This is a genomic window from uncultured Shewanella sp. (assembly GCF_947495455.1).
Classification (GTDB): Bacteria; Pseudomonadota; Gammaproteobacteria; order Enterobacterales; family Shewanellaceae; genus Shewanella.
Window position 1 is genome coordinate 1 of the sequence record NZ_CANLZC010000011.1, and the last position, 57671, is coordinate 57671.

Genomic DNA, 57671 nt, shown 5'->3' on the forward strand with positions numbered 1-57671 from the left:
TTACCTTACTCAACGCCAGGGGCAATACCCCGTCAACTTAAACATTTTTATGCCATGGTTGAAAGTTTAATTTTGGACCCCAGACGAACACGAACCTTTCCCCGCACAGTCAAACGAAGACCACAGCGATATGCTAGAAATAAAAAATGCCAGCAAGCTTAACTTACTGGCATTACAGTATGCTGTTGCTTTTTGTTACTCAATTTCATCTCGAAAGTCGCAGGGTATAAGACTCTGAGAGAGTAAAAAGAAATTTACCCTGTGATCACTTGCTTGATGCTATTGAGCATGGCCCTGTCGGTACGGGCTTTTTTGAGTTTTCGGCAGCTTTCTTTTAATGCACTATCAGATAAACGAGTAAAAATACCGTCATATTCTTTTTCGTTAATGGCTTCATCTGTGTCAGCCATTTCGGCGATGTCTTGGGCTACGCGGCTGAGTTGAAACCACGCATTAGCAATATAAAAGCCATGGAAATCGGCTTGGGGTAATAAGCTTTTAGCACTATTAGGCAAAGCTGACCAAGCGGTGAAGAATTTTTGATCTTTATCTTCAATTAGCTCATTGCATAGATTGGCATAAGCGTCCAATAAGTTCTTTGGGATCTGTGTCATTGGTATGACGCTGTTACAAACATTGAGGGATACAGTTTCAACTTGCTTAACGTAAGCGGGTGTTCGCGGTATTGTTAATTCGGCCATGAGGAGAAGATTACTCTTTTAAGGATTCATATGGGGTAAATTTTACGTGTCTGGGCCATAAAGATAAACTGTTATTGAGTTTGCGCTTGATCAATGGCAACTATGATGGCTCGGCCTTGACTTAAAGTATGTGTAATATGGCCTTTTCCTTGAGTGTCATTAGCAAATAAAATATCGCCAGCTTTAAAGGTTTTTCTTGTGCCATCACTTGCCGTTATCTCAACTTGGCCTTCAAGATAAAAGATAAATTGCGCCTGTGGAGCGGGGTGCCAGTCAAAATAATGGCCTGCTTCAAAGTCACGAAATTCTAGCGTCGATACCGAATAAGGAATGGAATATAGGCCTAACTCTTTTTTAATATTGCCTTTCGATTGTCTGGTAATAAAAGATGACAGGCCATTATGTGAGATAAGTTCAATATATTCCATGTTGATGTGCTTAAATTTCGTGAGCTTTGATATTAAGCTTAGCCGATATAGCTATAGGTTTTAAAAAGCATAGTTAATGTTCACGCCATAATATTCACCAGTGGCGATCGGAGTGATTTTTATTCCTTGATAGGGCTCGGTAAAATACCAGGCACTGAGTATTCCTATGGCTGCGCCTGCTAATACATCTTCAACGTAATGCTGATCACTATTGATGCGCGTGTAACCCACAAAACTGGCAGCAGCATAGGCCGTAATGGCCCATTTCCAACCATATCTTTGTTGAATAAAAGTGGCTGTTGCAAAAGTATCGGCTGTATGACCTGATGGAAAAGAGTCGTCATCGGAGCCATCGGGTCGTGTCTTGTCTATGCCAAATTTGAGGGCTTCGACGCTGAGTCTTGAAACGCCTACGCTTTTAATGAGCTGCCAACTTCCTTCATAGTTAGGTTCATAAAGCGCTGTTGCACTGAGCGTTGCCGCTGGTAGTAATAAATGAATAATGTCACCAGAGCGTTCACTATTCCCATGGGCAGATTGAATAAGACTAAATAGCAAGCTTATTGGAAGAAAAAAGCGAATAATCATAGGTTTTGATAACAACATGGTTTTATTTTACATTGGCAGGATCAATTGAAGGGGGCTTTATACAGACAGTTAATGTTAAATGCAAAGTTTTTATAAAAAGTTTTTACACATTAGCAGAGACAAAAAAGAGAGCTGTTTATGCTCTCTTTTTTCATTTTTTCATTTTTTCATTTTTTCTTTAGAGTATTTATGACTGCTAGTTTGAAGAATGATTCAGGCTTTTTGCTACTAAAGGTGAGCCAACTCGATATACCAATAGATATAATACCGGCAGCACGATTAACGTCAGTAAAGTCGATGAGACAATACCGCCAATGACGACAGTTGCTAGCGGGCGCTGTACTTCTGCTCCAGTTCCTGTATTGAGTGCCATAGGAATAAAGCCAAGACTGGCGACGAGGGCTGTCATGAGTACGGGTCTTAACCTTTGGCTGGCGCCTTGTTTAATGGCATCAATAAGTGGTGTGCCTTTTTCGAGCAATTCTTTTATGAAAGACAGCATAACAACGCCATTGAGCACGGCAATACCGGATAGAGCAATAAAACCGATACTGGCTGAAATAGACAGAGGCATGTTTCGCAATGCGAGTGCGATAACGCCGCCTGAAAGTGCAAGAGGGATCCCAGTAAAAATAATGAGTGAATCTCTTACAGAACCAAATGCACTATAAAGCAGGCCAAAGATTAATAATAAAGTCAGAGGGACGACTATCATTAATCTTTGTGTGGCTGACTCTAGCTGTTCAAAGGTGCCGCCATATTCTATCCAGTAACCGCTTTTCAGTGCCAGTTTATCATTCATTAATTGCTTGGTATCATTAATGAAAGATCCTAAATCTCGATTCTCTACATTAGCAGTGACGATGACATGGCGTTTTCCATTTTGCCTGTTGATTTGATTTGGCCCAACTTTTTCAATAATGTCAGCCACTTCTTTTAATGGAACATAACTCAAATCTGGGTTGAGATCAGAAGGCAGCGCAATAGGAAGGTTACCTAGTGATTGAATATTGGCATCATCTTTGGATAAACGTACAAGGAGTTTAAAACGGCGATCGCCTTCATAAATTAAACCTGTTTGCACACCTGCAATGGCGGTTTGAATTGCTTGTTGTACATCGACAATATTTAATCCAAGCAAGGCTAAATGATCCCGATTGGGCTCAATAGACAGAGTGGGAAGGCCGGACATTTGCTCCATTCGAGCATCTTTAGCTCCCTTAACTTGGGCAAGTAAATTGGTCGCTTGCTCGCCTGCGGATTTGAGCTCAGCTAAGTTATCGCCATAAATTCTTAAGGCAACATCCGTTCTTACGCCTGCGATCAACTCGTTAAAACGCATTTCAATCGGTTGAGTGAACTCGTAATTATTACCTGGAATTTGCTCGACAAGTTCGCGCAGTTCGTCGATAAATTCCGCTTTGGTTTTATTTGGATTGCTCCATTGTGACTGAGGCTTCATTATGATGAAAGTATCAGCGACATTGGGCGGCATAGGATCGGTGGCGACTTCTGGTGTGCCAATCTTTGAAAAGATGCTGTCAACTTCATCCATTTCAGCAATAAGACTTTCTAGTAGCGTTTGCATTTCAATAGATTGTTGTAATCCTGTTCCTGTGATCCGCATCGCATGCATTGCCACATCTCCCTCATCCAGTTGAGGTAAAAACTCAGAACCTAAGCGAGTGGTTTGTACGGCACTGATGAGAATAATAGCCAATGCGATAGAGGCTAAGGTTAATGGACGTTTCAGCGAGAAAAATAACACTGGCTCATAGAATGAGCGGGCTTTTGTCATGAGAAAGTTTTCTTTTTCTTTGACTTTTCCTTTGACAAAAATGGCAATAGCGGCAGGAATGAAAGTCACAGAAAAAATCATGGCGCCAATGAGTGCGGCGACAACAGTAAAGGCCATGGGATGAAACATTTTTCCTTCAACGCCGCTGAGTGCAAAAATGGGCAGGTAGACTAACATGATAATGAGCATACCAAATACTGCTGGGCGAAAGACTTCTTTTGTGGATTGACACACGACATTGAGTCGCTCTTCTAATGTTAACAGTCGACCGTGCAGCTGTTGAGCGAGCCCTAAACGCCGCAGTGCATTTTCAACCACAATCACTGCGCCGTCGACAATAACGCCAAAATCGATAGCCCCTAAACTCATTAAATTTCCTGAGACACGATTCGTGGCCATACCGCTAATGGCGAACAGCATGCTTAATGGGATCACTAAGGCGGTGATGAAGGCCGCTCTAAAATTCCCTAGTAATGCAAATAGGACCACAATGACTAATACTGCGCCTTCAAAGAGGTTCTTTTTAACGGTATTAATGGTTTTATCAACCAGACTGGTACGATCATAAACAGCCTCAGCTATGATGCCTTGTGGTAGACTTTTATTGACTTCAATCAGTTTATCAGCCACTTTTTTAGCCACCACTCGGCTATTTTCGCCTATCAGCATAAAGGCCGTTCCTAGAACCGTTTCTACTCCGTTCTGGGTCGCTGCGCCTGTGCGAAGTTGTTTGCCATAAAACACATCGGCGACATCGCGAACACGAACGGGGGCATCGTCTCGTTTAGTGATCACAACATTACGAATATCATTCAGATTTCTCAGTTGACCCGGGGAGCGTACTAACCATTGCTCACCATGACGTTCAATATAGCCTGCACCTGCATTGAGGTTATTACGTTCTAATGCTTGAATAACATCATTTAAAGTCACTTTGAATGCTAATAACTTACTGGGATCCGGTGCGACTTGATATTCACGTTCATAACCCCCAATGCTGTTAATCTCTGTGATCCCAGGAATATTGACCAGTTGAGGGCGAATAATCCAATCTTGAATAGTACGAAGATCTTCAGTGTTATAAGTGCTGCCATCGGTTTTGACTGCCCCTGCCTTGGCACGAACAGCATAGGTAAATATTTCGCCAAGGCCACTGGCTATGGGGCCTAACACAGGTTCTACAGCGGCAGGAAGTGCACTTCTTATGCCTTGTAAGCGTTCACTGATCTGTTGTCTAGCCCAATAAAGATCTGTGCCTTCTTTAAAGATGACGGTCACTTGAGAAAGTCCATATTTACTGATTGACCGTGTATAATCTAAATTTGGAATACCTGCCATCGCATTTTCGACAATATAAGTGATCCTTTGCTCGGTTTCTAAAGGTGAGTAGCCATCCGCTGCGGTATTGATCTGTACTTGAATATTGGTGATGTCGGGAACGGCATCGATGGGTAACTTCAGAGTATTATAGAGACCAAAAGCCGCGACTAACAATGTCATGCCTAAAATAAGGTAACGTCGCTGCAATGCGAAGCTGATTATTGCATTTATCATATAATCGAGTTCCTAGTGTTGATGCTTAGCAGCGTTCTTTTGAATATCGGCTTTGATCAAAAAACTGTTTTTTGAAACGTATTCAACACCAGCGTCGAGACCTTCAAGCACTTCTATATATTGACCATCACTTTCTCCGAGTTTAAGCATACGTGCTTCAAAAGTATTACCATATTTAGCAAAGACAACAGGTTGATTTTGAAAAGTTTGTATAGCTTCGTTTCTGACGGCAATGGGAACATTTTTTGTCGCTGTTTCAATTTCTGCTTTAATGTGCATTCCCGGACGCCAGTCTCCTTCTTTGTTATCAATAATGGCGCGAGCTCTGGCGATATGCCCGCCAGTCATTAAAGGCGATATGTAGCTAATTTCTGTTGTGACTTTATCTTCATTGTGATTATCGAGTACCTTGATGGGAAGGCCGACTTTCAGTTTGTCCATTTGAGAAGGAAAAACCGAAAGATCAACCCAAACGGATGACAGATCGCTAATGCGCACGACAGGGGCGTTATTTGTGTGATCACCTTTATTCAGGTATAGCTCAGTGACTTGGCCATTGGCAGGGCTCTTGATATTGTAAACACTGAGGGTGTCGCTATTGGTAATGCTTGCGATGATTTGCCCTTTTTTTACGTGATCGCCAATGCTGACATAGAGTTTATCGACAATACCGGCATAAGGGGCGTTAACATTAAAAAGCTGATGGGTAATGGGAGTAATAATACCAAATACTTGCTCGGTAAAAATCAGTTGCTGCGGGCCCGCCTTTTGGGTTTGAACATTTGATAAGGTCAATAGTCTGTTACTGATCTCTGTTCTTCCTTCAAAACTGTCGTACTGCCACTTAAAGTCTTGCTCTTGATAGGTTCCATTGACATGGATGACAAAAGAATGAGGTTCTGCCACGGCTTCTTGGCTTACAAGGTAGTCTTTTTCAGGAATAAAAGTCAGCTTATTTTGTTTTCCACCAAGGCGAGTTAATTGCACATTAACATTCACATCGTTTGGATCAATCGCTTTACCCGATTGGTAAGCATAAATGCGCATTTCCGGTACCATACCCGCTTCATAAAGGGTGATTTCAATTTCAAATTCCCCTGTTTGAAGCAATTTGCCCCCATGGGGGCCTGTTGTTTCTTCATGCTCATCATGATTACCACTGGCGATACTGATATTGGAAAAGACAAGCATTGCCATAAACAGAGTGCTCAAGAAGGCCAGAAATGACTTACGTTGCAGATTTAAAAGAGAATATGACATTATTTCGTCTCCAAAGCGTCAGCAGAGGGGTTAAGTGTTGCTGGAATGGCTTGTCCGGTAATACGTGCAAGTTCAAGTCGTTGTAGATATACCGCCGTTTGGGCTTCGATGATCTCACGTTCGATAGCGAACCATTCTTTTTGAGCATCGACTAATTGCAACACTGAGGCATGCCCCGTTTTATAAGCCGTTTGAGTGTCAAATAATAATTGTTTCGCTAGGGGGCGCAGGGTTTGCTTTAATCTCATGACTTGTTTGGCGTTGTTCATCATGGCTTGGTGAATTTCCAGTAAGCTTAATCGCAGCTGCTCTCGTAAGAGTTTTTGTTGTTGAAAGACTTTATCTTGCTCGATTTTTGTTGCGAGTATATTGCCTTGATTAGGATTGGTGAAATTCAGTGGCATGGAAAAAGAAAAGACTAAGGCAGTATCATTTTCATCTTCAAAACGGCGTATTCCCATGCCGAGATTGATATCGTATTGCCCTTTTGCTTCTTCGAGTCGTCTTTTGGCTGCCATGACGCGCTCTACACTGAGCAACTGCACATATTCAGGTGCTGTTTCTATTGCATTGAGAACATCGGCTTTACTGGGGTAGGTTGTGGGTAATTCAAGTCCTCCTTGCGCATAACTAAAAGTAGCGTCTTTTGCCCACATTGATGCGAGCCCTTGTTTTGCAACATTTATCATAGCTTGTAAGTTTTGCAATTCTATTTTTGAATGAGCCAGCTCTAGGCTCATTTTTGAGACATCAGCTTGCAAAATATTACCGGCTTTTGCGCGACGTTTGATTGTTTTCAGTGCTTTTGTTTCAAACTCAATACGCTTGTTATTCCATTCTTTCAGTGCTTGTAAGCGCAATAATTGATAAAAACGACGTGTGGCTTCTGATAGTACAGTGAGACGCTGGATTTCATATTGGCTAATTTGTTGTTGTTTGTTACTGACGGCAAGATCGATGCGTCGTTGTCTTTTGTCACCTAATTCAATGAGTTGACTCAGGACTAAGGTTGTTTCAGTACTATCGATCCCTTGTACCTCACCCGTTCCTAGGACATTATCAATAGCAAGAGATAATTCGGGATTCGGCGTGATCCCGGCTTGCAGTATTTGCGCTTCTTCTACTCGAAGATCGTAAGGGAAGGTTTGCAGTTGACTGTTATGTAATAAAGTTTGTTCCATCACCCAAGGTAAGCTGATGGGGGCTTGCTCATAGGCTTTAGCTGAATTGCTGGCGACGAGTATTATGAGTGCACTGATTATTGTTATTGTCAGTATGCGTAGGCATAAAGACAATAACATGGGGTTATTCTTCTTCACAGGATATGACTCCAGTTTTGAATATATAAAAGGTACTGATAAATATCACTTTAATAATTAAATGATACTTATTTAGTTAAATTTTGTTTGAGTGTGACTATATCGACAATGAAGAATGAGGAGGGCGAACAGGAGGCGCGTAATGGCAGGTCTGATAACTTAATAGGGGCAAAGCAATACCATGACTTTTTGGCAGACTATCTATGGTGTTGATATTGACAGGGGGGTGACATGAAGTGTGTGAATGAAAGTCATGTTCGTGATCATCACCAGTACTTAAATCACTTAAATTGATATTGAGAGTATTACTGTCATGAAAATGGCATTTTGTTATATTGAACTGATGGCCATTTGCTGGATATTGAGTATGGGCAGAGACGCAGCTTGCAAAAAATTGGCACACAAATATCAAAAACACTAAAGTAAGTGTTAACTTCGATGTCGCTTGGCGATGTGAAGTTTTTCTGTGATGCACAATACCAAATTCCTGCTAAATAACGATTTAGAATCAAAATATCAAGTGGTTGTGGCTATTTGTGCTTCTATACTCATCTTGCCGGACTGCGAGTGGATCTTGCACAATCAAACCATTGTCAAACCTCTTAGCCAAACCTTAGTGGTACCGATTTAGCCAAACTTTAGTGGTACCGATTTGAAAACGAGTCAAACCTATTTGGAAAGGCAGTCTAACATGAAAAATACGAATACGACAAAGGTAAAAGATAAAGCAAAGTAAATTCATTTTCTCTGATATTATCGTCCTGACTTGTGTTATTTGTTGCGCTTAAACGGTTTAGTTTTTCTTGCTTTTTAAAGTATTTTTTGAAAATTGATAATGGTCGTTTTTTTTGGAAGAGAACTGAGTCTTTACTCTATAATATCGACGCCTTCATTCGATACTATGAGGTCTTGTATGCCGATTCACTTATCAACCGTTCCTGAAAATATTCATTTAACCTCTGTGGCAGATATCCATAAATTTAGTTATCAAGACATTGTCGATGCGGGGATCATTAAATTAAATAATACGGAATACCATGTCCGTGAGTTAGATAATGATATTTTTTTGACTAAAGGCAATAGTGGTGTCATAGGTAATTTGTGTACAAGCATGTCAAAGTCAGTTTCTGAAGAAATATCGGTATTAGCAGGCTTTTTTTCCCGCTGTGTGACCCCTGGTGCGAATTACTTTCAAACCGTTGAAAATCAATTGAGCGACCTTATTCAACTTAAAAACCCAACGAAAGAAAAACATCTGACGGATAGTTATAATGTTAAACATTTAAATGGGGCTAATCGCGATGTTTATTTAACGCCAACAGGCCAAGGCTTTAAAGTCGGTAAAGGTGATAATGCAGTCAAAGATAAAGAGATGGATCGCCGCAGTCAATTGTTGAACGAGATTTATTCTAATCCTAAGTTTTATGACGGAAAATACGCTAAATATGCCAATATGGGCAGCTTAAAGTTAACCACAGAGAATGGTAAAGAAAAAATTGCCACTAGTTTTCAGGTAATTAAAGAGGCGATTCCATTAACGTTTAAAAAATTGGATGACGGAGTGTCTAACGAAGCTGGAACCTATGAAAAAATTCCGCAATCGGCCATTGATGAACTCGTTAAAGCAGGCTATAACCCCTGGGATGTGAAGCCAGATAATTTTGTTAAAATTAAAAATGAAACGAACGGTTGGGATTATTTACCTATTGATGCTAAATTTATTGGTCGCACCGAAGAAGGCCGTGATACCAGCCAACCTATGAGCCCAAGAACTCGCCAAGTCAATCAATTACAAAGCGAGGCGAAAAGTCAATTTGATTTTGGTGGTATGTATATTGATAAATTAGCTTAAAGCCATACGTCCAACATGGAGATATGACTTTTTAAGCATTGGCCCCTCGAATAAGGGGCTTAAGCCTAGCGTTATTTTCTATTGGTGAGTTTAGGAATAATGCAATAGCTGTTATTATTGCGTTATTCCATTTTTTGTTAAGTTATTCATGTCAGATAGCCAGCCTTCTATTCCATCACAAAGCGACTACTCTCAAGTTGATCCTCTTTTACTTTCTCGTTTGGCACAACAAATCAAAGCGTGGGGGAAAGCGTTAGGCTTTGCTCAAGTGGGGATTTGTGATACTGATTTAAAAAGCGAAGAGCCAAAATTACAAGCTTGGCTGGATAAAGGCTATCATGGCGAAATGGCCTATATGGCGACTCATGGTATGATGAGAGCAAGGCCTCATGAGTTACATACTGGCACTGTTAGAGTGATTTCTGCCAGAATGAATTATTTACCGGCTGATGCAGGTTTTGCTTATAATTTAAAAGATTCGAATTTAGGCTACATTTCTCGCTATGCGGGTGGGCGTGATTATCATAAGCTTATTCGAAATCGACTCAAAAAACTGGGCCAACAAATAGAGGCTGAGCTGATTAATTTAGGTTTGCACAAGCCCAATTTTCGCCCTTTTGTGGATTCAGCCCCAGTATTAGAGCGCCCTCTGGCCGAAAAAGCTGGCTTGGGCTGGACCGGAAAGCATTCGCTCATTCTCAATAAAGAGGCTGGAAGCTGGTTTTTTTTAGGTGAGTTGTTAATTGATTTACCTTTGCCCGTGGATATTCCGATTGCTGAAGGCTGTAATACCTGTGTTGCCTGTATTAAATCTTGCCCAACTAATGCCATTGTAGCTCCGTATGAAGTGGATGGTCGCCGTTGTATTTCTTATTTGACCATTGAATTGCAAGGCGCTATTCCTGTTGAGTTTAGACCCTTAATGGGTAATCGCATTTACGGCTGTGATGATTGTCAGCTTGTTTGCCCTGTTAATGCCGCAGCGCCGCTAACGATGGAGGCTGATTTTCAAACACGCAATCCCCTTAAGCAACCTGAATTACTCAACTTATTTACTTGGAGTGAAGCGAGCTTTTTAAAACTCACGGAAGGCAGTGCTATTCGGCGTATTGGCCATAAACGTTGGCTGAGAAATATTGCCATTGCTTTGGGTAACGCACCTGCTAGTGAGGCAATAGTGCAAGCGCTGCTTGAGAGAAAAAGCAGTGATGAAGTGGATGAGATGGTGATTGAACATATCGATTGGGCGTTGGAGCAACAATTGATGAAATTAAATGAAACCTCAAATGTACTCACTATTAATCGAAAAACTCAAAGGGTCATTCGCAGTGTTGAAAAAGGCTTACCTAGAGATGCCTAGATAGGCCTTTTTCGCTATTGGAGAACGGGATAAAAATGGCGTGTTATAAGGGAGAATGGAGTTTCTCGTCCCAATATTCAGCGGCTTCGGTTAACTGTTCAATGATCTGCATGGCGTAATTTTGAGGCTTGCCTGATAGCTGAAAGCTTTGATAAACCGTGATTTTACGAGTGCCTTCTAATATGCCGATACCCATATCATTTCTAAAAGGTCCCATGGCTTGTGTGGCAAATTCAGTCCAAAAATGACTATCAAGCATGTCGTTAACTTCATGTCGAGTCATGACGGACAAGTGTAGACTCATGTTATCGAGATCGCGATAAGCAGAAAGGAACAAACCTTGCTCTTCGTTTTCTTTGGTTAATGCACAGCTAAATATATTGCTTTGATCAAATTCTATGTTAACGCCTAGGCCTGACAGTGCAGATGAGAAAATATCCATAGAACACTCTTAACTTGATAATTAATAGCATTATTATCGACAGTTTTGTGGCTATTACTATCAAAAATATGAGCAATTATCAGTATTTGATCACAGTAAACTAAAGTATCAGGCGTGAATTTATAACTAGATGTTTTTAAATTAGAAAATGTTCATTTTTTTTATAAAAGATTGTTTATTTACATAACTTTAATGATAGAGGTCTTGGCTATGGGGAAGGAAAGAAAAGACTAAGAGCACCATTAATGGTAACTCTTAGTCAGCGACAAGTAACAAATTTTAGTTAATTTGTGGGTCTAACTCGCCAGCTTGGTAGGCTTTGTACATAGCTTGCAAGGAGAGCGGCTTAATTTTCGAGCCCATACCTGCACTGCCAAAGGCTTGATAGCGTTCGCTACAGATAGCTGCCATGGCATCCATTGACGCTTTTAAGAATTTACGGGGATCAAACTCACTGGGGTTTTCGGCTAAAAATTGGCGTATCGCGCCGGTTGAGGCTAAACGTAGATCCGTATCCACATTGACTTTGCGCACACCGTGTTTGATGCCTTCAACAATCTCTTCTAATGGCACGCCATAAGTTTCTGGAATGGCGCCACCATACTGGTTAATGATTTCTAACCATTCTTGGGGGACAGATGAGGAACCGTGCATGACCAGATGAGTATTAGGAATACGGGCGTGGATTTCTTTAATGCGATCGATTCTAAGTACATCACCGGTTGGTTTACGGCTGAATTTATAGGCTCCGTGGCTGGTACCAATGGCAATGGCTAGAGCATCAACATGGGTATCGGCAACAAAACGAGCCGCTTCTTCAGGAGTGGTCAACATTTGGTCTTCGCTTAATGTGCCTGTCGCGCCGATACCATCTTCTTCACCAGCTTGACCTGTCTCTAAACTGCCCAAACAACCGATTTCACCTTCAACGGATACGCCACAAGCATGAGCGAAAGCTACGGTTTTACGAGTGACCTCGACGTTGTATTCATAAGATGACGGGGTTTTGCCATCAGACATTAACGAGCCGTCCATCATGACTGAAGACATGCCAAGTTGAATGGAGCGCTGACACACATCGGGGTGAGTACCGTGATCTTGGTGAATACAGACTGGAATATCAGGGTATTGCTCTAGGGCCGCTGTCATTAGGTATTTTAAAAATTGCGGTCTTGCGTATTTACGAGCGCCTGCTGATGCTTGCACTATGACAGGACTGTCACAGGCTTCAGCCGCTTGCATGATGGCACGCATTTGTTCTAAGTTGTTAACGTTAAAGGCGGGTACGCCATATCCGTGTTCTGCTGCATGATCTAACATTTGACGCAAAGAGATTAAAGCCATTGTTTACTCCAAGTTGTAGGGTGACAGAGGTTATCGCGATGTCCGCTATCGTGATAGCTAAGTCATTTGGATATTAAAATTGTCTATTGAGGTCTTTTTTCTTTAACACTTTTTAGCACTGTATGCCAGTTTGCACTCAGGTAGTGAGTGGTCCCACTTATCACTGAGTGCGATTTTTTAATTATAGGTTTGACTCTTTATTTGCCACGGCTTTCTAGCATGGCAACGGCGGGCAACTCTTTACCTTCTAAAAATTCAAGAAAAGCACCGCCACCTGTTGAAATATAAGAGACTTTATCGGCAATATTATATTTATCAACAGCGGCAAGTGTATCACCACCACCGGCAATGGAAAATGCTTTTGACTCTGCAATGGCTTTGGCAATGCGCTCGGTACCTTGACCGAATTGATCAAATTCAAACACACCCACAGGTCCGTTCCATACAACAGTGCCAGCTTTGCTGATGATATCGCTCAGCACTTCGCTGCTGTCAGGACCAATATCAAAGATCATGTCTTCATTGTTGACATGGGTTACTTTTTTTAATGTCGCGCTGGCACTAGGACTGAACTCATTGGCCACTACGACATCTGTCGGCACTGGAATGTTGCCGCCTCGGCTCTGTGCATTTTTGACTAAACGTTTAGCTTCATCGACTAAATCGGCTTCAAATAGGGATTTTCCAACATCGTGACCCGCTGCCGCGATAAAGGTATTGGCAATGCCCCCGCCGACAACCAGTTGATCGACAATGCCAGACAGACTTTCTAATACTGTGAGCTTAGTAGAGACTTTTGAGCCTCCGACAATGGCGACCATAGGGCGAGCCGGATTGTTGAGTGCTTTACCAAGGGCATCGAGTTCTCCTGCGAGCAGTGGGCCTGCACAAGCAATGGGGGCATGTAAGCCTACGCCATGGGTTGAAGCTTGAGCGCGATGGGCAGTACCAAAGGCATCCATGACATAAACATCACATAATGCCGCCATTTTTTTAGCCAATACTTCGTCGTTACTTTTCTCGCCTACATTAAAGCGCACATTTTCAAATACGACCACTTCGCCGACCTTAGCATCAACACCTTCTAAGTATTCAGTGGCTAAATGCACTGGGCAGTCGAGTGCTTCATTTAAATAGTCGACAACAGGTTGCATAGAAAACTTTGCATCGAACTCCCCTTCGGTTGGGCGGCCAAGATGAGACATCACCATGACTGCGGCGCCTTTTTCAAGGGCCAGTTTAATTGTGGGTAAGGCGGCGCGAAGGCGGGCGTCACTGGTGACTTTACCGTCACTGACAGGCACGTTGAGATCTTCTCGAATGAGTACACGTTTAGACTGAAGATCTAACTCACTCATATTAATAATAGCCATTTGTAAGCTTCCTTTAAGGTTTAAAAAATAATTTAATTCTGTTGAATTTGGGCTGCACGTTTGGCGTCTATCATGGCTAAACTGGTATCGAGCATTCGATTGGCAAAGCCCCACTCGTTATCACACCAAAGCAATAGTTTGACTAAGTGACCGTCACTGACACGGGTTTGAGTGCCATCCACGATACTGGAACGGGGGTCGTGATTAAAATCACAGGAAACCAGAGGTTCATTGGTGTACCCGACAATACCGTTAAATTGCCCCATGGTGGCATCGCGTAATACACCATTAATGGTATCAATATCGACACGCTTTTTTAGCGTTAATGATAAGTCGATGGCGGTGACATTGATGGTGGGCACACGTACTGAAATGGCTTCAAACTTGTTTTTCATATGGGGCAAAATACGCTCTATCCCTCGAGCTAATTTAGTGTCCACAGGTATAATGGATTGGCCAGCGGCACGAGTTCGGCGTAGATCGTCATGGTAAGCATCGATGACTTGTTGATCATTCATCGATGAATGTATGGTGGTGATCGCGCCACTTTTCACCACAAAATGCTTATCGAGTACATCGATGACCGGAATAACACAATTGGTGGTGCAAGAAGCATTTGATATTATGGTGTGACTGGCTTTGAGTACCTGCTCATTGACCCCATAAATAATGGTGGCATCAACATCATTACTGGCAGGTTGACTAATGAGAACTTGTTTTGCGCCCGCTTGAATATGGGCTAAGCATGCTTGTCTATCGCCTAATACTCCGGTTGCTTCATAAACAATGTCAATATTTAAGGCTTTCCAAGGAAGCTTGCTGGCGTCTTCTTCGTTTAATAAACGAATACTGTCATCACCGATAAACATATGATCTTTTTGTAATTTTACTTGGGTTTGAAAACGACCATGAGTGGTATCGTATTGGGTTAAATGAACCATGGCTTCCGGTTTAGCCAACTCATTAATGGCGACAATTTGAATTTTATCGCGTTTATCCGATTCATAAACAGCACGAAGAATAGAGCGTCCTATACGGCCATAGCCATTGATTGCGACTCGGATCATGATGCTTTGTTACCTCTAATCTTAATGTGGTGTGCTGCGTGAGTATATCAATGTTTTATCGATAAAATAACGGCCTACCCTAAGGTAAGCCGTTATTTATTTGCCATTGATTTAAGATGTTAACAAAGCCTGTTGCCGTAACATGCTTAAATCACATTGCGCCATAGTGCTAAAACTAGTGTTAAAGTAACTCTTTAGCGGCGGCAACAACTTTTTCGACGGTAAAACCAAACATGTCAAACAGCTGGTTAGCAGGTGCTGACTCGCCAAAAGTCGTCATACCTATGATACGACCATTTAGACCAACATACTTATACCAATAATCTGCAATGCCCGCTTCAACAGCCACACGGCTGGTCACATTGCTTGGTAAGACAGACTCTTTATAAGCCGCATCTTGCTTGTCAAACACATCGGTTGCAGGAAGGGAGACAACACGTGCTTTATGACCTTCGCTTGCTAACTCTGCTTGTGCTTTAACGGCAAGTTCAACTTCAGAGCCTGTTGCAATTAAGATCACATCAGGTGTGCCTTCACAATCGACTAAGGTATAGCCACCTTTAGCGACGTTAGCAAGTTGCTCATCTGTACGGGCTTGCTGGGTCAAATTTTGACGAGAGAAAATTAATGATGTTGGACCATCATTACGCTCGATGGCATATTTCCAAGCAACGGCTGACTCGACTTGGTCACAAGGACGCCAAGTGCTCATGTTGGGTGTTAAACGTAAGGATGCCATTTGCTCAACAGGTTGGTGAGTTGGACCATCTTCACCTAGGCCAATAGAGTCATGGGTATAAACGAAAATAGAACGTTGCTTCATGATCGCGGCCATACGTAGTGCGTTACGAGCATACTCCATAAACATTAGGAAGGTTGCGCCATAGGGTACGAAACCGCCATGTAGAGCAATACCGTTCATAATGGCTGACATACCGAATTCACGGACACCATAATGGATGTAGTTACCCGATGCATCATCTAATGTTAGCGGCTGAGAGCCTGAATACATAGTCAAGTTAGACGGTGCTAAATCGGCACTACCGCCCATAAATTCTGGTAACATTTTGCCATAAGCTTCAAGTGCATTTTGCGAAGCTTTACGAGAAGCAATATTAGCAGGATTCGCTTGTAACTCTTTAATATAGGCAGCAGAATCTGCAGCGAAGTTTGCAGGAAGCTCACCTAATGTACGACGTTTAAATTCTGCAGCTAGTTCTGGGTAGGCTGCGCTATAAGCGGCAAACTTTTCATTCCAAGCTTGTTCTGCAGCAAGGCCGGCTTCTTTTGCATTCCACTGTGCATAAATGTCAGCAGGAATTTCAAAAGGAGCGTGTTTCCAACCCAAGAATTCACGGGCTGCAGCAATTTCTGCATCACCAAGCGGGGCACCGTGACAATCATGGCTACCACCTTTGTTAGGTGAGCCGTAACCGATAATCGTTTTACAGCATAATAAGCTTGGGCGAGGATCGTTTTTAGCCGCTTCAATTGCCGCATTGATTGCATCGCTGTCATGGCCATCAACGCCAGCAATAACATGCCAACCGTAGGCTTCAAAACGTTTTACGGTATCATCAGTAAACCAGCCTTCAACCTCACCGTCGATAGAAATACCATTGTCATCCCAAAAGGCGATAAGCTTGCCAAGGCCTAAGGTGCCCGCTAATGAGCAGGCTTCATGTGAAATCCCTTCCATTAAACAACCGTCACCCATGAAAGCATAAGTGAAGTGATCAACGACCTTATGGCCTTCACGGTTAAATTGTGCACCTAATGCGCGTTCAGCGATGGCCATGCCGACAGCATTAGTGATCCCTTGCCCTAAAGGACCTGTTGTGGTTTCAATACCTGGCGCATAACCGTATTCTGGGTGACCTGGTGTACGAGAATGGAGTTGACGGAACTGCTTTAAATCTTCGATGTTTAAATCATAACCCGCAAGATGAAGTAACGAGTAATGTAACATAGAGCCATGACCGTTAGATAAAACAAAGCGGTCACGGTTTGCCCATTCTGGGTTAGCAGGGTTATGGCTGAGGTGATCACGCCATAAAACTTCAGCAATATCAGCCATGCCCATAGGTGCGCCTGGATGACCAGAGTTTGCTTTTTGAACGGCGTCCATGCTGAGTGCGCGGATAGCGTTTGCGAGTTCTTTACGAGATGACATGCTCTCTCCTGCTTATGATTGAGGTGTAGTCTGCAATTATGGAGGCATATTTTCCCTCACTAATCGCGTTGAAGCAAATAAAATTCGTTAACAATGCGGCTTTATTCGAGTCTATCTTATGAAAAAAGTGATGAATTACTTATAAATTATGCAAATACAATGAGTTGTTTAATTACCTATGGTGGAATTGATTGAATCAATTGAAATATTTTATTAACAAATATGAGAGCGAATGCGTGCTTTTTCATATTATTTTGTTTGAAGGTGAGAGGGGGAAGTTAAAGAAAGGGAGGGGAATTGACTTTTAGGCTTGCTTTTCTTCAGTTAAATTTATAGCGCACCAGTGATATAGCAATAAAGAGTAAAAAGAAAAAAGAAGCGAACATAGCGCTTAAGGTGAATGCTTCATTTGATAACATCAGATTGGCTTGAGCTAAACTGTATAAGCTGGATACAAAGGCAAAAGAAAAAGTTAACAGGGCGGAGGCCATTCCTTGCCCGAGTTTGATATTCGCCATGGCGTAGCTACTTGACATGGGATTTAAAAATCCGATGGTGAAACTGATGATATACAGCGCGATAACACTTAGAAGAAAATGTGTTTCTGAGTAGAATAATAAGCCGCTGCCACACAAAAAAGTCGCCACAAATAAGAGGCGAACTAAAGGTAAATTGTCTAAGTTGATGAGTTTTCGAAAAGTAAAAATGCCAATAATGTATACGGCACTTAATCCTAAAATGATTTCATTCATCTCATTATAATTTAACATTCTGGTTTGACTTAATATACTATGGACATTTCCCATAATGGTTTGCATAAAAACGGCATAGCCGACCCCTGTCGATAGCGTATTAAGAATAAAGCTTTTTTGCGAGAGGCAATGCCACAATGTTTTCTTTATATTACGTATTAATAATAATTGCTGGCGATCATTTTTTAAAATGATCTGTGACACTATGAGCAAGGTAAGCTCGATGATAAACATACAATAATAAGCATAACGCCAATCGAAGAAAGCCATACCTCTAGCCAAAATAGAGGCTAATATTGGCGCTAGAATGACGCATATGGATATTTTTGACGTAAAAATTTTGATGGCTTTAGGGTTATTCGTGTGACGTAAAAGAAGGGCTCGTCCAATGGGAGAGTAACAACCTGTGCCAGCACCAATTAAGGTACAACCAAGATAAAATACGGTGATATCATGAGTATTTGCAAGCAATAACAAGCCAAATAATGAGGTTATTTGAGCAAATTTTAGTGTGGTATAGGCGCCAAAAATATCCGATAGAATGCTAAATAGAATGGCTGAAAGAGAAAATAGAAAAAAGAGTAAACTCATGCCTAAGTGAATTTGACTGACATGGACTTGTAATGAGTCAGCGATGGTATCAATCAATGGAATGGATAACATTAAGGTCATGTAGCTAATTAAAGATAAGCCATAGGCCAGCAAGTTAAAGGGGGAGCTTTGAATGATTTTCAAGTTGACTCTGACCTATCGAAGCATAAATAACCGTTAATCTAAGTATAGAAAAAGACGCTGACAACTTAATGAATAGTGTGTTTTTTAGCCTAAAAAGTTGAAGTGCATTTGATGGGGTCATTATTTTTAGGCATCAAATATCAGTGTGTTAGTTTGCCTTTGTTATTATATTAGCGTCATAAGTGAATGTTTAATGTGTCTGATTTTAAAGGTTTTTGTTGTTTTTCTTTATTGTTTTTATTAAAAAAATTTATGTGTTCAATGGACAAATTTTAACGTTGAAGGCTATTAACCGCTGCGATTTTCTACTAAGATAGACGTCTAGATGTAGATACTTCTACACATTCAAATTGTAATTATACGGGATTATTCATCATGGCAAAGCATTTGTTCACCTCTGAGTCGGTTTCAGAAGGTCATCCTGATAAAATCGCCGATCAGATTTCTGATGCGGTTCTAGACGCTATTTTAGAGCAAGATCCAAAAGCACGTGTCGCTTGTGAAACTTATGTCAAAACTGGCATGGTGATGGTTGGCGGTGAAGTCACGACATCGGCATGGGTTGATATAGAAGAAATTACGCGTAAAACCGTTCGAGATATCGGTTATGTTCACTCGGATATGGGATTTGATGCTGATTCATGTGCAGTGTTAAATGCGATAGGTAAACAGTCTCCAGATATTAACCAAGGTGTTGATCGCGCCGATCCCAAAGCTCAAGGTGCTGGAGATCAAGGGCTTATGTTTGGCTATGCCAGTAACGAAACCGATGTGTTGATGCCTGCACCTGTCACATATGCACATAAACTGGTTAAGCGTCAATCAGAAGTGCGTAAAGATGGCACGCTACCTTGGCTACGTCCAGATGCAAAGAGCCAAGTGACATTTGCTTATGATAATAACGGTAAGATTGAAGGTATCGATGCCATCGTATTATCGACTCAGCATTGTGACACTGTGAGCCAAGCTGATTTGATTGAAGGTGTAATGGAAACCATTATTAAGCCTGTGTTGCCCGCGCAATGGTTAAACCGTGACACTAAATATTTTATTAACCCTACGGGCCGCTTTGTGATTGGTGGACCCGTTGGCGATTGTGGCTTAACCGGCCGAAAAATTATTGTCGATACATATGGTGGCATGGCAAGACATGGTGGCGGTGCGTTTTCGGGTAAAGATCCTTCTAAAGTGGATCGCAGTGCAGCATACGCTGCTCGATATGTGGCGAAAAATATTGTTGCAGCTGGTCTGGCTGAACGTTGTGAATTACAAGTGTCTTATGCGATTGGCGTGGCAGAGCCGACTTCAATCAGTATTGAAACCTTTGGTACGGAAAAGGTCTCTCATGACACTTTGATTGGGTTAGTGCGCCAACATTTTGATTTACGTCCTTATGGATTGACAGAGATGTTAAATTTAGCTCGCCCAATTTATCAAGCAACGGCGGCTTATGGCCACTTTGGCCGTAGTGAATTCCCTTGGGAGCAAACGGATAAAGCAGATGTATTGCGCAGCGATGCGGGCCTTTAAACTAGATTAATATCTAGTGATGCTTTTTATTAATCAACAAACCGCCTCTTGGCGGTTTTTTTATAACTTAGGTAAAAAATGGATATTAATCAATTGCAGCTAAATTGGTTAGTCATGGATAATCGACGAGAAGTCAAAGCTTTCTATCGTCAATTTATGCCTTATGCAAGACTGAAGCGTAAAGAAGCGATAGCAGTACTTCAATTAAGTACCACACAAATAGTGGCGAGTGTTCGCTTTAGACCAATAGGGGAAATATTGCTTTTGACAGGGTTACTTGTCGATCCGGCTTTTCAAGGTATGGGACTGGCAAAGCTGATAGTCAATAAAACCTGTTCTCAACTGGAGGAAAAGCCGATTTATTTATTCACTGAAGCTCCCTTAGTGAGTTTTTATCAGTGCAATGGCTTTGTGCAAATTCAGCAAGGCCCAAATGATATAATGCAACTTTTATTAAAATATCAAAAACAAGGAAAACCCTTGCTTTTGATGCAATACGCCAATCATTGAAGCATCACGGATATAGGGCTTAATCTTTTGTGTGACTCAATAGCAAATAATAGTCACGGTCTTCAAAGGTGAAAAAATCGATGACTTGCATTGCGGCCTTTTGAGTATGGGCAGCAAAAGAGCGTTCATTTTCATCAGAAATAAAAGTGATCATATAGGGATATTTTATAGCGACTTGTTGTTTTATTTGACTGACTAACCGATTAAATAAGCCTTGCCCTCGATAATCTGGATGGATCCAAATCGGGCCATATTGGCAGGTATTGTGTTTTGATAGCCCAATAGCTTCAAGTTCAATACCTTGCATTCTTCGTAACAAGACTTGATAAATTGGCCCACTCTCAAAGAAAGCCCAACTACCAGCAATAACATAAGCTATGATTCGGCTGTTTACTTCTGCAACCCATAGGTATTCTTTTTCAATGAGTAATGCCAGTTCATTGTGATTGAAGCTTTGTCCTTGCAGCTTATTTGTCTGATTTTGATATAATTCATCTTGTTGGTATGTTTGTTCTAGCTGTGCTAACGCGCCAATGTCTTTAGCATGAGCGGCTCTGATTTCCATAGTGTTCTCAATCGTACTTTTTAGCGATCATACCGTATTTAGGCTTGTATTTGGGGGCGTATCTTTAAACAAATTAACTTTATCTTACTGATTTTTCCGTTATAATTATTAAAATTCAATTAAATTAATAGCTTTGAGAGCAAATATGATGACTTTAAGATGGATCATCGTCAGTGCTGTACTACTGCTTACTGGTTGCCAATCGACAGGAGTGACAGTTGATAGCCAGCTTAAACTGGAAGGGACATGGCACATTGAGGAAATCAATGGTCAATCGGTTGTCAATTACAGTCCAGCTCAATTGAGTTTTAGCCCAAATGGGGCATTAAGCGGTAATAACAGTTGTAATACCTTCACGGGAAACTATACCTTTATTGATGACGTATTAACCTTATTACCTAAAGCAGGAACAATGAAAGCTTGTGTCGATGCGCTAGAGTCCCAAGAAAAAAATGTCATGGCATTGATGCCCAAAGTGACTCAAGCGAGATTAGTGAAAACGCAATTAATATTACAAAATAAAGAGGGTAAGACCTTATTGATGCTTAAAAGAGTGTCTCATGCACAAGGTGATGATATGTCGATGACACCCAATTAATAAGGAAAGCTTCAGATGCAGATCCGTCAAGCTCAACAAAATGATAAAGCAGCGTTAGTGGTATTTAATCTTGCCATGGCAAAAGAAACAGAAGGTCGAGACTTGAATGTGACACTTCTCTCTCAAGGAGTGAGTCGGTTACTTGAGTCGCCAGAGAAAGGTTTTTATCTTGTCGCAGACATCAAGGGAGAAATCGTAGGCTCTTTGATGGTCACCTTTGAGTGGAGTGATTGGCAAGCAAAAGATTATTATTGGATCCAAAGTGTGTATATTGCGCCTCAATATCGACGTCAAGGGATTTATAGGAAGTTATATCAAGCTGTAAAAGACAGAGCCGAAACTCAAGGTGGTGCGGCAAGTTTTCGCCTCTATGTTGAGCAGCACAATCAAGTGGCTCAGAATACCTATTCTGCATTGGGAATGGCGCAAAGTCATTATTTATTATTTGAAGAATAAAGCATGTCATGTGGAAAATACAGTCATCAATGTGGGTATTGATGACTGTAAAATCGTTATTATTAATTGACTTTATGATGATGCAGTTTTGGATTCCAAGCGAGCGCGAGAAATAAGCATGCAAAGAATACCGATGCTATGAGTAAATAAAAACTCGTGTTCCAGCCAGAGTATTCAATGACTGTGCCCATAATCGCATTGGCGGGAACTGTGCCGACAAAATAGCCAAAGAGACCGGTAAACCCTGCGGCTGTGCCTGCGGCTTTTTTGGGAACTAATTCTAATGCATATAAGCCTATAAGCATAACAGGGCCATAGATAAGAAAACCTAAAGTGGTGAGTGAGGCCATGTAAATCCAAATTTCATGAATGGGGTTAAGCCAATAAACGAGGATGGCGACAAGCATGAGTAATAAGTAAATAATGCCTATTGGCGCTCGTTTACCTTTGAATAATTTATCTGAAAGCCAACCACATAAAATCGTGCCTGGAATGCCTGCATATTCGAACCAAAAGACTGACCAAGCAGCGTCACTATTTGAAAAGCCTTTACCACTGACAAGATAAGTTGGCGCCCAGTCTGCAATGCCGTAGCGTAAAAAGTAAATAAAAGCATTTGCTAGGGCAATAAACCACAAATATTTATTGTTAAGAACGTATTTGAAAAAGATTTCTTTTGCCGAGAACTCTTGTTCAAATTCGTCTTTAGTGACCACGCCGTGATCTTGTTTATATTCTTCTATTGGCGGAAGACCTTCAGATTGTGGCGTATCTCGAACGGTATATAAAATAAAGACAACCAGCAATAACGCAGCGATTGCTGGAAAATAGAATAAGCTCTGCCATTGGCCAAATATCATCATGCCCAGTAAGGCTAACGGGCCAATAAGCCCACCCCCGACATTATGGGCGACATTCCAGATTGAGACGTATGTACCGCGTTCTTGAGGCGAGAACCAATGGACGAGTGTTCTTCCACAAGGTGGCCAACCCATGCCTTGGAACCATCCGTTGAGAAACATTAATATGCCCATAAGGACTAAGCTGTGTAGGGCCCAGCCACTCAGTCCAATGACAAAGTTAATTATGGCAGAAAGAAATAATCCCGCTGCTAGAAAATAGCGAGCGTTAGAGCGATCGGAGACATTACCCATAAAAAACTTACTTAAGCCGTAAGCAAGTGAAATCATCGACAGGACAATACCCAGCTGGGCGGTGGTATAGCCTTCTTGTTGAAGATAGGGGATGGCTAAGCTAAAGTTTTTACGAATCAGATAATAGCCAGCGTAGCCCAGAAAGATCCCTAAAAAGACTTGTCGTCTTAATTTTTTATAGGTGGGATCGATTTCACTTTTAGGACGTTGCTGAATATGTTGAGCGGGCTTAAAAAAACCTATCATAATGTCGTCGTTATCCGCTGTGAGTGAATTTGAAAGCGGACATAGTGTCTAGGATAGTTTTATCTGTCTAGTTTAAATATAAAGTGCTTTCAAGGAGAAACAATTCATACACATGTTCTTACTCCATTAAATTTTATTTATCTAATTATTTTTGTTTAATAAAAATTAAGCTGTGAGTTTTTTTTATTACTTGGTTCTGAAACAAATAGCTCATTTATATGAAACATCAATATACACAAATGTAAAATAGCGAACTTTGAAAATCATTTGATACAAATTTGTTATTTCTTGTCATTCATTAAGTCGTGATGATATTTAAAGCGTTAACTTTTATTTGTTCTTTTTATGGAATAGTGATTTTAAATATTGAATGTGGGCTTTATTTTTTACCTCAAGCGGCAGTTTTTAAATGGATAAATATTATAAATACTATCTTTTATATAAAACAAGGTGTTCTTAATGAGTGAGTAAAAAAGATGTTGAGCATTTGAATGTTTCTGAATGGTTGTTGTATGGTTTTATTTGTGTTTTATTTGTGTTTTATTTTTGTCTTTATTTTGTTTTTGCCATAGTGGGTTTGTAATTTTATGTGATTATTGTTTCTTTTTTGAAAGAGGCGCTTTAATCTTTTGCTTAATAAGTTGATGCTAATATAGTAACTAGCCTTTAGTCACAACTTGATAAGGCTGATTTTAGCAGTATCAGTCGTACACAAGTGTTAGAACTAAGTATTAGAGCTAAGTACTAGAAGGAAGTGCAAGAACAGAGAGAGCACAAGAACAGAGATTAAATAATACAGTCGTTAGTCTATAGAGCGAGTATATAAAATTAATGTATAGAGTAGGGGGCGATGATGGCAGTGTCTTATAAGTTAATCATAATCTGGTGTGGTTTAGTCTGGTTAGTGTGGTTTGATATTGTTAATTTAGTCGGCTTTATTTGATATTACATCCGCTAATATTTTTTGTTTTACTTGTTCTGAGCTGGATTAAATAGAGAATAGGCAAGGTTATAATGCTAGTGGTTAGCATATCCATAATACTGTGGTACTGCTGATACAGCATGAGTAGGCAATAAAGCAGCATAGAAGATGTCGCTAAGAGGCGTTTTGTGGTCGATTGACGTGAAAAATAAACCACAAAGACCAAAGCGAGTGCAGTATGGGTACTGTAATCGAGCCCTAATCTAGGCCAAATGTTCATTATGTTATCTAACCACATGAGCCCATAAATAAAGCCAGTAGACAATAACACTCCTGTGATTGACTGCCTTAAACTCATCCAATCTTTATTCCGTGCGACGTTTATCATGGATACGGTAAAAAATACGCCTAGTAACGGAATATAAGTATCTGCAACAAAGTCCCACTCTTGGTATGTCATGTCTTGATTTCATTATTAAATGGGTCATTGACTTTGTGATTAATGACCCAAGGGTATTGGAAATACGAGTGTCACTAATTACTCATATTTGCTTGCAACATGCGATTTTTTCTATCTTGTTCTTCGTCAAAAGCCGCTTGAATTTCAGCGAGTATAGAATCGACATTTGCCGCTTTGTGATTTTCTTTAAAATGACCTGTTAATTCTGTATTGGGAGTGAGTTTTCCCGATTCAAATAAGGCCCACATTTCTTTTCCATAGCGCGTGTATAAGAGCTCAGGGGCATATTGGCCATAATATTGAGTCATGTTATTCACATCACGTTCCAGCATGCGCTTGGCATTATTATTAGCGGCTGCATCAACGGCTTGAGGAAGATCAATAATGACGGGGCCTGTGTGATCTAACAGCACATTAAATTCAGATAAATCCCCATGAATAAGGCCTGCACACAGCATCAGCTGAACATCTTTCATGAGTTTCTTGTGGTGTGTTTTCGCTTGTTCAGGGGTTAATGTTACGTCATTGAGTCTAGGTGCGACAAAGCCTTGATCATCAGTGATCAGCTCCATTAATAGAACGCCATCAAAGCAGCCATAGGGTTGTGGGACTCTGACACCAGCATAAGAAAGCCGATACAAGGCATCAACTTCAGCGTTTTGCCATGCTTGCTCTTGCTCTTGCTTACCAAATTTGGAGCCTTTTTCCATTGCACGTGCGCGTCGACTATTACGTCCTTTACGCCCCTCGCGGTACTCTACGGCTTTTTTAAAGCTACGTTTATCCACTTCTTTGTAAATTTTAGCGCAACGAACATCATGGCCGCAGCGAACCACATAGACATCAGCTTCTTTGCCGCTCATCAGAGGTCTGAGTACTTCATCCACTAAGCCTTCATCGACGAGTGGTTGTATTCTTTTTGGAATTTTCATTGGGGTCTTATACCCTACTTAGGCAAGAGATGGAACATATAACGGGATTTTATTTTTTATCTAATATCGTCAGGTTAACACAAAAAATAAGGTGATTAGTGTAAAATGATGCAAAATCTGTTTTTACTCATTTAAAAGTAAATCGACATTCCTGTTTGATTCTTTATACCATAAAGCTATAAATATTATTTTTTATATATTTATTAAGTTATAAGAGACGAGGTATATTGGCGGCTTCAAGTAATCAATATCAAGTGAGTAGTAGTTGTGACGAAAACAAGGGACAATAACCTTAAAGGTAAAGTATGGTTAGTCGGTGCAGGCCCTGGTGATGTCGAGCTACTGACACTAAAGGCATATCGTATTTTACAATCTGCTGAAGTGGTTTTGTATGATGCACTTATAAGTAAAGAGATCATGTCTGTGTTACCTGAAACCGCTGAAAAAATCCCTGTTGGCAAACGGGCGGGTAAGCACAGTGTGCCACAAGATAAAATTAATTATATTTTGGTGGAAAAAGGATTAACTGGTAAAAATGTGGTGCGCCTGAAGGGAGGCGATCCTTTCATTTTTGGTCGAGGTGGCGAAGAGTTACAGGCCATTGTTAAGGCTGGGTTGGATTTTGAAGTCATCCCAGGTATTACTGCGGCTAGTGGCACATCGGCTTATGCTGGTATCCCATTGACTCATAGGGATTATGCGCAAGGCGTCACGTTTATGACAGGTCATTGCCAATTAAAAAGTCAACCCATTGATTGGAATTCTTATGCAAATCCTAAGAATACCTTAGTGATTTATATGGGGATTTTAAACGCCGACTTGATCAAACAAGGCTTAATTAATGCTGGAAGAAATCCACAGACGCCAGTGGCGATAGTGTCAAAAGCGACCACATCAGAACAACGCACCTTCATTGGTACCTTAAGTGAATTAGACCGTTTAGCCACCCATTCAGAGTTGGTCATGCCTGCATTAATGATCATTGGTGAAGTCGTGCAGCTTGCAGACACGCTTAATTGGTATCACGCATAGATTATATGCTGTTTGAGTGGGCTATGGTTACTGTTAATCCACAGGTTAGTTGCTTACATGATGGTCGAGCTACGAGCGCTTGAAGAAGCGCTCTAATGGCATGGTGGGGAAGCTTTGAATCGTCAGCAAGTTTTTATGGCGTTAACGGCAACAGAAAGAGAGCAATTGATTGATTTTCTAATGTCTTGGTATTTGAAATAATCTTAAAACAGAAAAAGCCAATATCAATAATGGGTATTGGCTTTTTCGTATGTGTGTTGGAGTTCTTTAGTTAAATCTTATGTAAATTGATTTTTAGCGAGCGAGTGAAATAAGTTAATATAAATGAGATTTATTTCGATTTATGATGTTTTCGTTTTGTAGCTTGTGCTTTTAAAGGGAATTTTTATGTACTTAAGTTGTATTATAGTGTCTATGTTGTTGACCTATCTATATGCTAAATATCAATGTAAACAAGTGGATAATAATGTTGCTGTACATCATGGTTTATCTCAAACGCAACCTATACGTTTTCAAATATCCCATGCTCATATGGGCTGCTATTGGTTCATATATGCATTACGAGCACAATCATTAATCATATTAACTTTTAGCTTTATCGAGATTAAATTAGCGCAACAAGCGGTGTGGGTGATTGGTATTCAAGCAATGATAGGCTGTTTGTTATTTGGGCTATCTTTTATGATTTTAAGAGGGGGGACGCTGGTGTGGTTTTTAGCGACTTTACTGACATGCAACCCTTTTTATTGGCTGAGTAATACTCGTTATTATTTTAAGAATAAACACCTTTTTTCTAATAGAACATAAGGTTATAATTTTATCCTTTAAAGGACATTTTTCACCTTATTTTAACAGTGAACCTTGCTATATTATTACAGGTAACGTATTATTTTTAAACATGTCTGTAAAGGATTGATGAGCATTATGACGTTAGAAGCGATTAAGCGTGCGGCAACGGCTTTAAAAGATAAAAAAAGTGCTGATTCATATACACTTTCACATCAAATTAAAGCGCAAATATTAGCACGGAAAATGTCCAGTGATGAAATCAATCACGTCTATGCAAAAACTAAAATTCAACTCTAACACCTGTATCTCTTTTGACTCTGTCTTTTTCGTTAAGTGAAAGAAGGAAGGAGTGAAAGATTGAAAGGTTCATAAAAAGTGAAATGCGCAATCCCACATCATTGTTCTTGCCTTGTTATGTCTGATCATTTTATATAGTAATGGGAAGACTCTTTAATATTACAGATTAAGCAATAAGAATCATTAATCCCTAGATCCTCGACATAATTAACACATAAGGAGTTGTGTGCTGTGTGGTATCATCGAATTTTTGACGAAATTATTGAAGGTGATGACGACTTTGTCGGTATGATTGCCTATGCCATTTACAAGCAAGAGAAAATTAAATGGATTAACGTTCAGTATGAAAAAACAGGAAGCTATCCTGTCAAAGATGAAATCGATCGTTACTTTCATGATGTAGCCTCAACCCCTGACTCTCTTGCTCGATACCGTCAGCAGGCTGAGGATATCGTGAATAAGTTCACTCAGTTATCCTTATTTGAAGAGCTGGATGAATATAAAAAACAGCTAAGGGACGATCATATCATTAAATCCATCGAAGAGAAGCTCTACAAAGGCAAAGCAAAAACCATTTTTGAAAATGTGATTTCGGGTCTCGTGGGTTCAGGCATTATTGTCATACTGAGTGTGTTTTATTTCCTGTTCGATAAAATGCAAGAAGAAAAAATGAATCAAGCTCCCTCACAATTACCCGCTATTGTAGAAAAATACTTACCCGAAAATTTGAATGAGAGTTCTGATAATTATTTGAATGAGAATAATATAGAGAAGCTAAATGAGCGGAGTTATTAAGTCCTCTTGGGTTTACCTTTTCTCCACAAGCCATTTTATGCCTTGTGGAGAAAAGGTTGGTGAATAGCTATATTTATTGAGATATTTTTTGTATTAATTAGTGGTTAAGTAACTGCTTGTTAAGTAATTGCTTGTTGAAATGTGTCGTAGCACTGTCGCCAAAAATCTTAAAAAAACCTTCATTTGATCGCCCCATAATAAGGTTACCGACTTGACCGACTAAGCGAGCGATAGGATCCCTTGATGCAGCACTTGATTGATAGGACTCAGGATGAAATTGAGTCATTAGAATGGGGGCTGCTTGTGGTGGCTTATAGGTGGCGCCTTTTATCATTCCGTCATAAATGACTGCTGGTGCAAGATCTTGTTCCATTGAGGTAGGATCTGTGATTGCTTGATGATGTTTCACACCGCTAACGAAAGTATCTTTGACTTCCTTCCCATAAAAATGACTTGCCGATGGTGTGAGTTGGTATTGTTGAAACCCTTTTTGGCCTTCTACATGCTGTGCTAATTGCGCACCAAAATAGACACCGATCATTTGGAAACCTCGACATACGCCCATTAGAGGAACGCCTTGATTGACGGCTTTATTAATCAGCATGATTTCTAACAGAGAGCGTCGGTAGTCATTGCCCCATTGGGTTTCTTTTTGAGGTATTTGACCATAAAGTTTAGGTGGGACATCTTCACCTCCGGGTAAGAATACACTATTTAATTGTTCGACAACCTTATTGACCTTGGCTTGAATTTTTGCACATTCAGGGTAGGATTCTTTATGGTTTTGCACATGATTTAGCAAGGTTTGGGGGATAGATTTTTGATTGTCTTGTTTATATGTTAGTAAGTGTTCAATTTCATTCGTTAATGCTGTTTGATCAATCTTACAGGGAGTAAATGCAATCCGCAGTGGAATAACCGATGAGGTGTCTTGCATTTTCAAATTAGCCATCGGAGTCGTGACGCCTCTCGCATCAGGATGGACTAAAATAGTCGATAATGGCTGGGTTATTTTTGACGTTTTTTTCGATGATATATCCATGTTAAACTGAGTATCAAACAGGATAGTGTTTTCAAGGTTAGATTTATGTATCTGACAAGTATCAATTTTTGCATCAAGAAAATGAGTACCCGGTAGTTGACTTTTATTAAAGATAACTTGTTTTAAATGTGCATCTTCAAAACTGACTCTATTAAGCTGGCAATGTGAAAAGCGGCTGTTAGTGATTGTGGCTCCAGTAAACATACTTTCTGTCAATTGACATTGGTTAAATTGACAGCCTTGGAGCTGAGTATTAAAAAAAGAAGTATTGGTAAAAGTGCAGTTGTTAAAGCTCACATTTTTGAGTTTGGCGCCTGCGAATGAATTGAGATCAATGATACAACTATTAAAAGTTTTATTTTCTAGTACCTTGTTTCTAAACTGAACCTCCTCATTGAGAGCCAAACCGTTAAATTGAGTACGTGGTGTGTTATTCAGTTCATTTTCTATTGCTCTTGATAGGTGTCCACCTATATGAAGCTTTGCAAAAAAAACTTTGAGTCCAGTACGTTCAACTTGCCAATGACCATTATTATTGAGTTGGATCTGATATGTTTTTTCTTTTCCGTTACTGGTGTATATTGTTAAGGATTGTTGTCCGCTATTGCGTTTAATATTGTCTAAACTCTCTGTATTGAATAGGCAATGGTTGCGGCTATCCCATACGACATTTAATTCTGGCATGATATTCTCTTATTTATATTTTAGGGGGGAGTATTTAGGTTTAGCATCCAGATAGTTGTTTGTATTTTTTGCTGAAAATAAAGAAATGCCAGTGATTATCATGTTATCTTTTTTTCTGGCTTATTTTTAATGGCTACTTTGCCACTTTACGTTTGTTATTGCTTTCATATTTCATCTAAAGTTATATTTTTATCATTAAAATAAATTTACTTAATCGATGTGTGTTGCTTATGTCGAGGATCTAGGGATAAGGTAATTATTAATCAATGCATTAAACATAGGAATAATAATTATTTAAAATAAAACCCGACAAGGACGCTTGTCAGGTTTGTGGATATTTGGTGTTTGTTATCGCGATATAAAAAGCTAAGGCTTACTTTTTATTCCAAGGGGTTAGGGGGGCGTTCCTCCAAGTGCCATAAGAGGCATTAGGCAGGACAAACCAATCTTTACCTAAATGCTCGGCTTGTTGTTGGACTAGATGACGTTGGTATTTGGTGGATTTTTTGTTTTTAAAGATGGCATCGAAATCAGCTAAACTATCTCCAAATAACATAATGATGTCGTAGTGCTGACGAATAGAAGCTCGTCGTTGTTCTTTTGAGCCCGTATCAAGTAAGACATTGTCATTGCTGACTTGAGGTAACTCGAGTACTTTTAGACTGTTAAGAGTCGCCGCTTTATTTTTTTGTAGACGATCGGAGACATAGAAAATCTTCACATTTTGTGAATCGACATAATCTAAAAAAGCTTTCGCACCAGGAATGAGCCTTGGTTGACCTTTTTGTTCCCAATCACTCCAAGTATCCCAAGCGTTAAGGTCATGACAATTGTTCATGTCACGTACTAGAAGTGGAGTATTGTCTATCACTGTTTCATCAAGATCGAGCACTATGGCCATTTTTTCAGTGGAGTGCTGCTCTTGTATGATTTGCTTAAAACGTGCTGTGGCAAAAGCGTAAGTTTGTAGTTGTAGTGCAGTAACTTCGCCCGATTGTTGTTGATAGCTCAATGCCATGGCATTTTCCTTGGCCTTACAAACATCGTTAACTGTGGTGCTCAGCGTCGTTGTGCTGATAAGAGGAAGACTAAGTAATAGGGCTGTGATTGTTTTTTGCATGAATAAAAAACCTTAATTTTACTTTTTATATCGATAGTTTGTGATTTTATTTGAGACTAACTTAAATAATTAGGTTGATAGTTTGTTGAAGCAGTATTGAAACCTTCATTCTGTCGTTAACTTATTGAGGTCGGTATTCAATCGAGCACTTAAGAGAATGCTTATAATGACTGCTTTACATATTTGCTTGTGTATAAAAGATGATTTTGATAGCCGTTTCTCTGTGTGACGTTTTCCGGTGAACCAGTATCTCATAATGGCTTATTTTATTGAGCATTTTGTTGAAGGGATCACAGATATTCTTGCTATTGAAATCAGTTATGTTATCTGTGTTGTTAATAGGTTTTTTGATGCTTTGTTATGTTAGCTTTGGTTGATTTTTTGTTTAACAAATAATAGAAGAAGGGTTTTTACCCACTCGCTTTGAGTATTTCATATGCTTTAGGCAAAGGTTGATTAAGTTGTTTTGCTTCTTTTTCAAGATGAGTGATAGCTTGGTGAAGAGCACGATCATAATTGCTACTTTGTCCTGTTTGTGCCATTTGTAAACGTTCTAATCCAAAACCCCCTGTTTCTGATTGTTGCTCTTTGCGAGGATCCGCCACAACGAATTCACCAAGTTCAATTGCTCCCGTTAAGGGGTATTGAAGGGGCCTATTCATGATTGATGGATCAAGAGCGTAGTGAAAAGAAACAGTATGTATACCGTCAATATAGGGGTGACCTTTAGGATTGAAATAACCTGAACCATCCCCTAAGGCATGAGCTTCCTCATCAGAGCGATATATTATTTGCGCTTTTTTTATGCCTACCTTTTCAATAATAGGTAAATAGGCATTAATGCGATCGGTTGAAACCAGAACGAGTCTATTTGGTGCTAAATGAAGTGGTTTTACAAGATAACTTAACAGCTCAAATAGGATCTGCCCTTTAAATTGAGGGCGTTCTCGAGATAGAGCAATGATATGAAAGTAAGGTAGAGTTTCATTTGAAGTCATAGTGGTAATGTCGTGGATACGGATACAATTTTGTACTGTGAGTGCATTGCCGTGTAAGGGAGTTTGTCGTGTTTCGTCATAGCGTACACCGCCATTAAACGAATGCCCAGTGATCAGGCTTTGAGGGGGAGCGGTTTGGTAGTCTAAAGCTAAAAAGTATGACGTGATAGAGGGGACTGTGACAAGGGAGATTTCTGGCGCCAATGGTTTTGCGGAGGTATTAAAAATCACGCTGATAGGAGTGGAGAAAAGTGACATGAAACTAAACTGTGTAATTTTTGATAGAAAATGACGTCGATTGATCATTTTGCATGTACCTCAAAGTAAATATAGCGTGTTTAACTTCTTAATTCTTCTTTCAATGTATTGTAGACATATATCGCCATTATTAGCGCCTAAAATGTAGTAGAAAAATAATGCGTGTCAATGCTTCTATCGAATCCAATATGACTTCATCAATATATGTCATCAGGACAGCAGGATGACAATTTAAGCTAGGTTAAGGGTGTTTATTTATGCGATTATGGTGAATATTTAGAGTAAACATGATGTAAATAACTTTTTTGTGACTATTTATGCGATAAATGCCCGCAGAATACGCCTGTCTAATTCCATTTTTCTAATCTTTATGCAGTAAAAGCCAATCATGGGTGAATAGAGTTTGTGAAAAACTGGCATTTTGATCACATTTTAGCTAATAATGTCCTTATCGTAATATAAGTCGCCGTGTAAGCCTCAAGTTTTGTGGTGAATATTAGGTGACTACGGGCGGTTTTTACCGTTATAACTAGAAAGGATCAGAAGCAATGAGCATTGACATTAATTTAACAAGAGCCCAATTTGATGAAGTCATGGTGCCTAATTATGCGCCTTCGACTGTTATTCCTGTTCGTGGTGAAGGTAGCCGAGTATGGGATCAGACGGGTAAAGAATTTATCGACTTTGCTGGTGGTATTGCGGTGAACTGTCTAGGACATTGTCACCCTGCATTAGTGGGCGCACTAAAAGATCAAGGCGAGAAACTCTGGCATCTATCTAATGTGATGACCAATGAGCCAGCATTAACATTGGCGACTAAGTTAGTGAATGCGACATTTGCTGATCGCGTTTATTTTGCTAACTCAGGTGCAGAAGCGAATGAAGCCGCATTGAAACTGGCTCGTCGTTATGCGTTAGATAAGTTTGGTCCTGAGAAAGATCAAATCATTGCTTTTGATAAAGCCTTTCATGGCCGTACGTTTTTCACTGTGAGTGTGGGTGGTCAAGCCGCTTATTCTGACGGTTTTGGCCCTAAGCCTGAGAGTATTTCTCATGTGCCTTTTAATGATATTGCAGCCCTTGAAGCACTCATTTCAGATAAAACATGCGCGGTAATGATGGAGCCACTTCAAGGCGAAGGGGGCATTATTGATGCGCAGCCTGAATTTTTAACGGCAGTGCGTGCGCTATGTGATAAGCACAATGCATTACTTATTTTTGATGAAGTGCAAACAGGTGTGGGTCGTACCGGTGAGCTTTATGCGTATATGTCATCGAATGTGGTGCCGGATATTTTAACCACAGCAAAAGCACTTGGTGGCGGATTCCCCATTGCCGCAATGCTCACCAAAGCAGATATTGCTACTCACTTGAAAATTGGTACTCATGGTTCTACTTATGGTGGCAACCCATTAGCCTGTGCAGTGGGTAATGCTGTGCTTGATGTGGTCAATACGCCTGAAGTATTAGCGGGCGTGAAAGAGCGTGAACAATTGTTCCGCGATGGATTGAATAAGATTAATGCAAAATATGACGTTTTCTCTGAAGTACGGGGGAAAGGGTTGTTAATAGGTGGCGTAATGAATGAGAAGTTTGCAGGCCGTGCAAAAGACTTCCTTGTCGCCTCTGCTGAAGAAGGGTTAATGTGTTTAATCGCAGGGGCTAATGTTGTGCGTTTCACGCCTTCTTTAGTGATTTCACATGCAGATATAGAAGAAGGTTTAGTACGCTTTGAACGTGCTGTCGCTAAAATAGTTGCGGCATAAAAAGGGTAAAAAGAGCCTTACAGTATTAAGGCTCTTTTGTGTTGGCTGAAGGAATGCTGAGACATGAATGTGATAGGCCGTTTGTCATGCTTTTATCAGGCATGGAAGGAGTTGACAGCCAAGTTACAATGAGGAGACATCATAGATGTTAATAATACGTCCTATTCGATCGAGTGATTATGAAGCACTTTATCGAATTGCAGAAGAGTCCGGTCATGGATTTACCTCTTTACCCGTCAATGAAAAATTACTGAAAAGTAAAATTGCCCGAGTAGAAGCTTCTTTTGAAAAAGAGATCATAGAGAGTCCTTTTGATGAAGGTTATTTGATGGTGCTTGAAGATACCGACACACAAGAAGTGGTGGGTACTTGTGGGCTAGAAGCCGCCGTGGGAATGGAAGATGCCTTCTATCATTATCGCCTAGGCACAGAAGTGTATCATTCTAAACAGATTGATGTACGTAATGAGGCTGAAACCTTAACCTTGTGTCATGACTACACGGGAGCGGCAGAGCTGTGTACTTTATTTTTACGTGACACTTATCGAAAAAATAATAATGGACGCATGCTTTCTCGTAGTCGCTTTTTATTTTTAGCACAACATGCCCATCGTTTTGGCGATACTGTGATAGCTGAAATGCGCGGTGATTGTGATGAGCAAGGTAATTCCCCTTTTTATGGTTGGCTGCAAAAAAACTTTATAGGTATCGATTTTGTCGAAGCCGATTATCTTTCTGGTTTAGGCAGAAAAGCCTTTATGGCTGAAATGATGCCCAAACATACCGTGTATGTTTGCCTGTTACCGGAAGAAGCGCAAAAAGTGATAGGTGAAGTGCATACCAATACTCGTCCAGCATTAAACCTGCTTGAAGCGGAAGGCTTTAGGTGGCGCGGTTATGTGGATATTTTTGATGGTGGTCCAACGGTTGAGTGTAACTTAAATGACATACGTTCTGTCAGAGAAAGTCGCTTATTGACCGTGACAATTGGTGAGATGCCAGAATCAACATCGAAATTTATATTGTCAAATACACTATTAAAAGATTACCGAGCCACTTCGGCGCTGTTAAAGATAAGCGACGATAGCGATGAGGTTATCTTGTCACCAGAATTAGCCGCTGCGTTATTTGTTGAACAAGGTCAGCAAGTGCGTATTTTAGCATTGTAGGAAATTAATATGACACAATTTATTCAGGGCCAGTGGGTTGCTGGTCTTGGTCACGAAGTGACTTCAACGAATCCTGCCAATCAAGACATTATTTGGCGTGGACAAACTGCGACACCTGAGCAAGTGGATGCGGCTGTAATGGCAGCCCGTGAAGCTCAATTTGATTGGTTTATGCTAGGTTTTGAAGCGCGTTTAGCCATTATTGAAGCCTACCGTGAGCAGCTAGAAGCGAATAAAGCAGAACTGGCGGAAGTGATTGCTCAAGAAACTGGTAAATCCCAATGGGAAACCGCAACTGAAGCCGGTGCCATGATAGGTAAAATTGGTTTATCCGTTGCAGCTTACCACAAACGCACGGGATCCTCAGAGAATGATACACCTGCAGGGCGTGCGGTACTGCGTCATAAACCTCATGGCGTCGTTGCGGTATTTGGCCCTTACAATTTCCCAGGGCATTTGCCTAATGGTCATATTGTGCCGGCATTACTTGCAGGCAATACCGTGGTCTTTAAGCCATCAGAGTTGACGCCAAAAGTGGCTGAGTTCATGTTGCAACTTTGGGAGAAAGCCGGATTGCCTCAAGGAGTGATCAACTTAGTACAAGGTGAAGTTGAGACAGGAAAAGCGCTGGCATCACATACTCAAATTGATGGGCTTTTCTTTACGGGGAGCTCGCGTACTGGCCATCTATTGCATCAGCAAAATGCGGGCGATCCGGGAAAAATTCTGGCCCTAGAAATGGGCGGTAATAATCCGCTTATTATTAAAGATGTCAATGACACAAAAGCGGCGGTCCACGATATTATTCAATCGGCTTATATTTCATCCGGTCAACGTTGCACTTGTGCTCGCCGTTTGTATGTGCAAAAAGGTGAGCAAGGCGACAGTTTGTTAGCTCAGCTTGCCAGTGCGGTAAAAAACATACAAGTGGGCCCTTGGAATGCACAGCCACAGCCATTTATGGGAAGTATGATTTCCGAAACTGCGGCAAAAGGCATGTTGACAGCTCAGCAGTCATTGATTGATTTAGGGGCGACGAGTTTAGTGGAACTGACCCATATTGAAGCGGGTACAGGCCTTGTTTCTCCTGGTTTGATTGATGTCTCTAATGTGGCCGAATTACCGGATGAAGAGTATTTCGGTCCACTGTTACAAGTGGTGCGTTACAGTGATTTCGATGAAGCGATTCAACTGGCCAATAATACTCGGTATGGCTTATCAGCGGGATTATTAAGCGACAGCCGTGACGATTATGATTATTTCCTTGCCCGCATTCGTGCGGGAATAGTCAATTGGAATAAACAAATTACAGGCGCTTCTGGATCGGCACCTTTTGGCGGTGTGGGTGCGTCAGGTAATCACAGGGCCAGTGCGTTTTATGCGGCAGATTATTGTGCTTACCCCGTCGCTTCAGTTGAAGCGGATGCCGTGAGTTTACCTGCAAACTTAAGTCCAGGTTTACATCTATAATCTAAAGAAGGTTTACTGATATTGGTTTCAGTAAACGCTTTTTTCCTGTTGTTTAGTGTATGTTCATTGGGGGGCTTTTTGAGCTGCTTCAATGTTCTAAAGGAGTGATAAATGCATACCCATGTCGACACACTGTTTGATGCATTGTGGCAAGATTATATTCAGATGACACCATCGGCGGCAAAAGTTCATGATTTACTTGCCGATGGTAAGCCGATTATTAATGATCATATTGCGCTACGGACTTTCAACATTGCCAAAGTAAATCTTGATGTGTTAGCTAAGCATTTTGAGTCCATCGGCTATGTAGCTTGCGGTGATTACAATTTTGAGGCTAAAAAACTGGTGGCAAAACATTTTGAGCATCCAGATAGCACTCAACCTAAAGTGTTTATTTCTGAGCTTTTGGTTGAAGAGTTTAGTCCTGAATTACAAAGAATTGTGACTGGTTTTATTGATGAAATGGATGCCAGTGTCGTCACTGCGGATAATTTTTTATATTCGGGCCGTCATTGGGATTTAGACTCGAAAACCTATGAAACATTATTAGCCGAAAGCGAGTATGCCGCTTGGGTGGCGGCTTTTGGTTATCGCGCTAATCACTTTACGGTTTCCATTAATCATTTGCTGAATTTTGACAATATTCTTGATGTGAACCAAGCGTTGAAGAATGCGGGTTTTGTACTCAATACTGTGGGTGGTGAAGTGAAAGGCTCGCCTGAGGTATTACTTGAGCAATCATCGACGATGGCAGATAAAATTCATATGGTATTTAGCGATAAAAAGGTTGAGATACCCAGTTGTTTCTATGAATTTGCTCTACGTTATAATATGCCAAATGGTGAGCTTTATACGGGGTTTGTGGCGGCTTCTGCCGATAAAATCTTTGAAAGTACTAATGTTAACTAGCCCGTTAACTAGCCCGTTAATTAGCTTGTTAAGCAGCCCGTTGAGTTAGTTTGTTAAATTAGAGATGATCATTGAAGAAGCCATTCAAATGAATGGCTTTTTGTTAATAGTTCTTGTTAATGATTTCTTGTTAAAGGGGAGGTTAAAATTTAATCGATACTCGATAATTGAGCTGGGTTAATGACTAAACTTCTCACGCCATGGGCTTTTACTTCTTCAAAGACATTACTCTCGCACCATTTTCCTAAGCTAGTGATATTCAGTTTTTCGCACAAAGGTCGCACACTCCAAGTTACGCTTTTATTGGAGCAGTGAAGCTCACTGTATTGGGGGCCTGTTGTGGAGCCCAGAAACTCGATGGGTTGCCCTGTATCTAAAGGTAGGGCTTTGGTTTGATAAAAATCACTTTGTTTTTCGACATCATAAGTAAAGTCATTAAAGTCGATGGCGCCATCATCATTAACCAGAGTAAACACTTGTGCCTCGACTCTTAGGCTGGGATTTGCACAACTTGCCGTAGAGCAAGCCGCGAGTCCGACGCCTGGCTGGACATCACAAGAGGAATAGACCCAATGCACTTCGACGGTATTGCCAGGAATGAGCCCATCACACATATTACCAGGAACAGGCATAACCTCTGCGTAATTTAAATTTTGGCTGATGTTACATTGATATCCGCCTCCAAGCCCCTTTGCATCCCCTCTGCCAGCATAAATATTAAAGGCTTTCGCCTTGTGCTCGGCATTATAATGAAAGTGAATATTGCATAAATTCATTTGAGTATAAGGTGGTGCAATACCAAATCTTTGATTATTTTCCCCTTCACCTTGTTTGATATTTCTGGGTGCTTGTGGACCAAAGCCTTCACAGGCTAGCTCGTCTGCCATTGCAAGTGTGGTTTGAGCCATAAGTATAAGGCTAAAAAGTAAGGTTGAGAGAGGCACTTTTTGAATGGTTAAGCCCATAATCAAATCCTTTTGTTCAATAGGGTATGAGTACTAAGTATAGTGAATAATTAACTCGAATATATTTTTTTAACTTATTGTTTTTAATGTTGTAAATAAATTTACTAGACAGTTTACCCTTGCTTTTAAAAAACCGATTAAACCAATAGGTTTTATCCGTTATATTTAATATCACTCTTGTTCTATTATTCTTGCATCGAAACAAAACACAGACTTTATTTTCGCATTTTGGAGCAAGCTATGTATCAATCAATTATCAATACGCAAATTCAACCTTTCTCTGCAACGGCTTTTCATAAAGGGGATTTTCATCCTGTGACAGAGCAAGATTTATTGGGTAAGTGGTCAGTGGTTTTCTTCTACCCAGCAGATTTTACTTTTGTTTGTCCAACAGAGTTAGGCGACTTGGCGGATCATTATCAAAAACTACAAGACATGGGGGTTGAAGTTTACTCTGTGTCTACCGATACCCATTTTACTCATAAAGCTTGGCACGATAGCTCAGATACCATTAATAAAATTCAATACCCAATGATTGGTGATCCAACAGGAAAAATTAGCCGCAATTTTGGTGTGATGATTGAAGAAGATGGCTTAGCACTTCGCGGTACTTTTGTGATTAATCCGGAAGGTCAAATTAAAGTCGCTGAAGTTCATGATTTAGGTATTGGTCGTAGCGCATCAGAACTTATTCGTAAAATTCAAGCCGCTCAGTATGTTGCGACACATGATGGTGAAGTTTGCCCAGCAGCATGGCAGCCAGGTGAAGAAACACTAGCGCCTTCTCTTGATTTAGTCGGTAAGATTTAACCTTTTATGGTCACGCATTTTGAAAGCTCCTTTAATGAGTCGGGAGCATTCAATTGACCAAGCTGAGTCTGTCACCCCCTGATCGATGGGCTCAGCTTTTTTATTTTTTGTCTTTATTTTTCTTTCTTTTTACAACGTGAGATCACTTTTGTCTTAGGAGTCGTTATGTTGAATGCGAATATGAAAACTCAACTGAAAACCTATTTACAGAACCTTAAGCGCCCAGTTGAACTTGTCGTATCGGCAGATGATACGGCTAAAGCAAAAGAGTTAGCCAGTTTAGCTCAGGATATTACTCAGTTATCTGATTTAGTGACATTGACCACACAAGTCGGGAAGCGGACACCTTCTATGAAGGTGACGAGTCCAATTGGTTCCGATCAAGCACAAACCAGCATAACTTTCGCCGGGATCCCCATGGGGCATGAATTTACTTCTTTAGTCTTGGCATTACTGCATACAGGTGGGCATCCCATTAAATTAGCCCCTGAATTGATTGAGCAAATTAGTGCGCTAACGGGTGAGTATCGTTTTGAAACTTATGTGTCTTTAAGCTGCCAAACATGCCCTGAAGTGGTACAAGCCTTAAATATGATGGCGGCGATCAATCCCAATATTCAGCACGTGATGATCGATGGTGCTTTGTTTCAAGAAGAAGTCGAAGAGCGCAATGTGATGGCGGTGCCTTCAGTCTTTTTAAATGGTGAGCCTTTCTCCGTTGGCCGTATCACTGTGGTGGATATTTTAAATAAAATTGATGTGAATGCCCAAAGCCGACAAGCAGAAAAATTAAATGAAAAAGATCCCTTTGAAGTTTTAGTGGTTGGAGGTGGCCCAGCAGGCGCATCGGCGGCCATTTATGCGGCGAGAAAAGGACTTAGAACGGGAATTGTTGCGGATAAATTTGGTGGCCAAGTGGCCGAAACCGTAGGTATTGAAAATTTTATTTCAGTGAAAGCCACCGAAGGCCCTAAATTGGTAGCGAACCTTGAAGCTCATGTGAATGATTATGATGTTGATATTATGGATAATCAGCGGGCATTATCACTTCAATCGAGTAAAAATTCAGATCAGTTATTTGAACTTGAGCTGCAAAGCGGTGCTGTGATAAAGAGTCGTACCGTATTGCTGGCAACGGGGGCTCGCTGGCGTGAAATGAATGTACCAGGAGAGCAAGAGTATCGAGGTAAAGGCGTGGCCTATTGTCCTCACTGTGATGGGCCATTATTTAAAGGTAAGCGTGTCGCAGTCATAGGAGGGGGGAATTCAGGTATAGAAGCGGCAATTGATTTGGCCAATATAGTAGAACATGTCACGGTATTGGAGTTTGATTCAAGCTTAAGAGCCGATGAAGTCTTACAAAGAAAAGCCCGCTCTATGGGCAATATTGACATTATTACTCAAGCTATGACCACTGAAGTGACTGGCGATGGTAAGCGAGTCAATGGGCTTAACTATACAGATAGAGTTACAGGTGAGTCCCATCATGTTGCACTTGAGGGTATTTTTGTACAAATTGGCTTAGTGCCAAACAGTGAATGGCTAAAAGAGACGATTGATTTGACCCCAAGAGGCGAAATAATCGTCGATGGAAAAGGGCAAACATCACTGCCGGGTGTGTTTGCAGCAGGTGATGTGACGAACTCGGCTTACAAACAAATCATTATTGCCATGGGAAGCGGCGCAACGGCATCACTTGGTGCATTTGATCACCTCATTCGCACTCAAGAGAGTATGGATGAAAAGATAGCGTCAGAAAATATTGACAAAAATCAGGCAGCCTAATGTCGTCAATATGATTGCAAATTGAAGTGTTAAAGGTCATTTTTTATTAAGACTCTTTTACCTAAGATTGTTCAATATATACCCGTGATACTTGAAGATGCATGTTTTCAGAGCCTGTAAAAGTGCCTAATTCAAGGCGTATTATTGCAAGAATGCTTATTGCCTTTTAAGATGATACAACGCAGAAGTCGGTGCTTTTACAGACTCCCAAGGGGCTGGCCTCTTTATATGTAAAAGCAAGGCCTTTTATACTGCGTTATTGAACATCAGCTTAGAATAACTAGGCACGCTGTTCAAAGCCTTGCCTAAAAGGCTTTTAATTCCAGCTGAATCCTGCATCTTCAAGTATCACGGGTATAAAAAGGTGAGCGGATAGTTCACCTTTTTATGTTGCTTATTCAATACATCATCATACTTAAATACCCTAAAATCAGCACTAGCATTGAGGTGAGGGCGTAAGGGACGGGATAGCCGATAGCAGGAATATCACTTTGACAAATCTCTTGTGCCCCTTTCATTGCGGGTGTGCTATTGCGCGCACCCGCACAAGCGCCCGCTAAAATAGCCGGATTCATTTTACGAATGTAAAAACCATATAGCCAAGCGAGAAGAGGTGGCACAAGTGCCCCAATGAGGCCTAATATCGCAATTTTGATGACGATAATACTCTGAAATGAGTCTAAAATTTTAGGCCCGACGCTGGTGGCCAAAACAGCGACAAACAGGCTTAAGCCAATATCTTGTAAAAAGCTTCGGGCTCCTTCACTCATAGGGCCACCAAAAGCGGGATTACGAGTGCGTAAAAAAGAAAAAATAATCCCTGTTAACATACAAGCTGCGGATGTGCCCAATGCGAAGGGGATCCCTGAAATATTGACGCTTAAATGGCCAAAGATGTAACCGATCAATAATGACAGCGCCAAATAAAAGGTCTCGGTAATAGTACTTTCAACGATTGGTGTACACTTGAGTTTACTCGCGGCTTGCTGAACGCACCAATCCGATCCGGCGACGCGAATAACATCGCCCATTTCGACTTGAGTTTGAGGCAGAATAGGCAGTTGATGGCCTTGTCGAAAGAGCGCTTTAAGGTACAAACCAAACCCGATATCTTGGCTCAATTGTGCAATGGATTTACCAATGTAAGGTGATTGGCCTAAGTGTAAATCGGCAACTTCAATATCGATGTTTCGCGCTCTCGGTTCATCGACTTCGGTGCCTATGTGACTTTCACCTTCAGCAATGAGTTGATGGTATTGACCGCGAACGCCGATAATATCGCCAAGTTGGAGTTTGGGGTTATCTGCGGCTTTTAACACCTTATTTTGTCGAATGACTCGTAATACTGTGGCTTGAGGATTAAGCTGATACAGACTTTCAGGTGTTTGATTGACTAATTCCTCATGTTCTACGCGATAGGCACGGACATCGAGTGGTAATACGCCTACATTGGAAAATCCGACTGTACTGGGTAGGGCTTCATTGTCTTTTCCTGAGCCAAAATCTTTTTCGGCTTGAACACCGGCTGTTACAGGGTTTTGACCAAAGAGTGTCGGCAGATATTTGATTAAAAGGATGATAAAAATACTCGATAGGATATAACTAATGGCGTAACCTGCGGCAATGTTAGCACTGACTTGATCTAAAGTGATGCCATCGGGAGCCTTAAATGCGCCAGAGGTGATGGCTGATTGCGCGACGCCCATTACCGCTGTCACAGTATAGCTGCCAGAGATAATACCTGCGGCATAACCAGGCGCTAGGTTGAATAGCTTGGCGCCCCAAAAAATAATGATGAAATTACTGAAAACAACAATCAGGCCTATTACAATAAAATCCAAGCTACCGCGGGCGAGTCCTGAAAAAAATTGGGGCCCGACTTTCATGCCTATGGCATACATAAACATCATGAGAAAAATATCAGAGACGAGCCCTGGCGCATTGATTGTGAGCCCATAAAATGAAAAGGCGCTCAGGGCGATGAGCACGCTGATCAATAGCGTGCCAGCAGTGGCACCTAAGTTAATGCCTTTAATGCTCAACTTGCCTAATGGGTAGCCTAAGCTGATGGCAAGAAATAAAAACACAAACGGATTATTAGCAATATAGTGAAAGATAAAATCAATCATAGAATTTATAGATACCATTTTGTGTTACCGAGTATTTGTTCAGGAGTGTATGAGTTATTTACTCATGATTGTGTCAGTTCAATATTACCTGTATTCATTCAGTACAATATGATTTCATTTATTTGTTCAGAGGGGTTGAGTTGTCAGGCCCCAAATTCTGTGGTTAATGCACAGTATGGTCAATGGAGCCTTTTTTGTGAAATTTTGCTGTCAAGGATCGATTTATGTTATTGCCCAGTTTATGTCATGGTACAGTTTATGTCATTGTCAGTTCACTTCTATGAGGAATAGCGGCTTGAGCGCCGTGGCGAGTAACCGTTATTCCTGCAGCTTGATTTGCAAATCTAACGGCCTGATGTAATGGCATGTTTTCAGCTAGGCCTACCATTAATGCACCATTAAAGGTATCGCCTGCGGCAACGGTATCGAGGGCCTTAGCAGGGGAGGTTGAAATTAATTGACCTTCACCTTCTTCACTGACATAGGCCCCTTGGCTGCCAAGGGTTATGATGACGCATTTGACGTCGATATGATGTAATGTGTTTGCGGCTTGCTGCGCACTGAAAGCATCAGTGACTCTAATGCCTGTTAATTCAAATGCTTCTGTTTCATTGGGCGTAATAATGTCTACAAGAGAGAGGATACTTGCATCGAGTTTTTTTGCCGGAGCCGGATTGAGTATGGTTTGGCATTGTTTTTGTTTAGCGAGTAACAAGGCTTGTTTAACTGTATCCAGTGGAATTTCTAATTGTAATAATAAGAATTGGGCTTGCGTGAATAAATTATCCTGTTTGACTAACATTTTGGGTAATAATTTATCATTTGCTCCCGCGTTGGCGGCAATGCAGTTTTCACCTTGACTATCGATAAAGATCATGGCGCTACCCGTATTTTCATTATCGATGAAAGTGATTGCCTCAAGGTTGAGGCCATCTTTTTTCCATTGCGCGCACATATTTTTAGCGATGGGATCGCTTCCTAATGCGCTGATAAAGTGTACCTTAGTCGATGGTGCACATAAGCGGGCACAGGCAACGGCTTGATTGGCGCCTTTTCCTCCAAAATGAACTTGATAGTCTTGTGTCATACAGGTTTCCCCTGCTGTAGGGAGCTGTTTTACGTGCATGACATGATCAATATTACTGCTGCCTAAAATTAAAAGTGTTGTCATAGTGAAATCTTCTGTTTGGCTGGCATGAAGAGTTAGCTTATATATACTCAAATGCTTTGAATATGCAAGGTCAGGGGAGTTTTTGTTGCGTGGGTATAAAAAAGGAAATACAAAGGATGGATTGTTAGGCCAAAGTCTATGCTCTATAATGCCGTCAAATTGTGGGTTAATAACATGATTTTATAAAATAAAAATAAAATGTCAGTTTTCAAGGTGCCCAGCGCCGCTTTTTATTAGGCGTATAGGGATAATCGGGAAGTTTGTGAAAGTCAAACACTGCCCCCGCAACGGTAAAGGTTCATTAAGCAATCTATTAAATAGGTTGTTGATTGACTCAAGTCCGGAGACCGGCCTTAAAGATGATCTTGATGATTTCGGTGGGCAGATCTCAAGATGCGATGAATAAATGATCCGTGCATGAGTACGATTTTATTGATTTCACGTGACAATTTGCTCCGTTTATCCTTTGGGAGAATAAAGGTAAATGGGTATACAAGTAATAAAAAAAACGCCACTATTGAGCGCCGTAAACAAGAGTTCTAAAAGGGTTAAGTTAACATTATTGTCTTCACTAGTTTCGTCATTTTTTTGGTCGACAGCCGCTGTTTCGGCTCAAAATGCCGAAGAAGATAAGATGCAGAATAAGCAAGATAAGATAGGCAAGCAAAGCGTCTCTTATCCAAGCGATTCGAATATTGAAGATGTGATCACTGTCATTGGTCGAAATATTAATACGCCGCTGAATATTGCTGCCAATGTGAATGTTATCGACAGTACGGACATAGCTCTCAGTGGCGCGACGACATTAACGGATGTATTACGAGGACAAAGCGGTATTCAAATCACCGATAGCAATAGTGGTCCTGTCTTTGCTATGCGGGGTTTTAGTGGTAGTCAAGCCAGCAATAACACCCTTATTTTAATGGATGGTCGCCGTTTAAATAACATTGATATTGCCGCGCCGAGTGTGGATGCGATTCCACTGAATTTAGTGGAAAGAGTCGAGATATTATCGGGTAGTGCGGGCGTGCTTTATGGGGATCAGGCTGTGGGTGGCGTTATTAATATTGTAACCCGTTCTCCTGAGGATACCGGAGGCAAGGTGCAATTGTTAGGCGGGACACATGATACTATTGAAGGCCGCGCAAATGTATCTGTGAATATCAATGATGACTGGAGTGTTTATTTAGCCGGTAGCCAAAATAATAGCGATAATTATCGAAAACATAATAGTAATAAAACAGGTTCAATTTTAGGTCGTCTTCAATACCAAACGGCAGTGGATGATTTTTTTGTTGAAACCCGTTATTACGATAACGAGCAAGATTTACCGGATGCCTTAACCGCCGAGGAATACCAAAGGGATCCTCGCCAAGCGGGAAGCGTAATAGGCTGGCAACATGAAATGACCAATGCCAGTCGCGGTGGTTATCGTCACCAGTTTAATGAGATCTGGGCATTGTCAGCCGATGCCACTTATACGGATTCATTAGTTAACTCCAGTTATACTTTTTCTACTGGCCCGAGTCCATTGCGAACTGAGCGAAGTTTGTTAGAACTACAGCCTAAAGTGACGGCAAGCTTTTCGACCGCATCAGGAGATATCAACCTGATTTTAGGCGTTGATTATCATTTAGGGGATGCAAAGTATACCGCTTCTTATATGAATCGTACTGATGAGCAAAACATGATCAGTGCCTATAGCCAAGTGACAGTGCCATTAACCTCATCCCTCAGCTTAGTGACGGGTGGGCGTTATGCTTATGTCGAAGATGAATTAACTGATATGACAGCGTTTCCTGAGGGCGTTGATTTAGATAATGATGCGACGGCATTTGAATTAGGCCTGAATTATAGACCGACAAATGCGCATCGTTTGTATGTGCGGGCTGAGACAAATTATCGCTTCGCGAAGGTCGATGAGCAAACATACACTTCACCGGGGGTGTACGGTCTAAAGCCACAAACAGGTGAGTCCTATGAGGCGGGGTGGGATTGGGTCGGTGCCAAGCAAACCCTAAGGCTTAATGCATATCGCCTCGATTTAGAAAATGAAATATTATTCGATTCATCTGCAGAATCACCTAGTGGTGGGTATTATGGTGCCAATATCAATGCTGATCCCAATAGGCGTTATGGTGCTAGCCTAGATTGGGATTGGCAAGTATTAAGTGCTTGGCAAGTCGGTCTCGATTATAATTATATTGATGCCGAATTTACCAAGGGAGAGAATAAAGGTAAGGCGTTGCCTTGGGTGGCTAAGCATACGGCCAGAGCCTTTAGTAGTGTGGATGTGACTGAAGATTTACAAGCCTTTATTGAGGCGGTTTATCATGGCCGTCAATATTTACAAGGGGACTTTGCTAATGTCGGTCCCAAAATTGATGGCTATACTCTGACCAATATCGCACTGAACTATACCCTTAATGATTGGCTCGGCAGTATTCGTGTGGATAATCTGTTTAATCAAAAATACGCTAGTTCAGGGAATTATCAGTATGGTGCCGACACTTATTATCCCGGCAGCGAAAGACAATTAACCCTATCTATTGGCTACAGTTTTTAGTTATTGATAATCTATAAGTGTTACTCAAAAAGTGCCCCCTTATTAAGAGCCCTTCACTCTTAATAAGGGGGGGGGGGGAAGGAGCATTCATTAAAAGGTGTAATTTAATCCTAAGCTTAGCTGCGATAGGGTTGTTGTGACTTTTTCCTGCCCATGAACTGATACAATGTGAGTATTATCTAAAGTCATTTTTGCGTGCTCATAGCTAAATTTACATGTGACGCGATGACTAATTGTAGCATTCAATCCTACACCTAAATAATAACCAACCCCTGTATAATCGTCTGTAAACGTAATCGTTTCGTTAGTAGGGTAATAATTATCTTGAGTGATAAATTGTACTTTAGTATTGATTTTTGTATAACTGATCCCTGCTGTCGTGAAGGCCGAAAAGGTATCATTGAATTGCCAGCTAATTTTTGGGCCCAGTGCCATATGCGTTAGCGAAAGTGCATTATAGGTACTATTAATAAAGGAATAATTTTTTTCGTTTATGATTAATTCTTTTATGTTTTCTTCTTTATCTGTTGTGTTAACGTTGGTGGATATACCTGCTTCAAGAGCCAAGATGTCATTAAATTGGTATCCCATATGTAAGCCATAACTATTGGTGCGGTTATTGATGCCTACATCAGCCATTGATAATTTGACTGTGCCAAATTGACCACCAAGATAAAAGCCTTCAGTACTTGCATGAACTTGAGTGATATGTGCCGTGGTGAGTATCATTGCCGCAATGGTTGTTTTGTTCATTTTTTAGGTAAGTGATCCTATTTAGTCAGGATAAATAGGGAACAGAGAATTTTTTTAACATGCTGAAATATATGTTATTATAGACTGTTCCCTGACTTCAAATGTGCCAGAAATATGGAGGGCTAGCGCCGTTGATTATGACCTAACGAGTTGAAATCTACTTAGGTCATATTAGAAAAGACCTGGCTTAAACAATGGTCTTAAAAGGTATAATGTAACCCTAGGCTGAATTGCGAAAGTGTTGTATCCAATTTAATGTTATCGATATTGATATCGTAATAGTCTTCGTTATATGAATAAACATGACTATTTTCTAGATAGACTCTAGTGTAGTCATAGCTTAAACGTAGCGTTAAACTTTCAGTGAGTGCGCTGTCAAATCCAACACCTAGTGTATAGCTGAATCCATCATAATTATCTGAGCTATGTGTGTGTCCGTAGGCGTCCAATGTTCCGTCATAAACGGCATAATTATCTATTTGACAGTCAATATTCATGCTTGTATAGCTTACCCCCATTTTTGCAAAGGCTGAAAAGGTATCATTAAATTGCCAGTAAAATGTGGGTGTTAAACTAACACTGGTTGCCGAAAATTCAGTTTTAAAATTGGTATAATCACTGTGAACATAATCTTCATATTCGTAATATGACTCAATAATGGTTTCATTATGATGAAAGTCTGCTGTTTTTGAGATTTTTGCTTCTAAAGCAAACCAGTTTGTAAATCGATAACCCGCGTAAATACCGTAGTTGTTTGCATGTTCATTGATTGAGGTGTCGGCAATTTTTAATTGGCCTCGACCAAATTCCCCTCCAAGATAGAATCCTTCGGTTTGCGCGATGGCAGAAGCGCTACATGTAGTGGTCAAGATGAATGCGGCAATAATCGTTTTTTTCATGATTTTTATAAAATAATATGAGTCGTTCTGAATATGAGGTGGCGGAGATTAGCATTTGGTTTTAACAATTGAAACACTCTATAAACTAAAGTATTAATCCCTGATATTAATAGTTTTGTGAATGTTCATTGATTTGATAGAGAGGGTTAATCATGACATTTTTCATCAAAATGAAAAATCGGTCGCTTTAGGCTATTATCGATCGTTTACTGATCAATTGTGGTTTTTATGTTTAATAATTGTGGGTGTACTTGAAGGTTAGGCTCTTAAATTGATGTATAATAAATGAATGCTTCTAATTGAATTTTATAAGTAAAAATAATGATTTTTGATTGTAAATTTTGATTTAAATCCTATTTTTACCCCCTAAAATAGTGGAAACTTGTTAAGCTAGATAAGATTAGGCGTTGTTTTATTTAAAGATCAAATGACGTTGTTGTTAAATAATATTAAAAATAAGAAGGTTTAAAACTTCAGATGACAGATCTTGAGCAGCAGGTATTTACTCAAGTACATGCGATTATTGGCAATGAAGAGCAAGTAATTGGGCGTAGAGGGATCCTTATTCCTTTAAAGAAAGCCATTATTGCCCAGAGCGATGTGCGTAATGTGATTGATATTGTTTCATCGGATCCCGCTTTATCGGCTCATTTATTATGGCGAAGCCATTGCGCAGATTGTGTGGGGATGGGGACGCATAGGAACCGATCATTAAAAGATGCCTTGGTTCGTTTAGGTCAGATTAATATTTACCGTTATGCGTTTAGTTTTTATTTAAAAGAGCGTTTGGATGAATTAGCTGAACCTTATAAAAAACTGGTACAAGGTTATTGGACCTTGACTGAGGAGATCGCCAGTGAGGCTCTGGAAAATTTGCAAGGAGTAAAAAGCAAAGGGATTAATCCTGATGAGGTGCAAACGTTAGCATTATTTAGCGTGTTCGGCGAAATTATCGTATTAAGTGCTTTTGCCTATTTAAATGATACTGCAGTAAAGCCTTACCCTTTAGGCGTGCTGAAATCTTTAATCGATAATCATCAACAAACACTGACTCTGCAAGCATTTGCACAATTAGGGCTCGATGATGATTTGCGTGACGAGTTTATGATTGCTCATAATTTACAAGCATCCACTGAAATGTCTTCTGCGGGAATGATATTGCAGGTTATTTTAGAAAAAAGAAATTTATTGCTTAATCCTAAAAAATAAGGTATGTGATGGGGAAACCGACCTCAAGTATCCATTTGAGGTCAGTTATTTCCTTGTTAATGGCTCCATTATTCTTTTGTTGATTGTCTATTTAGCCCTTCTTCGGCAACAAGTTTAAGCCAATCTAGTGCTAATTTACTGGTCGTATTATGAGGACGGTAAGCCCCAAATAAAGGCCTAATTAAGCCTTCTTTACCCAATGAGATACTGGTTAGACTCAGGCCATGTGCTTCTTTTATTGACCAAGAAGGAAGCGCAGCAATACCATCTTTACAGGCTATTCTTTGTAGCAACATCATGGTGAGGTCACAGTGAATTTGAGGGCCAGGTCTAATGCCTGCTGGTTCTAAAAAATGGCGATAAATATCCATTCTTTCAATGGGAACCGGGTAACTTAGAATAGGGTGTTTGGCTAATTGCTCAGGTGTGACATAAGCTTCATTGGCTAACGGATGATCGCTTGCAACCACCAATTTCACCTCAAAATCAAATAGGTGTTGATATTCCAAAGATGGATTAGGAACAGGATCTGAGGTTAGCACAACATCAAGAGAGTTAGCTTCCAATGCTTTCAGAGAATCAAAGAGATATCGGCTGGATAAGTCTAAATTAGCTCGTGAATATTGTTGCCTAAAGCGGGTCATGACTGGCATTAACCAACGAAAACAACTGTGACACTCTATGCCGACACGCAATAAATGATGTTCAGTATTGACGCCTTGTTTTAATTCATGTTCTGCTTCCATGACTCTAGGTAAAATATCTTCTGCAAGCTGGAGTAATCTTATGCCTTCGGGCGTAAAGGCTAGGGGTTTGCTCTTGCGGACAAAAATCCCCGCACTTATTCGCGTTTCAAGCTCTTTTATTTGATGAGATAAAGCCGATTGAGTCACGAAACGTTTTGCTGCTGCACCTGCTAAACTGCCTGTTTCTTTGAGGGCCATTAGGGTACGTAGGTGTCTAAGCTCTATCATTTTATCTCCACATGATTATTGATCATGTTGCTCTTGAAATTAATTCGATTGCGAAGGAGCAGACTATCACAGTAAACGTCTAGACGTCCAGACGCCTGAGCGAACTATTTTTATCGTGTATACGTATTGGAATGGATTTTTGAAAATATTTAAGATGAGTATTTTTCAAGCTAAGGGGGCGAGTTGAGCTAACACATAGATCGAAACGCGTTTTAAATTGTACAGGTGTGCCAATTATGTGGTCATCAATGTTAAATAGCTGTATAACAATCGAGATTTGTTATTTGTTATTTGTTTTTTTGTATTTTAAGTCTATTTATGTTGAAGTGATTTGAGTTGGGTGTTTTTTATCCTTTTTTAAGCTTGTATAAGGAAAGTGTATGTTATCTCTTGTTACACGAACTTTCCCTTTTTGGGTATTATTAGTCGTGGGTGCTGCGTTTGCTAAACCTGACTTTTTTATTGACTTTGCTGGAAGCATTTCCCCATTACTTGCTGTGATCATGCTTTGTATGGGGTTAACCTTAACACCTTATGATTTTTCTTTGGTATTGAAGAAAAAACGAGTGGTGGGTTTGGGTGTGTTATTACAATTTATTCTAATGCCTTTTTTTGCTTTTTGTATTGCGAAAGTTTTACAGCTAAATGATGATTTATTGATTGGAATGGTATTGTTGGGAAGTGTCGCAGGGGGGACGGCTTCTAATGTCATTTGTTTTTTAGCAAAAGGTAATGTGGCATTATCCATTACTATGACAGCCACATCGACTTTATTGAGCGTTGTGCTGACTCCATTTCTTGTTCAACTGCTGGTTGGAAAGGTGGTCGATGTTCCGTTATTAAGTATGCTGTTGAGTATGATAAAAATCGTGCTGCTTCCCGTTTTTATTGGTTTATTGATGAATACATTTTTATCGAATGTGATAAAGCGTGTGACTCGATGGTTGCCTTTACTGTCTATGTTATCCATTGCCTTTATCATTGGTATTGTGGTGGCACTTAATGCGAATAATATCGAATCTATGGGATTTATGGTGATGTTAGCTGTGGTGTTGCATAATGGATTGGGGCTCTTGAGTGGTTACTGGGGGGCAAGATGTTTTGGCTATGAAGAAGCGATTTGTCGCACCATTGCCATAGAGGTAGGAATGCAAAATTCTGGGCTTGCTGTTGCATTATCAATGAAATTCTTTAATGCGATTACAGCACTGCCTGGTGCGATTTTTAGTATTTGGCACGTGTTGTCTGGCAGTCTACTAGCGAGTGTGTGGTCATACAAGACTAAAGCATAGGTTGGTAAGTACGTTGGTTTATTAATTTATTGTTTTTATTTTGTTTTTTATTAAGAGTTTCAATTTATTTCAGAGGCTAAATATAGATTTTAAGTATATTTTATAAGATTAATTAGACTATACTGATATTATAGTTTAAAAGTCAGTGTGTTAAGTCTATTGTTTTCAGTTCAATAAAAGGTGCTTGTGTCTAAAATTAGTGTAAAGCAAGAAGATTCATTCTCCATAAAATTTATTCATCAATTAAAAGTCGGTGAAACTCGCCATCTTGGCTTGTACTTTTTCTTTCCAAAAGAGATGGGGATCAGTACTAAAAGTATTGATGAAGAAGAATACTACCACTCAGGGATCACGGGAAGGCGTTCTTATCATTCTCCTGGAATCCACCTTCCTCTAGTGCAAAGTCGTTTCATTAGCCAGAAAAAACGCACTATTGAAGAGTTTCGTTTATATTTGAATTTGTTTGCTTATCAATTTGCTGTCGCGACAGAAACCGATTGCAAAGAGCTTAGACAAATAGAAGTCGCCAGTGAGTTTTATCCCGCATTAAATGAGCTTTCTAATCAAGTTTTTCAATTGTTAAAGCGTTTTAGGCGTAATGAGCCTAGCGATCCTAAATGGAAGTCGTATTTTGAAAATGCAGATAATTATCTATCTTGGCTTTGTGAGCAAGAGTTACTGAAATTGTTAGCATATTCTCCAAGAGATAGTGCTTATAGCGAAAGCTATGATGCTATTGTTCAGTTTTGTCGTAAAGAAAATGAATATCGTCAGCAGCGGCAATATAATTCAGCTCAAACTATTAAAGATCCTAATCGTATCGCCAATAAAATGTTATTACTGAGACGATTGATCCAGCAAGGTGTGGTATTAAAAGAAGAGAAAAAGCTTTTAGGTGTTGGTCTTAAAAAAATGACGACAGGCATTGCAACGTCATTAGTCATGATAGTGGTATCGAGTTTAATTATTAAAGCGCAAGGTGTATTTAGCGGATTAACCACAAGTTTAGTGCTTGCTCTTGCGGTGATTTATGGTTTTCGTGAAATTTTCAAAGAAGATATGCGCAATGTTTTATGGAAGTTTATTCGTAAAGGCCGGCCTAGATGGAGTCGAACATTATTGGATACAACGAGTAAATTGCTTGTTGCAAAACAACTCGTTTGGTTAGACTTTATTCGTAAAAGTGATCTACCAGTTGCTGTTGCTGATATTTTAAAGCAACGAAATAAACAAAATAAGGTTGACTCAGAAATTTTGCATTATGGGGTTTACACTAAAGTCACCAATAAAGATTTTCTCGCGGGTTATTCAACTATTCAAGAGCAAATTAATTTTAGTTTGTCGCCTTTTGCTCGTTATTTAGAAAGAGGAAAAGCAAAGATTTACACTGAAAGTGATGGAAAGGTTAGCCATGCATCCGTTGAAAGGCGTTATCAAGTTAATGTGGTAGTGGTATCTAGAATGAATAAGCAAGACATGCGTTATGCTAGGTATAAAATTACCATGAATCGTTCAAGTATCATTGAAATTAGTGAGAGTGAACTACCGAGTCAATTTACTCATCTTAATGACCTTTCTTCGGAGGAGAAATCGTTAATGGATCGTGCCGTGTAAAAGCTTGGCAAATATTATGTTCGCCTGTTTGTTTTGCGCGTTTGAGGGCGATTTCAGCATTACTTAAAAATTGTTCTAATGTTTGGTTTTCTTGGTATGAAGCGATACCAATACAGATGCCATCCCCTAAACCATTAGCTTCGAGTTTATTGAGGGATTCAAGCGCAAAGTAATGGGCTTGATCAGCATCGGTATTGGGTAAAATAATGATAAGTTTTCCCAATTGCCATTTAGCGATTTGATATCGATGCGGTAAATCTCTAAAGAGTTGAGACTCGACTTCTCTTTGTCTGTTTTCAATTTGGGCAATATCGCTGATATGACTTAACATACTTTCGGCTGTGATATCCAATAACAGTAAGCTTGAAAACTTTTTATTGAGTGGGCTCATGTTATGAAAGTAATCATCAAGATCACGAAGGCTCACAAGAATAGTACTGCGATGAGGAATGAGTTCACCTTCTTGTAAGTAGTTATGTTGTGATACAGTGCGTTCAAAGGTGCTGACAATGTATTCAATTTCCCCCGAGTCATCTAAATGACCTTTTAAGGTTGCTTGAGTCGTGGTTTCTAATTGTTCATTGCCTGTGTTTTCAATTGTCCCGGTCCAGTTACCTTGGGCAAAAATTTGTTGTGTGATTTGAGCCCAATTTTTACCTAAATCTTTATTCAATAATTGGGTTAAATTCTGATCTTGGTGATCGGTGATATTCATCATATTATCAAAAGCATGATTAGCTTTAATAATGGTGCCATTAGAATGAGATAATACCGTTGGGACTGAGTTTTCAGTGAACAGTTGGTTAAGATAAACCTCTTTTTGATATTGCTTTAATTCACTGATATCTTCAAATGTCACAATCATATAGCGATATAATTTATCCGCATTAGGTTTGAGATGGATTTTGACAACGAGAATGTGTTTTCCGTCAGGCTCGAGTTTAATTTGTCCTTTCCAAGACTCATTCTGTGTGAGTGATTCAAGCATGTGTGCGAAAGGTTCATCTTCCAGCTGTAAAATACGTTGTAAACTTCTGTCTATTAACTCATCCGTTGGCTGTTGTAACAATTTGGCTGTGAGCTCATTGGCGGTAATGACTCGACCATGATCATTGACTATCATACAACCAATATCAGCGTGAAATAATTGATTTGACAATTCCAGACTAAACTGTCTTGAGCGCAAAACTAAATGGTATAAATGGGTTAAAATAATGGCTAACGCACCTAATAAGGTCAGTAAAATAGCAGCAATAATGAGTATATTCCGCCATTGATGAAATTTGGCTGCGATATCACTATTACGAACATAAGAGATTAAAAAGTATTCTCTGCGGGTTTCGTATTGAGTGACGAGTTCAATTTTCAAATAAACAAATGTCGCATCTTCTCCATGAAACTGCCCAAAATTACTCATGGCCATTTTACGCCATAAGGCGGGATAACTTTGTTTTAAACTATCGCCTAATGCGCGAGGAAAGCGACTAATTTTAGGTTGAGTATTTGCTCCGGAATAGAGTAACCCTTGCGTATCAATCATCATTAATGGGGCTTTTTGGCTAGAAAAAGCAGGTTTAATGCTATTAACCATTTTTGAAACGGAATGATAGGTAACTAAATAACCCTGTATGTGATGTCCGTCTTTTTCAAGCCAAGCTAGTTGATATAAATAGGGTTCTAAAATACCTTCTATTGGAGTGAATTCAAGGGGAGAGGTATAAATTTCATCTTCTCCCATATTTCTTGAATTGCCTAATAGGGAAGGCGGTAATGGCTCCTGACCAAATTCGTCGGTTGTTGCAAAGACAAAGCGACCTTTTGTATCGTATAAAGCCACACCGAGTAATGTTGGCACATTATTGACCATGATCTGCCATTTTTGTTTTAAATAGGCTTGTTTAGTGGTCGAAGGCGCATTCAAGTAATCTTCTAATGATTCTGATTTTGCCAACATTTGTGTTCTAAACTGTTGAAAGGAAATGCGATCGGCCATTAAGCCGCCAACGGCTTGTAACTCAGCATAGCGCTGTGTTGCCCAGTCTTCCTGTAAGCGTCGTTCACCCAATGTAATGATAATGCTGGTGACAATAATCACTGCCACAGCCAACATACACAATTGACTGGCCAGTCCCAGTAATCGTTGATGAGTCCAATGTAGGCCTTGAGCGTGAATAAGGATGGGGAAATTTCGCTTTAGCATTAACCTAATTTAAATGATGATTATTTTACAAGTCATGTTAGCACGAAACAGTCTCAGATACCCAGTAAGCTGTTTTCTATTCGGTAAAAATCAAAACTAATCTAAGTTTTTTTATGATGAGTTTTTTAATTTAGGTTGTTAACATTTCAATTTCTGATATCTCGTTAAAGATAATGTCATTAAAAGTAAATAAAAGTAATTAAAAAAAACAAAATAAACGCGATAGCGCGTTTATTTTGTAGAAAGGGGAACTTTTTAAAAAGCAGTGAATTATCGATCGCTATGTTGAGGTTGCCACCACCAAGTGAATATTTTTCTTGCAGTGACTTTGATGTCATTAAGCACTATATAGAGTACAGGGACCAATATTAAGGTGACGAAAGTGGCAAATAATATTCCAAAGGCCAGAGAAGTGGCCATTGGGATAACGATTTTCGCTTGTAAACTTTTTTCGGTTAAAATGGGCACTAAGCCAACAAATGTGGTGAGGGAGGTCAGTAAAATAGCACGGAAACGATGACAGCTTGCATTAATTGCCGCTTTTAAAATAGGGTGACCTTCAGCTCGTGCTCGGTTCACAAAGTCAACCAAAATGAGGGAATCATTCACAACAACGCCCGCCAAAGCAACGATACCACACAAACTTAATACACTTAAATTGATGCCCATGATGAAATGGCCGACTAAAGCACCAATAAAGCCAAAGGGGATCACTGACATGACAATTAAAGGATGACTATAAGATTTAAGCGGTATAGCCATGAGTGCATAAATAGTAAACAGTGCAAAAAAGAAACCTTGAATGAGCCCGAGTAAGGCATCTTCTTCATCGGCACTGCCGCCATCGAGTGCGGTTG

49 protein-coding genes, 1 pseudogene and 1 riboswitch (1 of these 51 running past the window's edge) are annotated in these 57671 nt (G+C 40.2%); of the genes and pseudogenes, 22 read left to right on the forward strand and 28 right to left on the reverse strand.

All coding sequences use genetic code 11. The features are described 5' to 3' along the window. Positions 1-162: pseudogene (locus Q0791_RS05075) on the forward strand (IS4 family transposase); the annotation flags it as partial. 92 nt (positions 163-254) lie between these two features. Here the strand turns inward: Q0791_RS05075 and Q0791_RS05080 are convergent. From Q0791_RS05080 to Q0791_RS05110, 7 genes are all read right to left on the reverse strand, one after another. Next, on the reverse strand, positions 255-701 hold the full coding sequence (locus Q0791_RS05080) for a DUF3069 domain-containing protein (RefSeq protein ID WP_299003494.1): 447 nt from the start codon (positions 699-701) through the stop codon (positions 255-257). Between the two features lie 71 nt (positions 702-772). Further along, positions 773-1129: a cupin domain-containing protein gene (locus tag Q0791_RS05085; protein ID WP_299003497.1), complete on the reverse strand. Its 357-nt coding sequence runs from the start codon at positions 1127-1129 to the stop codon at positions 773-775. 60 nt (positions 1130-1189) lie between these two features. Then, complete coding sequence (locus tag Q0791_RS05090) at positions 1190-1735, reverse strand: phosphatase PAP2 family protein (protein ID WP_299003499.1); 546 nt, start codon at positions 1733-1735, stop codon at positions 1190-1192. Between the two features lie 178 nt (positions 1736-1913). Continuing rightward, complete coding sequence (locus Q0791_RS05095; protein ID WP_299003501.1) at positions 1914-5069, reverse strand: CusA/CzcA family heavy metal efflux RND transporter; 3156 nt, start codon at positions 5067-5069, stop codon at positions 1914-1916. 12 nt (positions 5070-5081) lie between these two features. Further along, positions 5082-6329 carry an efflux RND transporter periplasmic adaptor subunit gene (locus Q0791_RS05100; protein WP_299003503.1) on the reverse strand — a complete coding sequence of 416 codons (1248 nt, stop codon included), beginning with the start codon at positions 6327-6329 and terminating at the stop codon, positions 5082-5084. Next, positions 6329-7648, reverse strand: coding sequence for a TolC family protein (locus tag Q0791_RS05105; protein ID WP_299003505.1), 1320 nt, complete (start codon positions 7646-7648; stop codon positions 6329-6331). The genes Q0791_RS05100 and Q0791_RS05105 overlap by 1 nt, the downstream gene beginning before the upstream one ends. Before the next feature lie 97 nt (positions 7649-7745). Further along, positions 7746-8123: a hypothetical protein gene (locus Q0791_RS05110; protein WP_299003506.1), complete on the reverse strand. Its 378-nt coding sequence runs from the start codon at positions 8121-8123 to the stop codon at positions 7746-7748. 438 nt (positions 8124-8561) lie between these two features. On the opposite strand from Q0791_RS05110, the gene Q0791_RS05115 reads away from it, so the two are divergent. Together Q0791_RS05115 and queG are read left to right on the forward strand one after the other, a co-directional pair. Further along, entirely contained in the window at positions 8562-9500 is a 939-nt protein-coding gene (locus Q0791_RS05115) for a hypothetical protein (protein ID WP_299003507.1), read from the forward strand. 148 nt (positions 9501-9648) lie between these two features. Then, positions 9649-10860: a tRNA epoxyqueuosine(34) reductase QueG gene (queG, locus tag Q0791_RS05120; RefSeq protein ID WP_299003508.1), complete on the forward strand. Its 1212-nt coding sequence runs from the start codon at positions 9649-9651 to the stop codon at positions 10858-10860. Between the two features lie 43 nt (positions 10861-10903). Here queG and Q0791_RS05125 read toward each other — a convergent pair whose 3' ends face one another. The 6 genes from Q0791_RS05125 to Q0791_RS05150 form a co-directional block, all read right to left on the reverse strand. Next, complete coding sequence (locus tag Q0791_RS05125) at positions 10904-11302, reverse strand: hypothetical protein (protein ID WP_299003510.1); 399 nt, start codon at positions 11300-11302, stop codon at positions 10904-10906. A 279-nt stretch (positions 11303-11581) separates the two neighbouring features. Next, the gene (fba, locus tag Q0791_RS05130; RefSeq protein WP_299003512.1) at positions 11582-12646 is read right to left on the reverse strand and encodes a class II fructose-bisphosphate aldolase; all 1065 of its coding nucleotides are present in this window, start codon (positions 12644-12646) and stop codon (positions 11582-11584) included. Positions 12647-12843: 197 nt separating this feature from the next. Beyond that, positions 12844-14019, reverse strand: a complete 1176-nt coding sequence (locus tag Q0791_RS05135; RefSeq protein WP_299003514.1) for a phosphoglycerate kinase — start codon at positions 14017-14019, stop codon at positions 12844-12846. A gap of 32 nt (positions 14020-14051) precedes the next feature. After that, a complete protein-coding gene (gene epd / locus Q0791_RS05140) occupies positions 14052-15086 on the reverse strand; it encodes an erythrose-4-phosphate dehydrogenase (RefSeq protein ID WP_299003516.1) in 1035 nt (344 codons plus the stop codon). A 181-nt stretch (positions 15087-15267) separates the two neighbouring features. Next, a complete protein-coding gene (gene tkt / locus Q0791_RS05145) occupies positions 15268-17259 on the reverse strand; it encodes a transketolase (protein WP_299003517.1) in 1992 nt (663 codons plus the stop codon). Between the two features lie 320 nt (positions 17260-17579). After that, positions 17580-18746, reverse strand: a complete 1167-nt coding sequence (locus Q0791_RS05150) for an MFS transporter (protein ID WP_299003518.1) — start codon at positions 18744-18746, stop codon at positions 17580-17582. A gap of 375 nt (positions 18747-19121) precedes the next feature. On the opposite strand from Q0791_RS05150, the gene metK reads away from it, so the two are divergent. Next, on the forward strand, positions 19122-20276 hold the full coding sequence (gene metK / locus Q0791_RS05155) for a methionine adenosyltransferase (protein ID WP_299003519.1): 1155 nt from the start codon (positions 19122-19124) through the stop codon (positions 20274-20276). A 78-nt stretch (positions 20277-20354) separates the two neighbouring features. Continuing rightward, the gene (locus Q0791_RS05160) at positions 20355-20786 is read left to right on the forward strand and encodes a GNAT family N-acetyltransferase (protein ID WP_299003520.1); all 432 of its coding nucleotides are present in this window, start codon (positions 20355-20357) and stop codon (positions 20784-20786) included. A gap of 19 nt (positions 20787-20805) precedes the next feature. Here Q0791_RS05160 and Q0791_RS05165 read toward each other — a convergent pair whose 3' ends face one another. Beyond that, positions 20806-21351: a GNAT family N-acetyltransferase gene (locus tag Q0791_RS05165; protein WP_299003521.1), complete on the reverse strand. Its 546-nt coding sequence runs from the start codon at positions 21349-21351 to the stop codon at positions 20806-20808. Positions 21352-21496: 145 nt separating this feature from the next. Between Q0791_RS05165 and Q0791_RS05170 the strand changes: the two genes are divergently transcribed. Beyond that, positions 21497-21949 carry an META domain-containing protein gene (locus tag Q0791_RS05170; RefSeq protein ID WP_299003522.1) on the forward strand — a complete coding sequence of 151 codons (453 nt, stop codon included), beginning with the start codon at positions 21497-21499 and terminating at the stop codon, positions 21947-21949. Between the two features lie 15 nt (positions 21950-21964). Then, positions 21965-22405 carry an N-acetyltransferase gene (locus Q0791_RS05175; RefSeq protein WP_299003523.1) on the forward strand — a complete coding sequence of 147 codons (441 nt, stop codon included), beginning with the start codon at positions 21965-21967 and terminating at the stop codon, positions 22403-22405. Positions 22406-22467: 62 nt separating this feature from the next. Here the strand turns inward: Q0791_RS05175 and glpT are convergent, their stop codons facing one another. From glpT to Q0791_RS05190, 3 genes are all read right to left on the reverse strand, one after another. Then, positions 22468-23805, reverse strand: a complete 1338-nt coding sequence (gene glpT, locus Q0791_RS05180; RefSeq protein WP_299003524.1) for a glycerol-3-phosphate transporter — start codon at positions 23803-23805, stop codon at positions 22468-22470. Between the two features lie 935 nt (positions 23806-24740). Then, entirely contained in the window at positions 24741-25187 is a 447-nt protein-coding gene (locus tag Q0791_RS05185; protein ID WP_299003525.1) for a hypothetical protein, read from the reverse strand. 74 nt (positions 25188-25261) lie between these two features. Beyond that, entirely contained in the window at positions 25262-26119 is an 858-nt protein-coding gene (locus Q0791_RS05190; protein ID WP_299003526.1) for a PA4780 family RIO1-like protein kinase, read from the reverse strand. A gap of 267 nt (positions 26120-26386) precedes the next feature. On the opposite strand from Q0791_RS05190, the gene cobA reads away from it, so the two are divergent. The 5 genes from cobA to Q0791_RS05215 all read left to right on the forward strand — a co-directional run bounded on the left by cobA (position 26387) and on the right by Q0791_RS05215 (position 29032). Beyond that, positions 26387-27151 carry a uroporphyrinogen-III C-methyltransferase gene (gene cobA / locus Q0791_RS05195; protein WP_299003527.1) on the forward strand — a complete coding sequence of 255 codons (765 nt, stop codon included), beginning with the start codon at positions 26387-26389 and terminating at the stop codon, positions 27149-27151. A gap of 135 nt (positions 27152-27286) precedes the next feature. Further along, positions 27287-27352 (forward strand): hypothetical protein, encoded by a 66-nt coding sequence (locus Q0791_RS05200; RefSeq protein WP_299003575.1) that lies wholly within the window; start codon positions 27287-27289, stop codon positions 27350-27352. Between the two features lie 186 nt (positions 27353-27538). Next, on the forward strand, positions 27539-27958 hold the full coding sequence (locus tag Q0791_RS05205; protein ID WP_299003528.1) for a hypothetical protein: 420 nt from the start codon (positions 27539-27541) through the stop codon (positions 27956-27958). Between the two features lie 117 nt (positions 27959-28075). Further along, positions 28076-28237 (forward strand): hypothetical protein, encoded by a 162-nt coding sequence (locus tag Q0791_RS05210; RefSeq protein ID WP_299003529.1) that lies wholly within the window; start codon positions 28076-28078, stop codon positions 28235-28237. Positions 28238-28468: 231 nt separating this feature from the next. After that, positions 28469-29032, forward strand: a complete 564-nt coding sequence (locus Q0791_RS05215; protein ID WP_299003530.1) for a hypothetical protein — start codon at positions 28469-28471, stop codon at positions 29030-29032. 97 nt (positions 29033-29129) lie between these two features. Here the strand turns inward: Q0791_RS05215 and Q0791_RS05220 are convergent, their stop codons facing one another. The 3 genes from Q0791_RS05220 to Q0791_RS05230 form a co-directional block, all read right to left on the reverse strand. After that, positions 29130-30758, reverse strand: coding sequence for a gamma-glutamyl-gamma-aminobutyrate hydrolase family protein (locus tag Q0791_RS05220; protein WP_299003531.1), 1629 nt, complete (start codon positions 30756-30758; stop codon positions 29130-29132). 373 nt (positions 30759-31131) lie between these two features. Further along, on the reverse strand, positions 31132-31878 hold the full coding sequence (locus Q0791_RS05225; RefSeq protein WP_299003532.1) for a 5'-nucleotidase, lipoprotein e(P4) family: 747 nt from the start codon (positions 31876-31878) through the stop codon (positions 31132-31134). A gap of 410 nt (positions 31879-32288) precedes the next feature. After that, the gene (locus tag Q0791_RS05230; RefSeq protein ID WP_299003533.1) at positions 32289-33182 is read right to left on the reverse strand and encodes a hypothetical protein; all 894 of its coding nucleotides are present in this window, start codon (positions 33180-33182) and stop codon (positions 32289-32291) included. Between the two features lie 500 nt (positions 33183-33682). On the opposite strand from Q0791_RS05230, the gene Q0791_RS05235 reads away from it, so the two are divergent. From Q0791_RS05235 to Q0791_RS05250, 4 genes are all read left to right on the forward strand, one after another. Beyond that, a complete protein-coding gene (locus Q0791_RS05235; protein ID WP_299003534.1) occupies positions 33683-34900 on the forward strand; it encodes an aspartate aminotransferase family protein in 1218 nt (405 codons plus the stop codon). 145 nt (positions 34901-35045) lie between these two features. After that, on the forward strand, positions 35046-36068 hold the full coding sequence (gene astA / locus Q0791_RS05240) for an arginine N-succinyltransferase (RefSeq protein WP_299003535.1): 1023 nt from the start codon (positions 35046-35048) through the stop codon (positions 36066-36068). Between the two features lie 9 nt (positions 36069-36077). Beyond that, on the forward strand, positions 36078-37538 hold the full coding sequence (gene astD, locus Q0791_RS05245) for a succinylglutamate-semialdehyde dehydrogenase (RefSeq protein ID WP_299003536.1): 1461 nt from the start codon (positions 36078-36080) through the stop codon (positions 37536-37538). 111 nt (positions 37539-37649) lie between these two features. Beyond that, positions 37650-38447 (forward strand): DUF1338 domain-containing protein, encoded by a 798-nt coding sequence (locus tag Q0791_RS05250; protein ID WP_299003537.1) that lies wholly within the window; start codon positions 37650-37652, stop codon positions 38445-38447. 149 nt (positions 38448-38596) lie between these two features. Here Q0791_RS05250 and Q0791_RS05255 read toward each other — a convergent pair whose 3' ends face one another. Then, complete coding sequence (locus Q0791_RS05255; RefSeq protein WP_299003538.1) at positions 38597-39412, reverse strand: delta-class carbonic anhydrase; 816 nt, start codon at positions 39410-39412, stop codon at positions 38597-38599. A gap of 240 nt (positions 39413-39652) precedes the next feature. Between Q0791_RS05255 and ahpC the strand changes: the two genes are divergently transcribed. Continuing rightward, positions 39653-40222 carry an alkyl hydroperoxide reductase subunit C gene (gene ahpC, locus Q0791_RS05260; protein ID WP_299003540.1) on the forward strand — a complete coding sequence of 190 codons (570 nt, stop codon included), beginning with the start codon at positions 39653-39655 and terminating at the stop codon, positions 40220-40222. Positions 40223-40387: 165 nt separating this feature from the next. Further along, complete coding sequence (gene ahpF, locus Q0791_RS05265; RefSeq protein ID WP_299003542.1) at positions 40388-42007, forward strand: alkyl hydroperoxide reductase subunit F; 1620 nt, start codon at positions 40388-40390, stop codon at positions 42005-42007. Positions 42008-42405: 398 nt separating this feature from the next. Here ahpF and Q0791_RS05270 read toward each other — a convergent pair whose 3' ends face one another. Both Q0791_RS05270 and rbsK read right to left on the reverse strand, forming a co-directional pair. Continuing rightward, positions 42406-44136, reverse strand: coding sequence for a transporter (locus Q0791_RS05270; protein ID WP_299003543.1), 1731 nt, complete (start codon positions 44134-44136; stop codon positions 42406-42408). A 256-nt stretch (positions 44137-44392) separates the two neighbouring features. After that, complete coding sequence (gene rbsK / locus Q0791_RS05275; protein WP_299003544.1) at positions 44393-45307, reverse strand: ribokinase; 915 nt, start codon at positions 45305-45307, stop codon at positions 44393-44395. A 194-nt stretch (positions 45308-45501) separates the two neighbouring features. After that, positions 45502-45678, forward strand: a riboswitch (cobalamin riboswitch). 263 nt (positions 45679-45941) lie between these two features. Between rbsK and Q0791_RS05280 the strand changes: the two genes are divergently transcribed. Next, positions 45942-47873, forward strand: a complete 1932-nt coding sequence (locus Q0791_RS05280; protein WP_299003577.1) for a TonB-dependent receptor — start codon at positions 45942-45944, stop codon at positions 47871-47873. A 90-nt stretch (positions 47874-47963) separates the two neighbouring features. Here the strand turns inward: Q0791_RS05280 and Q0791_RS05285 are convergent, their stop codons facing one another. Together Q0791_RS05285 and Q0791_RS05290 are read right to left on the reverse strand one after the other, a co-directional pair. Then, complete coding sequence (locus Q0791_RS05285; protein WP_299003545.1) at positions 47964-48626, reverse strand: outer membrane beta-barrel protein; 663 nt, start codon at positions 48624-48626, stop codon at positions 47964-47966. A 200-nt stretch (positions 48627-48826) separates the two neighbouring features. After that, positions 48827-49525, reverse strand: coding sequence for a porin family protein (locus Q0791_RS05290; RefSeq protein WP_299003546.1), 699 nt, complete (start codon positions 49523-49525; stop codon positions 48827-48829). Positions 49526-50002: 477 nt separating this feature from the next. Here Q0791_RS05290 and Q0791_RS05295 point away from each other — a divergent pair, with 477 nt between their 5' ends. After that, positions 50003-50734: an HDOD domain-containing protein gene (locus tag Q0791_RS05295; protein WP_299003547.1), complete on the forward strand. Its 732-nt coding sequence runs from the start codon at positions 50003-50005 to the stop codon at positions 50732-50734. Positions 50735-50802: 68 nt separating this feature from the next. Here the strand turns inward: Q0791_RS05295 and Q0791_RS05300 are convergent, their stop codons facing one another. Further along, a complete protein-coding gene (locus tag Q0791_RS05300; protein ID WP_299003548.1) occupies positions 50803-51708 on the reverse strand; it encodes a LysR substrate-binding domain-containing protein in 906 nt (301 codons plus the stop codon). A gap of 380 nt (positions 51709-52088) precedes the next feature. Between Q0791_RS05300 and Q0791_RS05305 the strand changes: the two genes are divergently transcribed. Both Q0791_RS05305 and Q0791_RS05310 read left to right on the forward strand, forming a co-directional pair. Next, entirely contained in the window at positions 52089-53000 is a 912-nt protein-coding gene (locus Q0791_RS05305; RefSeq protein ID WP_299003549.1) for a bile acid:sodium symporter family protein, read from the forward strand. Positions 53001-53186: 186 nt separating this feature from the next. After that, positions 53187-54614: a hypothetical protein gene (locus tag Q0791_RS05310; RefSeq protein WP_299003550.1), complete on the forward strand. Its 1428-nt coding sequence runs from the start codon at positions 53187-53189 to the stop codon at positions 54612-54614. On the opposite strand, the gene Q0791_RS05315 is transcribed toward Q0791_RS05310, so the two are convergent. Together Q0791_RS05315 and Q0791_RS05320 are read right to left on the reverse strand one after the other, a co-directional pair. Continuing rightward, complete coding sequence (locus Q0791_RS05315) at positions 54565-56814, reverse strand: PAS domain-containing protein (RefSeq protein WP_299003551.1); 2250 nt, start codon at positions 56812-56814, stop codon at positions 54565-54567. The two genes, Q0791_RS05310 and Q0791_RS05315, sit on opposite strands and share 50 nt — an antisense overlap. A gap of 270 nt (positions 56815-57084) precedes the next feature. After that, a protein-coding gene (locus Q0791_RS05320) for an efflux RND transporter permease subunit (RefSeq protein WP_299003552.1) crosses the window boundary here: on the reverse strand, positions 57085-57671 show its final stretch. It continues 2542 nt past the right edge of the window; 587 of the gene's 3129 nt are visible here — the last part of the coding sequence; the start codon falls outside the window, past its right edge — the gene reads right to left on this strand; it ends in the stop codon at positions 57085-57087.

Coding starts and splice junctions, on each gene's coding strand:
- Q0791_RS05295 (WP_299003547.1), top strand. CDS start 50,003: ATGACAGATCTTGAGCAGCAGGTATTTACTCAAGTACATGCGATTATT.
- Q0791_RS05290 (WP_299003546.1), bottom strand. CDS start 49,525: ATGAAAAAAACGATTATTGCCGCATTCATCTTGACCACTACATGTAGC.
- Q0791_RS05270 (WP_299003543.1), bottom strand. CDS start 44,136: ATGATTGATTTTATCTTTCACTATATTGCTAATAATCCGTTTGTGTTT.
- Q0791_RS05095 (WP_299003501.1), bottom strand. CDS start 5,069: ATGATAAATGCAATAATCAGCTTCGCATTGCAGCGACGTTACCTTATT.
- Q0791_RS05250 (WP_299003537.1), top strand. CDS start 37,650: ATGCATACCCATGTCGACACACTGTTTGATGCATTGTGGCAAGATTAT.
- ahpF (WP_299003542.1), top strand. CDS start 40,388: ATGTTGAATGCGAATATGAAAACTCAACTGAAAACCTATTTACAGAAC.
- Q0791_RS05300 (WP_299003548.1), bottom strand. CDS start 51,708: ATGATAGAGCTTAGACACCTACGTACCCTAATGGCCCTCAAAGAAACA.
- Q0791_RS05190 (WP_299003526.1), bottom strand. CDS start 26,119: ATGAAAATTCCAAAAAGAATACAACCACTCGTCGATGAAGGCTTAGTG.
- queG (WP_299003508.1), top strand. CDS start 9,649: ATGTCAGATAGCCAGCCTTCTATTCCATCACAAAGCGACTACTCTCAA.
- Q0791_RS05125 (WP_299003510.1), bottom strand. CDS start 11,302: ATGGATATTTTCTCATCTGCACTGTCAGGCCTAGGCGTTAACATAGAA.
- Q0791_RS05225 (WP_299003532.1), bottom strand. CDS start 31,878: ATGCAAAAAACAATCACAGCCCTATTACTTAGTCTTCCTCTTATCAGC.
- Q0791_RS05305 (WP_299003549.1), top strand. CDS start 52,089: ATGTTATCTCTTGTTACACGAACTTTCCCTTTTTGGGTATTATTAGTC.
- fba (WP_299003512.1), bottom strand. CDS start 12,646: ATGGCTTTAATCTCTTTGCGTCAAATGTTAGATCATGCAGCAGAACAC.
- Q0791_RS05185 (WP_299003525.1), bottom strand. CDS start 25,187: ATGACATACCAAGAGTGGGACTTTGTTGCAGATACTTATATTCCGTTA.
- rbsK (WP_299003544.1), bottom strand. CDS start 45,307: ATGACAACACTTTTAATTTTAGGCAGCAGTAATATTGATCATGTCATG.
- Q0791_RS05210 (WP_299003529.1), top strand. CDS start 28,076: ATGACGTTAGAAGCGATTAAGCGTGCGGCAACGGCTTTAAAAGATAAA.
- astA (WP_299003535.1), top strand. CDS start 35,046: ATGTTAATAATACGTCCTATTCGATCGAGTGATTATGAAGCACTTTAT.
- metK (WP_299003519.1), top strand. CDS start 19,122: ATGGCAAAGCATTTGTTCACCTCTGAGTCGGTTTCAGAAGGTCATCCT.
- Q0791_RS05100 (WP_299003503.1), bottom strand. CDS start 6,329: ATGTCATATTCTCTTTTAAATCTGCAACGTAAGTCATTTCTGGCCTTC.
- Q0791_RS05175 (WP_299003523.1), top strand. CDS start 21,965: ATGCAGATCCGTCAAGCTCAACAAAATGATAAAGCAGCGTTAGTGGTA.
- Q0791_RS05170 (WP_299003522.1), top strand. CDS start 21,497: ATGATGACTTTAAGATGGATCATCGTCAGTGCTGTACTACTGCTTACT.
- Q0791_RS05135 (WP_299003514.1), bottom strand. CDS start 14,019: ATGGCTATTATTAATATGAGTGAGTTAGATCTTCAGTCTAAACGTGTA.
- Q0791_RS05285 (WP_299003545.1), bottom strand. CDS start 48,626: ATGAACAAAACAACCATTGCGGCAATGATACTCACCACGGCACATATC.
- Q0791_RS05085 (WP_299003497.1), bottom strand. CDS start 1,129: ATGGAATATATTGAACTTATCTCACATAATGGCCTGTCATCTTTTATT.
- Q0791_RS05315 (WP_299003551.1), bottom strand. CDS start 56,814: ATGCTAAAGCGAAATTTCCCCATCCTTATTCACGCTCAAGGCCTACAT.
- Q0791_RS05280 (WP_299003577.1), top strand. CDS start 45,942: ATGCAGAATAAGCAAGATAAGATAGGCAAGCAAAGCGTCTCTTATCCA.
- Q0791_RS05205 (WP_299003528.1), top strand. CDS start 27,539: ATGTACTTAAGTTGTATTATAGTGTCTATGTTGTTGACCTATCTATAT.
- Q0791_RS05235 (WP_299003534.1), top strand. CDS start 33,683: ATGAGCATTGACATTAATTTAACAAGAGCCCAATTTGATGAAGTCATG.
- Q0791_RS05255 (WP_299003538.1), bottom strand. CDS start 39,412: ATGGGCTTAACCATTCAAAAAGTGCCTCTCTCAACCTTACTTTTTAGC.
- Q0791_RS05165 (WP_299003521.1), bottom strand. CDS start 21,351: ATGGAAATCAGAGCCGCTCATGCTAAAGACATTGGCGCGTTAGCACAG.
- tkt (WP_299003517.1), bottom strand. CDS start 17,259: ATGTCATCTCGTAAAGAACTCGCAAACGCTATCCGCGCACTCAGCATG.
- astD (WP_299003536.1), top strand. CDS start 36,078: ATGACACAATTTATTCAGGGCCAGTGGGTTGCTGGTCTTGGTCACGAA.
- Q0791_RS05230 (WP_299003533.1), bottom strand. CDS start 33,182: ATGATCAATCGACGTCATTTTCTATCAAAAATTACACAGTTTAGTTTC.
- ahpC (WP_299003540.1), top strand. CDS start 39,653: ATGTATCAATCAATTATCAATACGCAAATTCAACCTTTCTCTGCAACG.
- Q0791_RS05080 (WP_299003494.1), bottom strand. CDS start 701: ATGGCCGAATTAACAATACCGCGAACACCCGCTTACGTTAAGCAAGTT.
- epd (WP_299003516.1), bottom strand. CDS start 15,086: ATGATCCGAGTCGCAATCAATGGCTATGGCCGTATAGGACGCTCTATT.
- glpT (WP_299003524.1), bottom strand. CDS start 23,805: ATGATAGGTTTTTTTAAGCCCGCTCAACATATTCAGCAACGTCCTAAA.
- Q0791_RS05160 (WP_299003520.1), top strand. CDS start 20,355: ATGGATATTAATCAATTGCAGCTAAATTGGTTAGTCATGGATAATCGA.
- Q0791_RS05115 (WP_299003507.1), top strand. CDS start 8,562: ATGCCGATTCACTTATCAACCGTTCCTGAAAATATTCATTTAACCTCT.
- Q0791_RS05220 (WP_299003531.1), bottom strand. CDS start 30,758: ATGCCAGAATTAAATGTCGTATGGGATAGCCGCAACCATTGCCTATTC.
- Q0791_RS05090 (WP_299003499.1), bottom strand. CDS start 1,735: ATGTTGTTATCAAAACCTATGATTATTCGCTTTTTTCTTCCAATAAGC.